This window comes from Streptomyces sp. NPDC020379 (assembly GCF_044387105.1).
In the GTDB taxonomy this organism is placed as follows: domain Bacteria; phylum Actinomycetota; class Actinomycetes; order Streptomycetales; family Streptomycetaceae; genus Streptomyces.
Genome location: NZ_JBIRVR010000030.1, coordinates 1 through 55395, shown reverse-complemented (window position 1 = coordinate 55395; position 55395 = coordinate 1). Strand labels below are relative to the sequence as shown.

Annotated in this window: 54 protein-coding genes (1 of these 54 only partly in view); 30 read left to right on the top strand and 24 right to left on the bottom strand. The window is 73.0% G+C overall.

Translation table 11 applies throughout. The annotated features are described in order from the left end of the window. A protein-coding gene (locus ACH427_RS29290; protein ID WP_398874269.1) for a DMT family transporter crosses the window boundary here: on the top strand, nt 1-96 show its end. 921 nt of this gene lie to the left of the window's left edge; 96 of the gene's 1017 nt are visible here — the last part of the coding sequence; its start codon lies beyond the left edge, outside the window; it ends in the stop codon at nt 94-96. Here ACH427_RS29290 and ACH427_RS29285 read toward each other — a convergent pair. Continuing rightward, the gene (locus tag ACH427_RS29285; RefSeq protein ID WP_398874309.1) at nt 83-793 is read right to left on the bottom strand and encodes a pyridoxamine 5'-phosphate oxidase family protein; all 711 of its coding nucleotides are present in this window, start codon (nt 791-793) and stop codon (nt 83-85) included. The two genes, ACH427_RS29290 and ACH427_RS29285, sit on opposite strands and share 14 nt — an antisense overlap. A 59-nt stretch (nt 794-852) precedes the next feature. On the opposite strand from ACH427_RS29285, the gene ACH427_RS29280 reads away from it, so the two are divergent. Further along, the gene (locus ACH427_RS29280; protein ID WP_398874267.1) at nt 853-2193 is read left to right on the top strand and encodes an aminotransferase class I/II-fold pyridoxal phosphate-dependent enzyme; all 1341 of its coding nucleotides are present in this window, start codon (nt 853-855) and stop codon (nt 2191-2193) included. A gap of 20 nt (nt 2194-2213) precedes the next feature. On the opposite strand, the gene ACH427_RS29275 is transcribed toward ACH427_RS29280, so the two are convergent. After that, nucleotides 2214-3218: a DMT family transporter gene (locus ACH427_RS29275; protein WP_398874265.1), complete on the bottom strand. Its 1005-nt coding sequence runs from the start codon at nt 3216-3218 to the stop codon at nt 2214-2216. Nucleotides 3219-3292: 74 nt separating this feature from the next. Between ACH427_RS29275 and ACH427_RS29270 the strand changes: the two genes are divergently transcribed. After that, on the top strand, nt 3293-4204 hold the full coding sequence (locus tag ACH427_RS29270) for a LysR substrate-binding domain-containing protein (RefSeq protein ID WP_398874263.1): 912 nt from the start codon (nt 3293-3295) through the stop codon (nt 4202-4204). A gap of 24 nt (nt 4205-4228) precedes the next feature. Here the strand turns inward: ACH427_RS29270 and ACH427_RS29265 are convergent, their stop codons facing one another. Next, a complete protein-coding gene (locus ACH427_RS29265) occupies nt 4229-4696 on the bottom strand; it encodes a pyridoxamine 5'-phosphate oxidase family protein (protein WP_398874261.1) in 468 nt (155 codons plus the stop codon). A 199-nt stretch (nt 4697-4895) separates the two neighbouring features. On the opposite strand from ACH427_RS29265, the gene ACH427_RS29260 reads away from it, so the two are divergent. Next, a complete protein-coding gene (locus ACH427_RS29260; protein ID WP_398874259.1) occupies nt 4896-5507 on the top strand; it encodes a cysteine hydrolase in 612 nt (203 codons plus the stop codon). On the opposite strand, the gene ACH427_RS29255 is transcribed toward ACH427_RS29260, so the two are convergent. Beyond that, nucleotides 5508-6014: a Rieske 2Fe-2S domain-containing protein gene (locus ACH427_RS29255; RefSeq protein ID WP_398874257.1), complete on the bottom strand. Its 507-nt coding sequence runs from the start codon at nt 6012-6014 to the stop codon at nt 5508-5510. Nucleotides 6015-6073: 59 nt separating this feature from the next. After that, a complete protein-coding gene (locus ACH427_RS29250; RefSeq protein WP_398874255.1) occupies nt 6074-8125 on the bottom strand; it encodes an alpha/beta fold hydrolase in 2052 nt (683 codons plus the stop codon). A 71-nt stretch (nt 8126-8196) separates the two neighbouring features. Between ACH427_RS29250 and ACH427_RS29245 the strand changes: the two genes are divergently transcribed. The 5 genes from ACH427_RS29245 to ACH427_RS29225 all read left to right on the top strand — a co-directional run bounded on the left by ACH427_RS29245 (nt 8197) and on the right by ACH427_RS29225 (nt 11878). Next, a complete protein-coding gene (locus ACH427_RS29245; RefSeq protein ID WP_398874253.1) occupies nt 8197-9021 on the top strand; it encodes a HipA family kinase in 825 nt (274 codons plus the stop codon). Continuing rightward, the gene (locus ACH427_RS29240; RefSeq protein ID WP_361524049.1) at nt 9018-9413 is read left to right on the top strand and encodes a DUF3037 domain-containing protein; all 396 of its coding nucleotides are present in this window, start codon (nt 9018-9020) and stop codon (nt 9411-9413) included. Before ACH427_RS29245 ends, ACH427_RS29240 begins: the two co-directional genes overlap by 4 nt. Before the next feature lie 146 nt (nt 9414-9559). Further along, entirely contained in the window at nt 9560-10321 is a 762-nt protein-coding gene (fabG, locus tag ACH427_RS29235; protein WP_398874251.1) for a 3-oxoacyl-ACP reductase FabG, read from the top strand. A gap of 17 nt (nt 10322-10338) precedes the next feature. After that, nucleotides 10339-11091, top strand: coding sequence for an SDR family oxidoreductase (locus ACH427_RS29230; RefSeq protein WP_398874249.1), 753 nt, complete (start codon nt 10339-10341; stop codon nt 11089-11091). Nucleotides 11092-11191: 100 nt separating this feature from the next. After that, nucleotides 11192-11878 carry a uracil-DNA glycosylase gene (locus ACH427_RS29225; protein ID WP_398874247.1) on the top strand — a complete coding sequence of 229 codons (687 nt, stop codon included), beginning with the start codon at nt 11192-11194 and terminating at the stop codon, nt 11876-11878. 52 nt (nt 11879-11930) lie between these two features. Here ACH427_RS29225 and ACH427_RS29220 read toward each other — a convergent pair whose 3' ends face one another. The 3 genes from ACH427_RS29220 to ACH427_RS29210 form a co-directional block, all read right to left on the bottom strand. Beyond that, nucleotides 11931-12596 carry a hypothetical protein gene (locus ACH427_RS29220; RefSeq protein WP_398874245.1) on the bottom strand — a complete coding sequence of 222 codons (666 nt, stop codon included), beginning with the start codon at nt 12594-12596 and terminating at the stop codon, nt 11931-11933. 89 nt (nt 12597-12685) lie between these two features. After that, entirely contained in the window at nt 12686-13195 is a 510-nt protein-coding gene (locus ACH427_RS29215; protein WP_398874307.1) for a DinB family protein, read from the bottom strand. A 46-nt stretch (nt 13196-13241) separates the two neighbouring features. Continuing rightward, nucleotides 13242-13838: a TetR/AcrR family transcriptional regulator gene (locus tag ACH427_RS29210; RefSeq protein WP_398874243.1), complete on the bottom strand. Its 597-nt coding sequence runs from the start codon at nt 13836-13838 to the stop codon at nt 13242-13244. 74 nt (nt 13839-13912) lie between these two features. Here ACH427_RS29210 and ACH427_RS29205 point away from each other — a divergent pair, with 74 nt between their 5' ends. The 4 genes from ACH427_RS29205 to ACH427_RS29190 all read left to right on the top strand — a co-directional run bounded on the left by ACH427_RS29205 (nt 13913) and on the right by ACH427_RS29190 (nt 16812). Next, nucleotides 13913-15103 carry an FAD-dependent monooxygenase gene (locus tag ACH427_RS29205; protein WP_398874241.1) on the top strand — a complete coding sequence of 397 codons (1191 nt, stop codon included), beginning with the start codon at nt 13913-13915 and terminating at the stop codon, nt 15101-15103. 17 nt (nt 15104-15120) lie between these two features. Continuing rightward, entirely contained in the window at nt 15121-16029 is a 909-nt protein-coding gene (locus ACH427_RS29200) for a Gfo/Idh/MocA family protein (protein ID WP_398874305.1), read from the top strand. Nucleotides 16030-16115: 86 nt separating this feature from the next. Beyond that, nucleotides 16116-16403, top strand: coding sequence for a maleylpyruvate isomerase N-terminal domain-containing protein (locus ACH427_RS29195; RefSeq protein ID WP_398874239.1), 288 nt, complete (start codon nt 16116-16118; stop codon nt 16401-16403). 157 nt (nt 16404-16560) lie between these two features. After that, entirely contained in the window at nt 16561-16812 is a 252-nt protein-coding gene (locus ACH427_RS29190) for a hypothetical protein (RefSeq protein ID WP_398874236.1), read from the top strand. Here ACH427_RS29190 and lnt read toward each other — a convergent pair. Continuing rightward, nucleotides 16781-18343, bottom strand: coding sequence for an apolipoprotein N-acyltransferase (gene lnt / locus ACH427_RS29185; RefSeq protein ID WP_398874233.1), 1563 nt, complete (start codon nt 18341-18343; stop codon nt 16781-16783). The two genes, ACH427_RS29190 and lnt, sit on opposite strands and share 32 nt — an antisense overlap. 334 nt (nt 18344-18677) lie before the next feature. Between lnt and ACH427_RS29180 the strand changes: the two genes are divergently transcribed. Further along, nucleotides 18678-19859, top strand: a complete 1182-nt coding sequence (locus ACH427_RS29180) for a hypothetical protein (protein ID WP_398874231.1) — start codon at nt 18678-18680, stop codon at nt 19857-19859. Here the strand turns inward: ACH427_RS29180 and ACH427_RS29175 are convergent. From ACH427_RS29175 to ACH427_RS29155, 5 genes are read right to left on the bottom strand one after another with little or no spacing between them, the layout of a single operon-like run. Next, nucleotides 19751-21142, bottom strand: coding sequence for a cytochrome P450 (locus ACH427_RS29175; protein WP_398874229.1), 1392 nt, complete (start codon nt 21140-21142; stop codon nt 19751-19753). The genes ACH427_RS29180 and ACH427_RS29175 overlap by 109 nt on opposite strands. A gap of 38 nt (nt 21143-21180) precedes the next feature. Then, nucleotides 21181-21819 carry an ATP/GTP-binding protein gene (locus ACH427_RS29170; RefSeq protein WP_361534173.1) on the bottom strand — a complete coding sequence of 213 codons (639 nt, stop codon included), beginning with the start codon at nt 21817-21819 and terminating at the stop codon, nt 21181-21183. After that, nucleotides 21800-22165: a DUF742 domain-containing protein gene (locus ACH427_RS29165; protein ID WP_398874227.1), complete on the bottom strand. Its 366-nt coding sequence runs from the start codon at nt 22163-22165 to the stop codon at nt 21800-21802. The genes ACH427_RS29170 and ACH427_RS29165 overlap by 20 nt, the downstream gene beginning before the upstream one ends. Further along, entirely contained in the window at nt 22162-22548 is a 387-nt protein-coding gene (locus tag ACH427_RS29160; protein ID WP_390750684.1) for a roadblock/LC7 domain-containing protein, read from the bottom strand. The genes ACH427_RS29165 and ACH427_RS29160 overlap by 4 nt, the downstream gene beginning before the upstream one ends. A 25-nt stretch (nt 22549-22573) precedes the next feature. Then, nucleotides 22574-24103, bottom strand: a complete 1530-nt coding sequence (locus tag ACH427_RS29155; protein ID WP_398874225.1) for an ATP-binding protein — start codon at nt 24101-24103, stop codon at nt 22574-22576. A 410-nt stretch (nt 24104-24513) separates the two neighbouring features. Here ACH427_RS29155 and ACH427_RS29150 point away from each other — a divergent pair, with 410 nt between their 5' ends. After that, nucleotides 24514-27231 carry an ATP-binding protein gene (locus tag ACH427_RS29150; RefSeq protein ID WP_398874223.1) on the top strand — a complete coding sequence of 906 codons (2718 nt, stop codon included), beginning with the start codon at nt 24514-24516 and terminating at the stop codon, nt 27229-27231. A gap of 15 nt (nt 27232-27246) precedes the next feature. Here the strand turns inward: ACH427_RS29150 and ACH427_RS29145 are convergent, their stop codons facing one another. Beyond that, a complete protein-coding gene (locus ACH427_RS29145; protein ID WP_398874221.1) occupies nt 27247-28236 on the bottom strand; it encodes a Ku protein in 990 nt (329 codons plus the stop codon). A 41-nt stretch (nt 28237-28277) separates the two neighbouring features. Here ACH427_RS29145 and ligD (ACH427_RS29140) point away from each other — a divergent pair, with 41 nt between their 5' ends. Continuing rightward, complete coding sequence (gene ligD, locus ACH427_RS29140) at nt 28278-29180, top strand: non-homologous end-joining DNA ligase (RefSeq protein WP_398874219.1); 903 nt, start codon at nt 28278-28280, stop codon at nt 29178-29180. 3 nt (nt 29181-29183) lie between these two features. Here ligD (ACH427_RS29140) and ligD (ACH427_RS29135) read toward each other — a convergent pair whose 3' ends face one another. Together ligD (ACH427_RS29135) and ACH427_RS29130 are read right to left on the bottom strand one after the other, a co-directional pair. After that, entirely contained in the window at nt 29184-30137 is a 954-nt protein-coding gene (gene ligD, locus ACH427_RS29135; protein ID WP_398874303.1) for a non-homologous end-joining DNA ligase, read from the bottom strand. A 56-nt stretch (nt 30138-30193) separates the two neighbouring features. Next, nucleotides 30194-31210, bottom strand: coding sequence for a PHP domain-containing protein (locus ACH427_RS29130; protein ID WP_398874217.1), 1017 nt, complete (start codon nt 31208-31210; stop codon nt 30194-30196). 130 nt (nt 31211-31340) lie between these two features. Here ACH427_RS29130 and ACH427_RS29125 point away from each other — a divergent pair, with 130 nt between their 5' ends. Then, nucleotides 31341-32762: an NAD(P)/FAD-dependent oxidoreductase gene (locus ACH427_RS29125; protein WP_398874215.1), complete on the top strand. Its 1422-nt coding sequence runs from the start codon at nt 31341-31343 to the stop codon at nt 32760-32762. A gap of 30 nt (nt 32763-32792) precedes the next feature. Here ACH427_RS29125 and ACH427_RS29120 read toward each other — a convergent pair whose 3' ends face one another. After that, on the bottom strand, nt 32793-34220 hold the full coding sequence (locus ACH427_RS29120) for a lipase maturation factor family protein (protein ID WP_398874213.1): 1428 nt from the start codon (nt 34218-34220) through the stop codon (nt 32793-32795). 68 nt (nt 34221-34288) lie between these two features. Between ACH427_RS29120 and ACH427_RS29115 the strand changes: the two genes are divergently transcribed. The 4 genes from ACH427_RS29115 (at nt 34289) to meaB (ending at nt 41593) form a co-directional block, all read left to right on the top strand. Then, the gene (locus ACH427_RS29115) at nt 34289-36391 is read left to right on the top strand and encodes a SpoIIE family protein phosphatase (RefSeq protein ID WP_398874211.1); all 2103 of its coding nucleotides are present in this window, start codon (nt 34289-34291) and stop codon (nt 36389-36391) included. Nucleotides 36392-36508: 117 nt separating this feature from the next. Continuing rightward, nucleotides 36509-38395 (top strand): methylmalonyl-CoA mutase small subunit, encoded by a 1887-nt coding sequence (gene mutA / locus ACH427_RS29110; RefSeq protein WP_398874210.1) that lies wholly within the window; start codon nt 36509-36511, stop codon nt 38393-38395. Continuing rightward, a complete protein-coding gene (gene scpA / locus ACH427_RS29105) occupies nt 38395-40596 on the top strand; it encodes a methylmalonyl-CoA mutase (protein ID WP_398874208.1) in 2202 nt (733 codons plus the stop codon). The genes mutA and scpA overlap by 1 nt, the downstream gene beginning before the upstream one ends. A gap of 4 nt (nt 40597-40600) precedes the next feature. Then, nucleotides 40601-41593, top strand: a complete 993-nt coding sequence (meaB, locus tag ACH427_RS29100) for a methylmalonyl Co-A mutase-associated GTPase MeaB (RefSeq protein ID WP_398874206.1) — start codon at nt 40601-40603, stop codon at nt 41591-41593. Nucleotides 41594-41742: 149 nt separating this feature from the next. Here the strand turns inward: meaB and ACH427_RS29095 are convergent, their stop codons facing one another. The 3 genes from ACH427_RS29095 to ACH427_RS29085 form a co-directional block, all read right to left on the bottom strand. Continuing rightward, a complete protein-coding gene (locus tag ACH427_RS29095) occupies nt 41743-42801 on the bottom strand; it encodes a 3-hydroxyisobutyryl-CoA hydrolase (protein ID WP_398874204.1) in 1059 nt (352 codons plus the stop codon). 61 nt (nt 42802-42862) lie between these two features. Then, nucleotides 42863-43420 (bottom strand): hypothetical protein, encoded by a 558-nt coding sequence (locus ACH427_RS29090; RefSeq protein ID WP_398874202.1) that lies wholly within the window; start codon nt 43418-43420, stop codon nt 42863-42865. After that, nucleotides 43417-43740, bottom strand: a complete 324-nt coding sequence (locus ACH427_RS29085) for a nuclear transport factor 2 family protein (RefSeq protein ID WP_398874200.1) — start codon at nt 43738-43740, stop codon at nt 43417-43419. The genes ACH427_RS29090 and ACH427_RS29085 overlap by 4 nt, the downstream gene beginning before the upstream one ends. A 128-nt stretch (nt 43741-43868) precedes the next feature. On the opposite strand from ACH427_RS29085, the gene ACH427_RS29080 reads away from it, so the two are divergent. Beyond that, entirely contained in the window at nt 43869-44672 is an 804-nt protein-coding gene (locus ACH427_RS29080; RefSeq protein WP_398874198.1) for a DUF4097 family beta strand repeat-containing protein, read from the top strand. A gap of 65 nt (nt 44673-44737) precedes the next feature. Here ACH427_RS29080 and ACH427_RS29075 read toward each other — a convergent pair whose 3' ends face one another. Beyond that, nucleotides 44738-45448, bottom strand: a complete 711-nt coding sequence (locus ACH427_RS29075; protein ID WP_398874196.1) for a TVP38/TMEM64 family protein — start codon at nt 45446-45448, stop codon at nt 44738-44740. Nucleotides 45449-45866: 418 nt separating this feature from the next. Between ACH427_RS29075 and ACH427_RS29070 the strand changes: the two genes are divergently transcribed. Then, on the top strand, nt 45867-46991 hold the full coding sequence (locus ACH427_RS29070) for a GTP-binding protein (RefSeq protein ID WP_398874194.1): 1125 nt from the start codon (nt 45867-45869) through the stop codon (nt 46989-46991). 50 nt (nt 46992-47041) lie between these two features. Next, complete coding sequence (locus tag ACH427_RS29065; protein ID WP_398874192.1) at nt 47042-47887, top strand: spermidine synthase; 846 nt, start codon at nt 47042-47044, stop codon at nt 47885-47887. 24 nt (nt 47888-47911) lie between these two features. Here the strand turns inward: ACH427_RS29065 and ACH427_RS29060 are convergent, their stop codons facing one another. After that, nucleotides 47912-48958, bottom strand: a complete 1047-nt coding sequence (locus ACH427_RS29060; RefSeq protein WP_398874190.1) for a hypothetical protein — start codon at nt 48956-48958, stop codon at nt 47912-47914. Nucleotides 48959-49041: 83 nt separating this feature from the next. On the opposite strand from ACH427_RS29060, the gene ACH427_RS29055 reads away from it, so the two are divergent. Continuing rightward, nucleotides 49042-49494, top strand: coding sequence for a DUF4442 domain-containing protein (locus ACH427_RS29055; RefSeq protein WP_398874189.1), 453 nt, complete (start codon nt 49042-49044; stop codon nt 49492-49494). 51 nt (nt 49495-49545) lie between these two features. Here ACH427_RS29055 and ACH427_RS29050 read toward each other — a convergent pair whose 3' ends face one another. After that, the gene (locus ACH427_RS29050; protein ID WP_398874187.1) at nt 49546-50652 is read right to left on the bottom strand and encodes a tyrosine-type recombinase/integrase; all 1107 of its coding nucleotides are present in this window, start codon (nt 50650-50652) and stop codon (nt 49546-49548) included. 895 nt (nt 50653-51547) lie between these two features. Between ACH427_RS29050 and ACH427_RS29045 the strand changes: the two genes are divergently transcribed. The 5 genes from ACH427_RS29045 (at nt 51548) to ACH427_RS29025 (ending at nt 55303) form a co-directional block, all read left to right on the top strand. After that, nucleotides 51548-51799: a hypothetical protein gene (locus ACH427_RS29045; protein ID WP_398874185.1), complete on the top strand. Its 252-nt coding sequence runs from the start codon at nt 51548-51550 to the stop codon at nt 51797-51799. After that, complete coding sequence (locus tag ACH427_RS29040) at nt 51796-52386, top strand: hypothetical protein (RefSeq protein ID WP_398874183.1); 591 nt, start codon at nt 51796-51798, stop codon at nt 52384-52386. The genes ACH427_RS29045 and ACH427_RS29040 overlap by 4 nt, the downstream gene beginning before the upstream one ends. 86 nt (nt 52387-52472) lie before the next feature. Next, nucleotides 52473-53576 carry a bifunctional DNA primase/polymerase gene (locus ACH427_RS29035; protein ID WP_398874181.1) on the top strand — a complete coding sequence of 368 codons (1104 nt, stop codon included), beginning with the start codon at nt 52473-52475 and terminating at the stop codon, nt 53574-53576. Beyond that, nucleotides 53573-53719 (top strand): hypothetical protein, encoded by a 147-nt coding sequence (locus ACH427_RS29030; RefSeq protein WP_398874179.1) that lies wholly within the window; start codon nt 53573-53575, stop codon nt 53717-53719. The genes ACH427_RS29035 and ACH427_RS29030 overlap by 4 nt, the downstream gene beginning before the upstream one ends. Further along, nucleotides 53720-55303, top strand: coding sequence for a DUF927 domain-containing protein (locus ACH427_RS29025; RefSeq protein WP_398874177.1), 1584 nt, complete (start codon nt 53720-53722; stop codon nt 55301-55303). The last annotated feature ends 92 nt before the right edge of the window (nt 55304-55395 follow it).

Sequence of the window (55395 nt, the reverse complement as noted above, 5' to 3'; positions counted from 1 at the left end):
GCGCTGGGCACGGCGGTGCTGCTGTGCGCGGTGGCGGGGCTGGCCGTCGCCGAGACGCGCGCCCCGGTGGTGGCCGAACCGGTCAGAGCGCGGTGACGTAGGCGGGCACCGGTATGCCCGGGGCCAGGTCGTCGGCCGGCACCGGCGTGCCGTAGGTGGTGGTCACGGGGACGACGCCGCTCCAGTGCGGGAGGGCCACGTCCTCCGCGTCGTCCGACGGGCCCGCGGAGCGGATCTTCGCGGACACCTCCGTGAGGTCGATGCGCAGGACGGCTGTCGCGGCGAGCTCCTTGGCCGTCGGCGGGCGGGAGTCCGCGGACCGGCCCGGCACGACCTGGTCCACGAGCGCGTCGAGAGCGGCGCGGAGCTCGCCCTCCTCGGTCACCTGCCGTGCCGTGCCGTGCACCACGACCGAGCGGTAGTTGAGCGAGTGGTGGAAGGCGGAGCGGGCCAGGACCAGGCCGTCGAGGTGGGTGACGGTCAGACAGACCGGCATGCCGGCGCCCTCCTGCCGGCTCGCGTCCCGCAGGGGGCGCGAGCCGGTGGAGCCGTGCACATAGAGGCGGTCGCCGATCCGGCCGTAGAGCGTCGGCAGGACCGCGGGGGCGCCGTCGCGCAGGAAGCCGAGGTGGCAGACGCTGCCCGCGTCGAGGATCGCGTGGACCTGCTCCCGGTCGTAGGAGGCGCGGTCGCGGTAGCGGGTCGGCGTGGTGCGCCCGGTGGGCTCGTACGAGCTCCGGCCGTGCGGGACGGACGATGCGTAAGCGTCAGGTGTGGCGGATGCGGCGGACATGGCGGGGTCGACGGGAATTGCCATGGCGAACTCCATTGCACTAGTGCATACTGGGCTTTGTGCTAGGAGAGTATCGGATCGAAGGACGCCGCGCAGCGGACATCTCCACCAGCGTGGAGCGGGCCGTGGGAGCCGGGCTGCTCGTGCCCGGCGAACTGCTCCCGCCCATCCGCGAGTTGGCCGTGCAGCTCGACGTCAACCCCAATACGGTCGGGGCCGCCTATCGCCTCCTGCGCGACCGGGGCGTGATCGAGACGGCCGGGCGCCGGGGCAGCCGCGTGCGCCACCGCCCGGCCAGCACCTCGCGCGAGCCGATCCGCGTGGAGGTGCCCGAAGGCGTGCGGGACGTCTCCACGGGCAATCCCGATCCCGCGCTCCTGCCCCCGCTCGGCGCGGCGCTCGCCGCCGCGGCCGCCCGCGGCGCCGAGCGCCCGGTGCTCTACGGCGAGCCCGCGGTGGACACCGAGCTGGAGCGCATGGCACGCGCCGCCTTCACCGCCGACGGGGTGCCCGAGGGGCCGGTCGCGGTCACCTCGGGCGCGCTCGACGGCATGGAGCGCGCGCTTGTCGCGCACCTGCGGCCCGGTGACGCGGTCGCCGTCGAGGACCCGGGCTGGGGCAGTCTGCTCGACCTCGTCCCGGCCCTCGGGCTGCGGCCCGTCCCCGTGCGCGTCGACGACGACGGCCCGCTGCCCGAGGACACCGACCGCGCGCTGCGCGAGGGCGCGCGGGCCCTGGTCGTCACCGACCGGGCGCAGAATCCCACGGGCGCGGCGATCGGCGCGGCACGCGCGCGTGAGCTGCGCGCCGTCCTCGCGGACCACCCGGGGATCCTGCTGATCGAGGACGACCACGGCCACGGCATCGTCGACCTGCCCCTGCGGCCGCTGGCCGGCGCCACCGACCACTGGGTCGTCGTCCGCTCGGCCGCCAAGGCGTACGGCCCGGACCTGCGGCTCGCAGTGCTCACCGGTGACGCCGTCACCGTGGACCGGGTGCGCGGGCGGCAGCGCCTCGGCCCCGGGTGGGTCAGCCATCTCCTGCAGGACGCCGTGGCGCATCTGTTGCGGAGCGGCGCGGTGGACCCGGCGGCGGTCGCCGCGTCGTACGGGCAGCGCAGGGAGGCGCTCGTCGCGGCGCTGCGCGAGCGTGGGGTCACGGCGTACGGGCGGAGCGGGATGAATGTCTGGCTGCCGGTGCCCGACGAGACCGCGGCGATGGCGCGCCTGCTGCACGCGGGCTGGGCGGTGGCGCCCGGTGCCCGCTTCCGGCTCGCGTCGCCCCCGGCCGTGCGGCTGACCGTCTCCCCGCTGGCCATGGACGACATAGGGCCGGTCGCGGACGCGCTGGCGTCCGCGACCGGCCCGGTCCGGGCCGGTCGCTACGGGCGTTACGACTGACGGCGCCCGCGCCCCGGGGCTCAGCCCCGGCCGGCCTTGCGCCTGGGCTTGCTCTGGGTGAGTGCCGCACCGGCCAGCACGATGAGGGCACCGACCGGGGTGTTCCAGGAGAGCCGCTCGCCGAGGAGGGCGACGCCCGCCACCGTGGCGACGACCGGGGTGAAGTACGTCGTCAGGGTCGCGGTCGTCGGCCCCACCTCGGCCACCAGCCCGTACTGCACGAGGAAGGCGACCCCGGTGCCCAGCGCGCCGAGCGCGAAGATCGCCAGCACCGACACGGCGGGGAAGGAGGCCGGCAGGGGGCTGACCAGCGGGGCCACGACGGCGAGTTGGACGGTGCCGAGGAGGAGCTGGCCGCCGGCCGTCGACAGGTGGGAGCCGCCGGTGGCGGAGAGAGTCCGGCGCACATAGATCCAGCCGACCGCGTAGCTGGCCGAGGCGATCAGCGCCATCACCGTGCCCGCGGGGTCCTGGCCGGAGAAGCCCTGCCAGGCGCCGAGCACGGTGAGCACGCCGAGGAAGCCGATGCCCAGCCCGGCGAAGCGGCGCCGGGTGGGCCGGTCCTCGGACAGCGCGACGAGGGAGAGCACCATGCCCCAGAGCGGGGTCGTGGCGTTGCAGATGCCCGCGAGCGTGGAGGGGATGCTCAGCTCGGCGTAGGCGAACAGCGTGAACGGCAGCGCGTTGAGCAGGAACGCGGCGACCGTGAGGTGGGCCCAGGTGCGGGCGCCGCGGGGCAGCCGCTCCCGCTTGACGGCCAGCGCCACACCCAGCACGGCCGTGCCGAACAGCATCCGGCCCAGCGAGACGTAGAGGGGCGCGAAGCCATCGGTGCCCACCTTGATGAACAGGAAGCTGCAACCCCAGATGAGGGCGAGCGCGCCGAACCGGATCCTCCAGTCCACGCCGGGGCGGCCCCGTCGGCCGGAAGCCGTGCTGCTCGAAGGAGCCGCGGGCGAAGAGGCGGCGGCCGGGGGTGCGGAGGGCGTGGAGGAGGCGGGAGCGGTGGTGGTCACGGTGCGCATGTGCACAACAATGAGCGACGCAACGGATTAGAACAAGCAAATAAAAACAAACACCATCGCGTAGCATCGCTTATATGTTGAACCTCGACCGCCTGCGTACCCTCAGCGCCGTCGCCCGCCATGGCTCCGTCAGTGGCGCGGCGGACGGTCTCCATGTGACGACGTCCGCCGTGTCGCAGCAGCTCGCCAAGCTGGAGCGGGAGACCGGCCAGCAACTGCTGGCCAAGCAGGGCCGCGGTGTGCGCCTGACCGACGCCGGCCGGCTGCTGGCCGACCACGCCTCGCGGATCCTCTCCCAGGTCGAGCTCGCCCAGGCCGACCTGGAGGCCCAGCGCGGCCAGGCCGTCGGCGAACTGCTGGTCGGCGCCTTCCCCACCGCGGCCCGCGGCCTCTTCCCCGCCGCGCTCGCCGAGCTGCGCGAGGCCCACCCCCAGCTGCGCGCGCGGCTGACCGAGATGGACCCCGACAGCGCGGTGCCGCGCGTGGTGCGCGGTGACATCGACCTCGCGGTCGTCCTCGACTGGTACAACAAGCCGCTGCCCATGCCGGAGGGCCTGGCCAAGGCGCCCCTCCTCGACGACCTCGCCGACGTCGCGGTGCCGGTCGGCCACCCGCTCGCCGGACGGCGGGAGGTGGAGCTGGAGGAGTTCGCCGACGACGAGTGGATCTCCTGGCCCGACGGCGAGTTCTGCCACGACTGGCTGATGCTCACGCTGCGCGGCAAGGGCGTCGAGCCGCGCATCTCCCACATGGCCGAGGAGCACCCCACCCAGCTCGCGCTGATCGCGGCCGGGCTCGGGGTGGGCATCGCGCCCCGCCTCGGCCGGGGGCCCGTCCCGGAAGGCGTGCGCGTGCTGCCCGTGCGGCACACCATGCGCCGCCACGTCTACGCGGTCTGGCGCGCCGACGCCGACCGCAGGCCCTCGATCCGCGCGGCCGTCGACGCGCTGCGCACCGTGGGGGAGAAGGTCTCCCGCCAGACGTGAGGCCCCGGCTCCCCAGGGGCCGGGTCAGTCGTGCGGAAGCTTGCGGAAGTCCCAGGACGCCAGCGACTTCGGGACCAGCCGCAGCCAGGCGTGGCGGCCGTCGTGCGGCATGGCCGGCAAGTCGAAGTGCTTCGCCGCGAACAGGGCTTCCGGTGCGTCGAGTTCAGGACAGGGAAGCCCCGTGCGCGGCGCCTCGCCGACGAATTCCGCCGTCCCGCTGAGCTCGGCCCCGCGCAGCTCTCCGTACGCCTCGCCGTCGTCGACCACCACCGCCATGCGGGCGTCGCGCCGGAGCTCGGCCCAGCGGCGGCTGCGCACGAGGGAGTACAGCCAGAGGGCGTGTCCGTCCCAGACGAACCACAGAGGGGTGACATGAGGGTGCCCCTGAGGGCCGAGGGTCGCCACCCGGCAGGTGCGCTGTTCCGCGAGGAAGGCGTCCAGCTCGGCGCGCGTCATCATGACGCGGCGGCCTCGGCGTTGGGCGGTGGCCATGGGTCTGCCCCTTCGCTCTACTGATGGGTCATCAGAAAGGGTGCGGCCCCTCACGATTCCGCGCAATGGGCGGCGGCCCTCTTTCCCGCGGATCCCCGGGCGGCCCCTGCGCCGGGGCCCCTCTTCCCGCGGACCCGCGCGGCAGCGGGGAGAATCGCGGCAGCACCGACCCGACCCCGCCTGCGTATGGGAGCCCACCGTGCCGTCCGAGACCGTGTTGCTCACCGTCGAGTGCCAGCGTGGCGTCATAGGGCCCGAGAGCGCCCTGCCCGAACTCGCCGCTGCCGCCCGCGCCTCCGGCGCACTCGCCAACATCGCCCGCCTGGTGGCCGCCGCGCACGCCGCGGATATCCAGGTCGTGCACGCCCTCGCCGAGCGGCGCCCCGACGGCCGCGGCACCGGGCGCAACGCACCGCTGCTGCGCGCCGCCGAGCGGCTGCCCGTACAGCAGTTGGCAGGCAGCACGGCGGTCCGCGTCGCCGACCCCATACCGGTCGGCGACGCGGACCTCGTCGTACGGCGGCTGCACGGGCTCTCGCCCCTCGCCGGTACGGGCCTCGACGCGCTGCTGCGCAACCTCGGCTGCCGCACCCTCGTGATCACCGGAGTCTCGGCGAACGTCGCGATCCCCAACGCCGCCTTCGACGCCGTCAACCTCGGCTACAGCGCCGTCGTTCCCACCGACGCCGTCGCCGGGGTGCCCGCCGACTACACGGCCGCGATGATCCGCCACACCCTCGCGCTCGTCGCCACCCTCACCACCACCGAGGAACTCCTGCGCGAGTGGCACCGCCCCCGGCGCACGGGCTGATCACGCCAGGTGGATCGTGTCCCCTCGCACGGTGACCCGCTCCGCGGGCAGGGGCTTGTGCGCCGGGCCGTGCCGCACGCTGCCGTCCTCGGCGCTGAACTTGCTGCCGTGGCACGGGCAGCTGATGGTGCCGCCCGAGATGTCGCGCACCAGGCAGCCCTCGTGCGTGCAGATCGCCGAGAACGCCTTGAACTCGCCCTTCGCGGGCTGGGTCACCACCACCTTGCTGTCCGCGAAGACCTTCCCGCCGCCCACCGGGATGTCGGCGGTCTTCGCCAGGGCCCCGGCCGCCCCCGAGGAAGGGGCGGCGGAGGTCCCGGGGGCGCTCGCCGACGAACCCGAGGCGCCCGGCGCCTCGGAGGACCCCGGTGCCGAGGCGCTCTGCTGGTCGTCGGATGTGCCGTCCGAGCCGCACGCGGCGAGCGCGGCCACGAGGCCGGAGACCCCGGCTGCCGCGACGACGGTACGACGGCTCGCGCCGGACCGGACCGGTGACGTATGCGTCATGTTCGCTCCTCTGGGCTTGTCGGTTCCCTGGAGTCATACGGCCCCGGCGGCGGCTGTGTTCAACTGTTCAGAGCGTTTCTCAGGAAGTTCAACTCGAACAGCAGCAACTGCCCGGCTGTGCCGCCGCCCGCCATATGAGTCGCCCCCGACAACGGCAGCACCGTGTGCGGCCTGCCCGCCGCCAGCAGCGCGGCGGACATCCGCAGCGTGTGGGCCGCGGTCACGTTGTCGTCCGCCAGGCCGTGGATCAGCAGCAGGGGCCTGCGCAGCAGCGGCGCGTCGTGGATCGTCGAGGAACGGGCGTAGTTCTCCGGCTCCTCGTCCGGGTGGCCCAGGAACCGTTCCTTCCAGTGCGTGTCGTACAGCCGCTGATCGCTCGGGGCCGCGCCGGAGACCGCCGCGTGGAAGACCTCCGGGTGCCTGAGGACCGCGGCCGCGGCCAGCGTGCCGCCGAACGACCAGCCCCGGATGCCCACCCGGCCCAGGTCCAGGTCCGGGCAGTGCGTGGCGGCCGCCCGCAGAGCGTCGATCTGGTCCTCCAGCACGGGCGTCAGCTGGTCGCCGTGGACGGCCTTCTCCCACACCGGCCCGCGCCCCGGCGTCCCCCGGCCGTCCGCCGTGAGCACGGCGAAGCCCTGGTCGGCGAACCACTGCGCGACGCACGCCGCCCATGTCCGGGCCCGCACGGCCAGCCGCGACCCCGGCCCGGCGTAAGGGAACAGCAGCACCGGCAGCTTTCGCGTGCCGGGCTCGTGCCAGGACGGCAGGAAGAGCGCGCCGGGCAGCTCCCGTCCGCCGAGCGTCAGGAACTCCGGGCGCGGTGCGACCAGCGGATCGGCGACCAGGGAGCGGAGTCCGCCGACGGGAGCGCCGTCGCGAAGGACCGTCACCGTGTGCCCGGCCGGGGTCTGGCTGTCGAGCACCACCGTGGGCCCGCCCATGGCCGCGGTGTGCGTCCCGGGCTCCCGGCTGAGCCGGGTGAGGCCGGCCTTTGGCTCGTACGCGTACACATGCCGCTCGAACGGCCCGTCCCAGGCGGTGAAGAGGACGCGCTCGCCGTCCGTCCCGAGCACCTCGGCGAGCTGGAGGCCCTCCGGCGTGCGGAATCCGCCGATCGCCAGCCCCCTGGTGCCGCCCTCCTCCCAGGGGACGACCGGTGTGCCGGAGGCCGTCCGGGCCGGGGTGCCGGGCACCAGCTCGACCCACGCCGGGTCGTGCCGCTGCCACAGTGGGCGCGTGGCGCCCGAACCCGGATCGACGGCCAGCACGTCCAGCCGCCGTTGGTCGCGGCTCTGCACGCTGATCACCGGGCCGTGGGCGTCCCAGTGGGCCGTGGCCAGATACTCGAACTCCGCGCGGTCCCACGTCACTTCCGCGCGCCCGCCGTCCAGCGTCACCACATGGAGGGTGACCTCGGCGTTGGCGGTGCCCGCCGCCGGATAGCGGAACGCCCGGGGCGGCTTCGCCGGGTCGGCCGGGTCGCCGAGGTGCCACAGGGGCATGGGCGTGGGGTCCACGCGGGCGACGAGCAGGGCGCTGCCGTCGGGCGCCCACCAGTAGCCGCGCCGCCGCCCCATCGACTCGGCGGCGGCGTGCTCGGCCAGGCCGTAGGTCACCTCGGGCGCCTCCGGGGCGAGGCACAGCCGCTCGGTGCCGTCCAGGGACATCACGCGCAGCGCGCCGTCACTGACGTAGGCGACGTGGCGGCCGTCCGGCGCGGGCCGGGGATCCACGGCGGGGCCCGCCGCCGGCAGGGGGAAGGACGGCCCGCCGGACGTGCGGACCGCGTGGAGCGCGCCGCCCACGGTGTGGACGACCAGGCGGACGTCCCGGTCCGTCGCGTACGACACGATGCCTTCCGACCGTTCGCGGGCCCGCTCCCGCCGGACGCGCTCCGCCTCCGGTACGGGGCCGTCCGTCACCTCCGGCGAGGCGAGCAGCCGTTCCCGCCCGCCCTCGTACAGCCACAGCTCGCCGAGCGGGTCCAGGCCGCCGCGCGTGCGGGTGAACACGACGCGGTTGCCGTCCGGGGAGACGCTGAAGCGCCCCGGGGCGCCGAGCGAGAAGCGCCGGCTGAGGGCGAAGCGGCGGGGGAAGGCGGAGATCTCCATGGCGGGCACCCTGGCAGGGGCGGCCCGCGGGCGCGACCGGATTTGCTCCGGCACCGCAGTAGCCTGGGGCAATGCTCCCCGAAGTCATCGCCACCCGCTATGTCACGCCCTTGCGTGAGGGTGGCTCGCTCCCCGGCATCGTCGAGGCCGACGATCTCGGTACGTACGTCATGAAGTTCACCGGCGCCGGACAGGGCCGCAAGACGCTGGTCGCCGAGGTGATCTGCGGCCGGCTCGGCCGCGCCCTCGGGCTGCGCGTGCCCGACCTGGCGCGGATCCAGCTCGACCCGGTCATCGGCCGGGGCGAGCCGGACCAGGAGGTGCAGGGGCTGCTCAAGGCCAGCGGCGGGCTCAATCTCGCCATGGACTTCCTGCCCGGCGCCCTCGGCTTCGACCCGCTGGCCTTCGAGGTCGACGCGGCCGAGGCCGGGCGCGTGGTGTGGTTCGACGCCCTCATCAACAACGTCGACCGCTCCTGGCGCAACCCCAACCTGCTGGTGTGGCACGGCCGGATGTGGCTCATCGACCACGGTGCCACCATGATCTGGCACCACAACTGGCCGAGCGCGCGGGCCGCGGCGGGCAAGGCGTACGACGCCTCCGACCACGTCCTCGCCTCCTTCGCCCCGGACCTCGCCGCCGCCACGGCCGCCCTCGCCCCGCGGATCACCGAGGAGTTGCTGACGGCGGTCGCCGCCGACGTGCCCGACGAGTGGCTCGTGGACGAGCCGGGCTTCGACGGCCCGGACGCCGTGCGCCGCGCCTATGTGGAGGTGCTGCTGGAGCGCGCCGCTTCGATCGGCGACCGCATCATCCTGGGCGAACGCAGCAAGGACAAGCCCTCGCAGGCGCCGGAGTGGGTGCGTGTCAGGCTCGACGGAAGGGCCGGGACATGACCGGGCGCCACAACGGACGTGACGTTTTCGAATACGCGCTGCTGCGCGTCGTCCCCCGCGTCGAGCGGGGTGAGCTGATCAACGCCGGGGTCGTCGTCTACTGCCAGGCGAAGTCCTTCGTCGCCGCCCGCGTCCACCTCGACGAGGCGCGGCTGCTGGCCCTTGACCCGACGGCCGACGTCGCGGGCGTACGGGCCGCGCTGGGCGCCGTCGAGGGCGTCTGCCTCGGCGGGGAGCGGGCCGGACAGGCCGCCGGGGACGATCCGGGGCGGCGCTTCCGCTGGCTGATCGCCCCGCGCAGCACCGTCGTGCAGCCCGGCCCGGTGCACACCGGCCTCACCGCGGACCCGGAATGCGAGCCGGAACGCCTCCTCGACCTGCTGGTCAGGTGAGCGACGAGGCGTTGACAGCGGGTGGCGGGGCTTCTAGCGTCTGATCCGCCGAAGGTACTAAGCGGTCGCTCACCCGCCGGTGCGGGCGGGCGGTCCGCCGGGGCCCCTCGGCGCCGTCGACGTTTCCGAGGTGAGGAGAGCCCCGCATGTCCACCACCGAGCAGCGCGTAGCCGTTGTCACGGGCGCGGCCCGTGGCATCGGCGCGGCGACCGCCGTCCGGCTGGCCGAGGAGGGCCGGGCGGTCGCCGTCCTCGACCTCGACGAGGCGGCCTGCGCGGACACCGTGGAGAAGATCACGGCGGCGGGCGGCAAGGCCCTCGCCGTCGGCTGCGACGTCTCCGACGCCGCCCAGGTCGAGGCCGCCGTCGCCCGTGTCGCAGCCGGGCTCGGCGCCCCGGTGATCCTCGTCAACAACGCCGGTGTCCTCCGCGACAACCTGCTGTTCAAGATGAGCGAGGACGACTGGGACACCGTCATGAACGTGCACCTGCGCGGTGCGTTCCTGATGTCGCGCGCCTGTCAGAAGCACATGGTCGACGCGGGCTTCGGCCGGATCGTCAACCTCTCCAGCAGCTCGGCGCTCGGCAACCGCGGGCAGGCCAACTACGCCGCCGCCAAGGCCGGTATGCAGGGCTTCACCAAGACGCTCGCCAAGGAGCTCGGCAAGTTCGGCGTCACCGCCAACTCCGTCGCCCCCGGCTTCATCGCCACCGACATGACCGCCGCCACCGCGGCCCGCGTCGGCATGGGCTTCGAGGACTTCAAGACCGCGGCGGCGAGCCAGATCCCCGTGCAGCGCGTCGGCGAGCCCGCGGACATCGCCAACGCCGTCGCCTTCTTCACCGGCGAGCAGGCCGGTTTCGTCTCCGGCCAGGTGCTGTACGTGGCCGGCGGACCGCTCAACTGACGGGGGAGGACGGACACATGACCGTGCAGGACAGTGGAAAGGTCGCGCTGGTCACCGGTGCCAGCCGCGGCATCGGCTACGGCATCGCCGAGGCGCTGGTCGCCCGCGGCGACCGTGTCGTCATCACCGGACGCAACGAGGACGCCCTCAAGGACGCCGTCGAGTCCCTCGGCGCCGACCGCGTGATCGGCGTGGCGGGCAAGGCCCACGACGAGGCCCACCAGCGCGCCGCCGTGGAGCGCGCGATGGAGACCTTCGGGCGCGTCGACCACCTCGTCAACAACGCCGGTACGAACCCGGTGTTCGGTCCGATCGCCGACCTCGACCTCGCGGTCGCCCGGAAGGTCTTCGAGACCAACGTCATCTCGGCGCTCGGCTTCGCCCAGCAGACCTGGAAGGCGTGGCAGAAGGAGAACGGCGGGGCGATCGTCAACATCGCCTCCGTCGCCGGCCTGGGCGCCTCGCCGTTCGTCGGCGCGTACGGCATCAGCAAGGCCGCCATGGTCAACCTCACGCTCCAGCTCGCGCACGAGATGGCGCCGGGCGTGCGGGTCAACGCCATCGCCCCGGCGGTGGTGAAGACCAAGTTCGCCGCGGCCCTCTACGAAGGCCGCGAGGCGGAGGCCGTCGCCTCCTACCCGCTCGGACGGCTGGGGGTTCCGGCGGACATCGGGGGCGCGGCCGCCTTCCTGCTCTCCGACGCCGCGGGGTGGATCACCGGGCAGACGCTCGTCATGGACGGCGGGATCCTTCTCAACGCGGGGTTCTGACCGGCTCCCGGCCCTCCCCGGAGGGCCGGGCGTCAGGCGTTGTCAGTGGTCGCCGGTAGGTTCTCCGTCGAGAGTGGAACGAACCCCGGAGGTTGTTGGCGTGACCGTCACCGACATGCTGCCCGAGTCCTGGCGCGGAGTCCTCGGCGAGGAGCTGGAAAAGCCCTATTTCAAGGAGCTCACCGACTTCGTCGAGGAGGAGCGGGCGAAGGCGCCGGTCTATCCGCCGCGCGGCGAGGTCTTCGCCGCGCTGGAGGCCACGCCGTACGACCGGGTGAAGGTCCTCATCCTCGGCCAGGATCCCTACCACGGCGCCGGGCAGGGGCACGGCCTGTGCTTCTCCGTCCGGCCCGGCGTGAAGACCCCGCCCTCTTTGCGGAACATCTACAAGGAGATGCGCGAGGAGCTCGGCCACGAGGTGCCGGACAACGGCTTCCTGATGCCGTGGGCCGAGCAGGGCGTGCTGCTGCTCAACGCGGTCCTCACCGTCCGCGGCGGCGAGCCCAACTCCCACAAGGGCAAGGGCTGGGAGAAGTTCACCGACGCGGTCATCCGCGCGGTGGCCTCCCGGCCCGACCCGGCCGTCTTCGTGCTGTGGGGCAACTACGCCCAGAAGAAGCTCCCCCTGATCGACGAGACGCGGCACACCGTCGTCAAGGGCGCCCACCCCTCGCCGCTGTCGGCGAAGAAATTCTTCGGCAGCCGCCCCTTCACCCAGATCAACGAGGCGGTCGCGGCCCAGGGCCACGAGCCGATCTCCTGGCGGATCCCCGACCTCGCCGTCTGACCCGGCGGCCGCGAGGAGGCCGTGCTCGAAGGCGCGGGCTCCTCGCCGGGCGTCAGTGCCCGTACACCTGGCCGCAGATGCGCGAGGCGTCGCTGCCCTGCTCCCAGTGGCCGTAGGTGTGCCCGAGTGAGCAGACGCCGCCGCCGGAGCTCCGGGGCGGTGCCGCCGGCCGGGGTTCGGCGGCGCGGCCGGAGGTGGGGGGTGCCTGCGGCGGATTGCGGGGGAGGGGGGAGTCCTCGCGGGTGGGGCCGGGCCGGCTCGGTGACTCCGGCGGGCGGCCGGAGGTCTCGGCCGGGCCCGAATCGCGCGAGGGGGAGGAGGAGTTCCGCGGCGGGCTCTTCGCCGGCTCCGAGGGGCGGGAGTCGTGCGAGGCGGGCGGGCGGTCCGCCGGGGCCCGGGGATCGGCCGGGTCCGCCGGTGCCGGGTCGGCGGGGTTCCTGGGGGGCCTGGGTTCTCCGGGGCTCCAGCCGTCCGGGGGTGTCCCCGGTGGTGCGTGGGAGGCCGGGTCCCGTGCGGGATCGCCCGGCGGCCCGCCCGAGGCATCCGATCCGATGTCGACCAGGGCCTCGCGGGGCCGGCCCGGGCCGGCCGGCCCGCCGGGGCGGGAGAGGGAGTGCTGTCGGCCGTGGCCGGCGGGCTGGGGGGAGACGGCCACGCACCCGGTGGCGGCCACGAGGGCCGCTGCCACCAGGGCGGTCGCCGCGGGCAGACGATGCATTCGGTCAACTCTGCTGCCCGCTCGGGCGCGTTGGGAATTCCCCGCATGGGTGACGCGCGGTGGTGTCGCCGGCGGTCCCGCCCCGGCGCTCAGTCCCCGGTCGCGCCGTCGATGCGCTCGCGGATGAGGTCCGCGTGGCCGTTGTGGCGGGCGTACTCCTCGATCATGTGCGTATAGATCCAGCGCAGGTCGAACTCCGCGCCGTCGCGGCTGTGGACGCCTCGGTCGTCGAGGGAGTGGCCGCGTGCCGCCTCGCGGGCCGCGGCGATCTCCGCCTGCCAGGTGGCGTACGCCTCCTCCCAGGTGTCCTGCTCGGTGACGTGGATGTCACCGTCGGGGTCCTCGTCGCTGTAATAGATCGGCCCGGCCTCGTGTTCGGCGGCGAGTACGCGCCGGAACCAGCCGCGTTCCACCTCGGCCATGTGCCGTACGAGGCCCATGAGGGTCAGTGGCGAGGGCGGCGCCGAGGGCTCGCGCAGCTGCCGGTCGTCCAGCCCCGCGCACTTGAGGGCCAGGGTCGCGCGGTGGTAGTCGAGCCAGCTCTCCAGACTGGTGCGTTCGTCGGAGACGGTGGGGGGTTCGGGGCGTTCGCTCGTGATCGTCATGGTGGGCATCTTCCGCCCGGGCGCGCGGCGGCGCCACGGATTATCGCTCCAGCATGCCGCGCAGCAGTTCACCGGCGCCGGCGCGGAGCTGCCCGAGGTCCGGGGCGTCGGTGTGGAAGGACCCGGCGACGCAGGAGAACATCATCCCCTCGCACCACGCCACGAGGGACAGCGCGTGCCGTTCCGGTTCGCGGGACCCGTTCGCGGCCATCAGGCGGGTGAGGGGATCGCGGAAGACGCGGCCCGCCGAGTCGTAGATCCGCCGCAGCTCGGGCCGCCGGGCCGCCTCCAGCGCCAGCTCGTAGCGGGCGATCAGCAGTGCCTGTTGCCCGGTCAGCGAGCGGTGCAGCGCGTGCGCGACGGCCTCGGCGAGCGCTTCGCGCCCGGCGTCCGGGCCCGGCAGCTCGGGCAGGCCCAGCACCTCGCTCTCGCGCAGGGCCAGCCGCCGCACCGCGGCCTCCAGCAGGGCGAGCCGGGTGCGCGCCTGGTTGGAGGTCGAGCCGAGCGGCAGCCCGGCGGCCTCGTCCACGGCGCGGTGGGTCAGCCCGCGCATGCCGCGCTCGGCGAGCAGGGCGAGTGCGGTGTCGGCGATCAGCTGGGCGCGCGCGGGACCGGTGGCGGTCTTCTCGACTGGCATGCGACCCAACCTATCGCCGTCACTACAACAGTAGTAACCTGGCGGCAACTACACCCGTAGTAACGGAGGGGATCATGCGCGAACTCCGCGCGGTCATCATCGGTGGCGGCATCGGCGGTCTCACCGCCGCGGCCGCCCTGCACCACCGCGGCTGGACCGTCACCGTGCTCGAACGCGCCGCGTCGCTCGAACCCGTCGGCGCGGGCATCGCCCTGGCCGCCAACGCCCTGCGGGCCCTCGACACCTTCGGCGCGGGCGACGCCGTACGGGCTCTGTCCGGCTGGCGGGCCGAGGGCGGCCTGCGCCTGCCCAGCGGCCGCTGGCTCTCCCGTACGAGCGGCGAGGCCGCGGCCGAGCGCTTCGGCGGCCCGGTCGTCGTCGCCCACCGCGCCGAAGTCGTCGCCCTCCTCGCCGCGCGGCTCCCCGAAGGGGCCGTGCGCACCGGCGCCCCCGCCACGCTCGTCGACCCCGGCGGCCCGGGGCGGCCCGCCAGGGTGGCCGCCCCCGAAGGCGGCCTGGAGGCCGACCTCGTCGTCGGCGCCGACGGCATACGCTCCGCCGTCCGCGGCACCCTCTTCCCGCACCACCCGGCCCCGCGCTTCACCGGCCTCACCGCCTGGCGCATGGTCGTCCCACCGCCCGCCCGGCCCTTCCCCGCCCACGAGACCTGGGGCCGCGGCCTGCTCTGGGGCACGGTCCCGCTGCACGACGGGCGCGTCTACGCCTACGCGCAGGCCAAGGAGCCCGCCGGGAGCCGCGCGCCCGACGGCGAACTCGCCGCACTGCGCCGCCTGTTCGGCGGCTGGCACCACCCCGTCCCCGACATCCTCGCCGCCGCCGACCCCGCGGCCGTGCTGCGCAACGACATCCACACCTCCGCGGCTCCGCTGCCCGCCTACCACCGCGGCAGGGTCGCGCTGCTCGGCGATGCCGCCCACCCCATGACCCCGCACCTCGGCCAGGGCGGCTGCCAGGCCGTCGAGGACGCCGTGGTCCTGGCCCACCTCCTCGGCGAGGCCGACGGCGACCCCGCCCGCGCGCTGCCCGCCTACACCGGGCAACGCCTGCCCCGCACCACGGACGTCGTCCGCCGCTCCGCCCGCGTCGGCCGGCTCACCGCCCTCTCCTCCGCGCCCGCCTGCGCCCTGCGCGACGCGGCCGTCGCCGTGGTGAACCGCGTCGGCCCCCGCCTCGCCCTGCGGAGCCTCGACGGAGTGGCCGACTGGCAGCCACCCGTACACCCGTATGCTGCTCAAACGGAATGACGATCCCAGGAGGCTCTGTGAAGGTCGGCTGCATCGGACTCGGAGACATCGCGGAGAAGGCATACCTTCCCGTTCTCGCCTTCCGGCCGGAGCTGGAGCTCCACCTCCACACCCGCACCGAGGCAACCCTCCACCGGATCGGCGACTCCTGCCGGGTCCCCCGCGAGCGGCGCCACACCACGCTCGACGGGCTCCTCGCGGCCGGTCTCGACGCGGCCTTCGTGCACGCCGCCACCGCCGCGCACCCCGAGATCGTCACCCGCCTCCTCGACGCCGGCGTCCCGGTCCACGTGGACAAGCCGCTCGCCTACGACCTCGCCACCAGCGAGAAGCTCGTGCGCCTCGCCCAGGAGCGCGGGGTGAGCCTGACGGTCGGCTTCAACCGGCGGCACGCGCCCGCCTACGCACAGTGCGCCGACCACCCGCGCGAGCTCGTCCTCATGCAGAAGAACCGCGTCGGCCTCGCCGAGGACCCCCGCACGCTCGTCTTCGACGACTTCATCCACGTCGTCGACACCCTGCGCTTCCTCGTGCCCGGCACCGTCGACCACGTCGACGTGCGGGCCAGGGTCCGCGACGGACTCATGGAGCACGTCGTGCTTCAGCTCTCGGGCGACGGCTTCACCGCCATCGGCACCATGAACCGGCTGAGCGGCTCCACCGAGGAGATCCTGGAAGTCTCCGGCCAGGGCACCAAGCGGCAGGTCGTCAACCTCGCCGAGGTGATCGACCACAAGGGCCAGCCGACGGTCCGCCGCCGCGGCGACTGGGTGCCGGTCGCGCGGCAGCGCGGCATCGAGCAGAGCGTGCTCGCGTTCCTGGACGCGGTGCGGTCGGGCGCGGTGCTCGACGCGACCGACGCCCTGCGCACCCACGAACTGTGCGAGCGGATCGTCCTGACCGCACTGGAGCAGGCCGCCTCCTGAACCCCGCCCGGCCAGAGCGATTGCTGCCGGCCGTGAGAAGCGACCGTTCTTGGAGGCCGGCCCGCGCTTCCGAGGCCCTTAGTGACATGGACATCAGAAGCGCGATCGCCGCCGAACGCCGGGAATTCGCCGACGTGTCGGACGGCCTGCCGCCCGAGCAGTGGGACGCGCCTTCCCTGTGCGCCGGGTGGCGGGTGCGGGAGGTCGCGGCCCATATGTCGCTCGGCTTCCGCTCTTCGGTCCCCCAGGTGATGTGGCAGCTCGCCAAGGCCCGCGGCGGCCTCCACCGGATGACCGACCGGTGCGCCCGCGAGGACGCGCAGCCGCAACGTCGCCTCGCTCGCGCCGTTCTCGACCGACCGGTGCGCCCGTGAAGACGCGGCCCGCTTCTCGCCGCGCGAACTCGCGCGGTTCCTCCGGGACAACGCGCACCACCCCTGGACGCCGCCGGTCGGCGGCTTCGAGGCGGCACTGGGACACGACGTCGTCCACGGCCTGGACATCACGGTCGCGCTCGGCCTCGACCGGCGGGTGCCCGAGAACCGCGTGCGGGTGCTGCTGGAGAACGCGACGCCCAAGAGCGCGAAGTTCTTCGGCGCGGACGTGACGGGGGCCGAGCTGCGGGCGGTGGACCTCGACTGGTCCTTCCGGACCGGCACCCCGGTGTCCGGCACGGCTGGGGACCTCCTCCTGCTCCTCTTCGGCCGCAAGCTCCCGCCCGGCCGCCTCCAGGAGGACGCCCCGGCCCGCTTCACGGCCGCGCGGGACGGCCCGGTCGCCTGAAGCGGCGGACCACGCGCAGGCCGACGTACGCCACCACACACGCCGCCGAGCCGATCACCGTCCAGTCGCCCGTGCGCGCGTACGGACTCGTGCCCCGTGCCAGCGGGAGCTCGTAGACCTCCGACGTACCGCGGTCCGTACCCAGGCGGCGGCCCAGGGTCCGGCCGCGGGCGTCGGTCGCCGTACTGACCCCCGTCAGGGTCGCGTGGACCATCGGGCGCCAGCTCTCGGCGGCGCGGAAGGACGCCAGGGAGGCGTGCTGCTCCGGAGCCCAGCTGTGCTGGAAGGTGGAGGTCGAGGACTGGGCGACGAGCACGTCCGCGCCGTCGTCCGCCAGCGTCCGGCTCATGTCCGGAAACGCCGTCTCGAAGCACACCAACGGCCCGATCCGCAGCACCCCCTGACGCGTGGTCACCTTCATCACCACCTGATGGGTGCCCCGCTTGCGGTCCTCGCCCGCCGCCTTGCCCACGGACGTGGCCCAGCCCAGGAGCGAGCGCGCGGGCACGTACTCCCCGAACGGCACCAGCCGCATCTTGTCGTAGCGATCGCCCGTGGGCCCGTCCGGCCCGACCAGCACGGAGCTCTTGAAGATGCCGGGCCGGTCCGAGCGCCGCGCGTCGACGTTCACCAGCAGCTCGGCGCCGACCGTACGGGACAGCGCGGCCAGCCGGTTCCGCAGGTCGGCGCTGCGGCCCAGGTCCTCGCCGACGCTGCTCTCGCCCCACACCACCAGGTCCACGTGCTTTCCGGCCAGTTGGCGGGTGAGCTCCTCCTCGCGGTCGAAGCGCCGCCGCGGGCCCAGATCGCCGGTGACGACGCCCGGCTGGACGACGGCGATCCGCACGCTGCCCGCGCTCCGTGGCTCAGGGGCCCACTGCCATACGGCAGTTACGCAGAGTACGCACGCGAGCACCCCCGTCGCGCCCACGGCCGACCCGCTCATACGTGCGCCAAGCGGCCGAATCATCAACGTGACAGCGGTGTTCAAAGCCACCAGGAGGAAACTAACCAGCCAGATCCCGCCCACCGAAGCGACCTTCAAAGCGGGTGCGACCTGCCATTGACTCGCCCCGAACAGCCCCCAGGGGCCGCCCAAATACTCCCAGGAACGGGCAAGTTCGACCATCAACCAGCCGGACGGCACGAGGACGAGAGCGGCCAGTGCCCGGCCCGCCCCAGGTGAGCCGCTCAGCAGCCGATGGGTGAGCAGGCCCCACGGGGCCCACAGCAGCCCCAGCAGCGCGGCCAGCACCAGAATGAAGATATGGAGGCTCGGTAGCAGCCAGTGATGGACGGCCAGCAGGAAGCCCGCGCCGCCGAGCCAGCCCTCGCATGCAGCCCGGCGGCCGTCGGCGGCCGAGCGGAGCAGCAGCAGCCACGGCACAAGGGCCACATAGGCAAGCCACCACCACGCCGGCACCGGGAATGTCAGCGCGGGCAGGGCGCCGACCAGGACCGTAGCGACGGCGCGCGGCCAGGGGCGGGTGAGAAGAGCGGCGCGCCGCTCGGCCGGCGGTGTGATCGCCATCCTGTGCCTCCCTTGTGCTCGACGGCCCTCCGGCTCCGGAGATCGTCGATCGTTCGTCCGTCCCACGCGTGCGCGAGTTCCGGCCATCCCGGGGATCTTCGAACAGTGCAGGCCGCTCAGGAAAAAACCCCGACAACGGCGCGCAATATTCAACCGTTCCTACCCACCCGGAAAATGCCTTTGGCTTGATTCGATCAAAAACGGTCCAATGTGGACCTTGTGTCTCACGCTGGAAAGGTGTGAGTGGGTATGTGCAGCGGGTTATCCGTGGTCCACCATGGGCAGGTAACCGCGCAAAAGTGGACAACGCTGTGGGTCGGCCCGGGGAGGCGGCGTGACAGGCGTGCGAGAACGCATCGCAGTACAGCCATTGGAGAGCATGCCCTTCTACTGCCCGATACCGCCTGCCGCGCATCCCCGCCTCCGGGAGATCGACGCCGCCTCGGTGGACTGGATGCTCGAACGGGAGCTCGACACCTCGCCTCATCAACGGCAGCGTCTCGTCCGGTGCGACTTCGGCGGCCTGACCGCCAGGACCATGCCCTACGGCCAGGCCGGCCCGCTGGGTGTGGTCGCGAAGCTGCACTCGGTGCTCTTCTCCCTGGACGACGCGGTCTGCGACGAGGCGGGTGCCACGGCTCACGGCCTGGCCCATGTGACCTCGCGCATCATGCGCGTCCTGGAGGCACCCACGCCGCAGTGGCCGGATGACACGCCCCACGCGGCCGCACTTCGCGCCATCCGCACGGAGCTGGTCGAGCACGCCAGCTCCCGCCAACTACGGCGCTGGACCGAGGGCATGCGCACCTATCTGTCCGGACTGGTGTGGGAGGCGGCCTGCCGCCGCGATCGGGCGCTGCCGTCCCTCAGCGACTACGCCGCGATGTGGATGCGCGCGATCGGGATGGCCCCGTCCACGGCCCTCATGGACGTCGCGGGCGGCTACGACCTCAACGACCACGACCTCGACCGGCCCGAGGTCCGGGCCCTCACCGAGATGACCTGGACCCTCGTGGCCTGGGACAACGACTTCTACTCACGGAACAAGGAGATCCAGCGGGCCGGTGACAACCTCAACCTGATCGACGTCCTCGCCCAGGAGCGGGACTGCGAGCCCGCCCGCGCCCAGGACGAGGCCATGGCGATGCGCGATCGCGTCATGACCCTCTTCCTGCGGTTACGCGATCAGCTCTGGCCGCGGGCCGGGGTCGAGCTGCGGTGCTATCTGGTGGCGTTGGCGCACTTCATCCGGGGCCATCTCGACTGGGCCTCGGAGTGCGCCCGCTACGCCGACCCGTACGGCGCGGCCGTCGCCCGGTGGTGGAAGTCCGCACCCTCGGACGACAGCCTGGCACCGCTGCCCATCCCCTCCATCGCCTGGTGGTGGGAGCAGCTGGAGACCGACCCCTATCCGCGCCGCAGCCAGCTCCGCAGCGACCGCCACCACGACCACGACCCCCGCGGCGCCGGGGCGTGGGCCGGGGGAGCGGGCGTGGCCACCGGTTGCACCGGCTGAGCGACCCGGTCCGGCTCCGCCGGACCGGCGTCCCGTGCGTCCTCCGGCGGGGCCGGAGCGCGGGGCGTGAACTTGACCGGCAGCTCCAGCAGATGACGGGACATCAGCGCGGAGGAATACCTCAGCTCGGACTCCTCCACCGCCAGCGTGAGGTCGGGCAGCCGCAGGAGCAGGGCGTCGATGCCCGTGTCGGCGATCGCCCGGCCCACGTCCTGGCCCGGGCACTCGTGCTGGCCCCCGCTGAAGGCCAGGTGCGAGCGGTTGCCGTGGATGGGGGCGTCCGGGTCGGGGCGGACCACCGTGTCCATGTTGGCGGCGGCCAGCCCCAGCACCAGGGCGTCCCCCTGCTTGATGTGCTGCCCGGCCAGCTCGGTGTCCTGGGTGGCCCAGCGGCCGAGGATGGTGATGAACGGCGGCTCGTCCCACAGCACCTGCTCGACCGCGTCCGGCAGCGTCATGTGACCGCCCGCGAGCGAGGCCCGGAAGCGGACGTCGGTGAGCACCATCTTCAGCGTGTTGGCGATGAGGTTCGCCGTGGTCTCGTACGCCGCGATCAGCACCAGCCGCAGATGCTGCATCACCTCGTCGTCGGTCAGCCCCGAGGGGTGTTCCAGCAGCCAGCTGGTGAAGTCGGCCCCCGGTTCCACGTGCTTGCGGGCCACGAGCTTGCGGAGCGTCTCCAGTACGAACTCGTTGCTGGAGACCGCCGTCTCGGTGCCCTTGATCATGTCCCGGGCGGCATTGACCAGTTCCGGGCTGTACGCCTCGGGCATGCCGAGCAGCTGCGTCATCGCCATCATCGGCAGCTGCTCGGCGAACTGATGCACCAGGTCCGTGCGGCCCGACCGGCAGAATCGGTCCACCAGCTCGTTGGAGAAGCGCGTGACATACCGCCGGATCCCGCGCTTGTCGAAGCGCGCGATGCTGTCGTTGACCGCGCCGCGCCAGCGCTCGTGCTGCTGGCCGTCGGCGAAGACGCAGATCGGCTGCCAGGTGGCGATCGGCGCCAGCGGGTGCTCGGGGGTGAGCCGGCCCTCCCGCGACTCCCGCCAGAGCCGGGCGTCGCGGGAGAACCGTGAGGGGGTGCGGGCCACGTCCAGGTTCTCGCGGTAGCCGAGGACCAGCCAGGCGGGGAGGTCGCCGTGCAGCAGGACGGGCGCCACCTGGCCGTGCTCCTTGCGGAGCCGCTCGTACAGCCCCATGGGGTTGCTCTCGGCCTCCGGCCCGTAGAGCCGCGTGACGCCGCCCGGGCCGTGGGCCGCCGGGCACTGGGGAGGAGGCACGACGGCAGCGTCGGCGCGGGAGTGTTCTGGGGGGAGGTTCACTGGGGCTCCGGGGAGACGGTCGTGAGGGTGTAGAGATAGCGCATGAGGGTGAGCAGGGTGTCGCGGCAGGATGCCCGGTCCCGGGCGTCGCACTCGACCATGGGCACGGACTCGTCGAGGTCCATCGCGGCCCGCAGCTGGGTCATGGGGTAGGTGGGGGCCTCGGGGAAGCGGTTGACGCCGACGACGAACGGCACGCCGCGCTCCTCCAGTCGGCCGATCACGTCATAACTGACCTCCAGCCGCCGGGTGTCGAGCAGCACCACCGCGCCGAGGGCCCCCTCGAAGAGGCCGTTCCACAGGAACCAGAAGCGCTCCTGGCCGGGGGTGCCGAACAGATACAGCACCAGCTGCTCGTTGATGCTGATCCGGCCGAAGTCCATGGCCACGGTGGTCTCGGTCTTGTGCTCGATGCCGGCGAGGTCGTCGACGCCGACCCCGGCCTGGGTCATCGTCTCCTCGGTGGTCAGCGGACGGATCTCGCTGACCGCCCCCACCAGGGTCGTCTTGCCGACCCCGAACCCGCCGACGATGACGACCTTGACGGCCGCGGTGGCCGAGGCCGGCAGGACGTCCTCGCTGCGTGGCCCCGCGTGGGTGTCGGAGCCGCGGGCGTCAGAGCCTTTGCAGTCCATTCATCACCGCCTCCAGAAGTTGGACGTCGGGCAGCGCGGCCGCCGGCACCGGCGGCCGGGCCTCCACCTGGCTGCCGGCCAGCAGCTCCGTGAGCAGCAGCGTCAGCGTGCTGACGGGCAGCTCCAGATAGGCCGATATCTCGGCGACCGACAGGGGGTAGTCGCACATCCTGACAATGGCGGCGTGCTCGGGCTGGAGCCCCGGGTCGGTCTCCGTCCGGGACACGATCAGCGTCACCAGATCGAGCTCCGCCTTCTTCTCCGCGCGCGTCTGACCGCCAGTGAGGATGTACAGCCGGTCCGGACTGCCTGGCGCCGTCGCGGGGTCGGGTCCGGCGCCGGTCATGTCATGGACCCACTGACCCGCGGCGGGCTGGTGAGGTGCGAGCCGATGCGGGCCACCAGGTCCCGCATCCGCATGCCCATCAGTTCGGCGTCGACGTCGTCGTCGGCCAGCACCGCCAGGAAGGCTCCGGCCCCGGCGGCCATCAGATAGAAGAATCCGCCGTCGACCTCGATGACGACCAGGCGCATCTGCCCGTCCCCGTGCGGGAATTCCGCGGCGATGGCCGTCGAGAGACTCTGCAGACCGGCACAGGCGGCGGCCAGGCGGTCCGCGGCATCCGGATCCGTGCCGTGCTGGGCCATGCGCAGGCCGTCCGAGGACAGCACGATCACGTGGCGGGTCTGCGGAACACTGGTTGCCAGGTCCTTGAGCATCCAGTCCATGTTGAACCGCGGCTGCGTCACTTGGCTACTCTTCCTTGTCTGACGGGGTGTCACTGTCCGGCCGGGTGGCGTCCGGCTCCGGGGTCTCCCCGTTGAGTCCTCTGGTGAACGCGCCCAGCCACATGCCGGGCTGCTTGGGGGGTTCCTCCGGGTCGGCCTGCCGGACCGGCCGCGCGGTCTCGGCCCGCTCCCGCTCCCTCTCCCGCTGGGCGGCCGCCGCCCGGCCGAAGGGGAGCGGCGCGGGGCCGCGGCGCCGACGGCGCTGGGGCAGCCCGCTGTCCCCGAGCGGCGGGGGCACGAGGTGCTCCATCATCGGCGGCGGTGCCTCGGGGCCGGGCGCGGGGATCTTCTGGCCGGGCCGCCGCTTGGACTTGAAGGGAGGAAGCTTGGGCGCGCGCGCGATGTCGCCGCCGGGGTGCTTGCTCGCGGTGATCAGGTCCATGGGGATGACCAGCACCGCGCGCACGCCGCCATAGGCGGAGGGCCGCAGCGACACCAGGAAGTTGTAGTCGCGGGCGAGCCTGCTGACCACCGCCAGACCCAGCCGCGGCGCCTCGCCGAGGTCGTCCAGGTCCAGGGCGCCCTCGCGGTTGAGCACCCGGTCGGTGCGGCGGCGGGCCTCGTCGGTGAGGCCGACGCCGGCGTCCTCGATCTCCACCGCGATGCCGGACTGGATGTCGACGGCGGTGAGGTGCACCCGGGTCTGCGGGGGTGAGTAGCGGGTGGCGTTGTCCAGCAGCTCGGCCAGCGCGTGGATCACGGGCTCGACGGCGGCCCCGACCACGGCGACGTCCGCCACCGAGTGCAGGTCGACCCGCCGGTACTCCAGGATCCGCGACATCGCGCCGCGCAGCACGTTGTAGAGGGGGATCTCGTTCTTCCACTGGCGGCCGGGGCGGGAGCCGCCCAGCACCGCGATGCTGTCCGCGAGCCTGCCGGTCAGGGCGTTGCCGTGGTCGAGGTGGAGCAGATCGCCGAAGACGTCGGGGTCGTTGCCGTGCTTGTGCTCCATCTCCCGGATGTCGTACGCCTGTTGGTGCACGATGGCCTGCACCCGGCGGGCGATGTTGACGAAGGCGCGCTGCGCGGAGTCACGCAGCCCCTCCTCCGCCTGCACCGCCTCGATCACGGACTTGAGCACCGAGCGGTGCGCGGCCGCGTACCCCGGCTCCAGGTCGTGGGCCGGCAGGGTGTGGCGCAGGACGACCTCGGTCGGCTCGCCCCGCTGGAGCAGGCGGATCGCCTTGGGCAGCAGCTCCTTGGCCAACCGCCGTGTCTCCGCCTCGTGTTCGTCGAGCTGGTGGCGGAGCGTGGCCTCCTGCTCGGAGCACCGGCGGCGCAGCGCGGCGATCACCCGTCCCCGCCGGGCGGCCTCCGAGGCGGCCAGCGCCACCGCCACCGTGGCGACGGATCCGCACCAGGCCACCGGTGCGCGGGCATCCGGCGTCACGGCGAAAACCGCCGCTCCCGTGCATACCGCCAGCACCAATGGGGAGATCAGCCATATCAGCGCGGAGACGGGCCGCCGTTGAACAGACGAACCGGTACCAACCATCGAGATCCTCGGAACTTATCGGAAGGCGTGGGTGCCGGAGCGCAGCGTTCTCCATGACCTGTGAGAACGGCGGCAGCACAGCACTTGTCCGCAGCGTGTCGTGGTCGTCACGACCCGTTGCGCGTCTGGAGCGTAGCCTGTCGCGCGGCGCTCCGGCGTGAAGTTGTCATATTCGCTGATTGGCCTGACGAGGGAATTCGAAAGCCTGCATAATGCCCCGCCAGGTGAATTCCGAAAGCGCTTCCGAATTACCTGAATAAGATTTCGATCGGTTTCGGACATCGCCTTCCGGCCGGTTCCGGCCCCGGCCTGAAGGTCACGCTCCCGAGTGGTGCCTCTGTCGAACGCTGCCCCTGGTCCCGCGGACGGGGTTAGGCTCGCTCCACCACATCCTCCGGGGAGACAACGCCATGTCAGGGCCTCAGCGTGAACAGAACGCATCCGCCGCCCTGTTCGAGCGTGAGCTCGAGCTCAAGACCGCGGTACAGGCCGTGCACCGCTTGTGCGGGCACGCCGAAGAAGGGAGGACCCGGCTCGGTGGCCTGCTGCTCTACAGCGGCGAAGCGGGCCTCGGTAAAACGGCCTTGCTGACCGAGGTCCGGCGGTACGCCACGGAGAGCTGTCAGTGCACCGTGCTCTTCGCCCGCGGCAGCGAGTCCGCGCGGTCCGTCCCGTTCAACGTCGTGCGGCAGCTGGTCCAGCCGCTCCTCGCCGGTATGTCGTCGGACGCGCGCAAGGAACTGCTCAGCGGCTGGTACGACATCGCCGGCCCGGCGCTCGGCATCGCCCCGCCGATCGGGCCGCAGGACCCCCAGGGCGTCCGCGACGGACTCGACTGGCTCATCACCCAACTCGCCGCCATCCACGAGCCGGTGCTCCTCGTCATCGACGACGCGCACTGGGCCGACGCCGAGTCGCTGGCCTGGCTGACCTCCTTCGCCGCGCGGCTGCGCGAGACGCCGATGCTCGCGGTCATCGCCTACCGCCCGGCCGAACTGCCCGAGCACACACCGGCGTTCCGCGACATGGTCGAGGGCCGCTCCTCCCGGCCCGTCGAGCTGCGGGCCCTGACGCCCGACGCCGTCGCCCGGCTGGTGCACGGGGCCTACGGCGACAAGGCCGACGCCCCGTTCTGCCGTGAGGTCTGGGCGGTCACCGGCGGCAATCCCTACGAGGCCGTCGAGCTGATCGCCAAGTCCCGTGACCGCGAGCTGAAACCGATCGAGGAGTCCGCCTCCCTCCTGCGCGACCTCGGCGCGGAGACCCGGGGCAGCGGCCTGGTGACCGCCGTCGAGCAGCTCGGCGCCCCGGTCCTGCGGTTCGCCTTCGCCGCGGCCGTCCTCGGCACCGAGATCTCGCCGACCATGGCGGCGAACCTCGCCGCCATGGGTCCCGCGCAGGCCGACGAGTGCGCGGACAAGCTGCGCAAGGCCCGTATCCTCAACGGCACCGACCGCCTGGAGTTCGTCCACCCGCTGATCGCCACCGCTTTCTACCGGGCGATCCCGGCGGCCACCCGCACGGCGATGCACGGCCAGGCGGCCTGGGCGGTCACCGACGCCGGACAGGGCGCGGCCGCCGCCTCCCGCCACCTGCTGGAGGTCCACCCCGACGACGACGCCGAGCTGGTCGCACAGCTGCGGGTGGCGGCCCGCGAGCACCTCGCCGTCGGCGCCCCCGACGCGGCCCGCCGCTGTCTGGAGCGCGCGCTGCACGAGCCCCCGCCCGAGGAGGAGCGGGCCTCGCTGCTGTACGAACTGGGCTGCGCCACCCTGCTGACGTCGCCGCCCACCACCGTCAACCACCTCAGGACGGCGCTCGCCCTGCCGCACCTCACCGATGAGCTGCGGGTCGACGCCACCTTCCGGCTCTCCCAGGCGTACGCCCACAACAACCAGCTCCAGGAGGCGGCGCAAGTCGTCGCCGCCCAGGCCGAGCACACCCCGCCGGGGCCGGGCAGGATGCGGCTCCAGGCCGCGCACTATCTGTGGCAGGGCATCCAGGTCGAGGAGCGGGACTCCCAGGACCGGTCGCGGCGGATCGCCGAGCTCGCCGACCACCTCACCGGCCGGGACAACTCCGAGCGCGCGCTGCTCGCGCTGCGCGCCTTCGACGGCATGATCCGCAGCGAGGACGCCGTCCAGATCGTCGAACTCCTCGACCGCATCATGGTGGACGGGCGGCTGCCCAAGGGCCTGGACTGGACGAACAGCCAGTGGGGCTTCGAGCTCCCCAGCATGATCGGCATCACCTACGCCTACGCCGACCGGCTCGACCAGGCGGAGGAGCTCTTCAGCGAGGCCGTGCACGACTTCGAGCTCTCCGGCTGGCGTGGTGCCCATCTCGCGTTCGCCCACCACTTCCTGGGCCTGGCACACCGGCGCCGCGGTGAGCTGGTGGAGGCCGAGAAGCTGATCCGCAACGGGCTCAGGCTGGCCAACCGCCTCGGTCCCGACCTGCCCATCCAGTGGGACGGCACCTGCCTGCTGATCGACACGCTGCTGGCCCGCGGCCAGGTCGAAGCCGCGCAGGTGGTCGCCGAGGAGAACGGCTTCCGCGCGCCCTACTCACCGGCGATCGTCATTCCGGACGCCGCCTGTCTGGCCGGTCGGCTCCTGCTCGCCCGCGGGCGCACCAAGGAGGCCATCGCCGAACTGGAGGCGGCGGGCCGCAGGCTGGAGGAGCGCGGCAGGCACCACACCCTCTGGGCGCCGTGGGCCTTCGACCTGGCCGACGCGGTCGCGCCCGAGGACCCCGAGCGCGCCCGGTCGCTCGCCGGGCAAGCGGTGCGGCACGCCGCCCGGTTCGGCACCGACACCGCCGTCGGCGAGGCGCTGCGCCGGTCGGCCTCGGTGTGCGAGCCGGCCGAGGCGCTGGCCAAGCTCGACCAGGCCGTGACCCACCTCCGCAGGTCGCCCTGCGCCTACGAGTTCGCGGCCGCGCTGGTCGACCACGGTGTGGCGCTGCGCAGGGCGGGCCATGCCGAGAAGGCCGCCGAGCGGTTCCGTGAGGGGCTGGCCCTGGCCGAGAAGTGCGGCGCGGACGGCCTCATCGAGACGGTCCGCGTCGAGACCGAACTGGCCGTCGCTCCCGAGGAGGTGGAGTCGCCGGTGACAGCCCAGGGGTGACCCGGCGGGGGCGCGTCAGGAGGCGCGGCGGCCGGTCTTCCGTGCCGCGGCCTTCTTTGTTCCCTTGCCGGTGGCGCCCGCGGAGGCGGTGCTCTTCGCCGTGGTCCTACCGGCCCGGGAAGAGGACGCCGAGGATGCCGCCTTCTTGGCGGTCGTCCGCTTCTCCGCGCCCGCCTTCTTCGCCGGGGCCCGGGCCGCCTTCCGGGCGGGCCGGGCTTTCCCCGATTCCTCCGCGGGCTTCTTCGCGGCCGTGTCGATGGACGCCTGCAGAGCCGCCATCAGGTCGATGACGTTGTCCGGTGCCGGAGTCGTGTCCTTCCTGGACGGCGCGGGCCTGTCGGAGAGATGGGCCGAGATGAGCTCGCCCAGGGCGACCTCGTACTCGTCCTCCAGCGCGTCGAGGTCGAAGTCCTCGGACAGCGTGTCCATCAGACTCGTGGCCATCTTCAGCTCCTGCGGCCGCACGGTCACCGAGCCGGGCGGGGCCAGGCCCGCGCTGTCGCGGATCTCATCGGGCCAGTACATCGTGTGGAGGGTCAGCAGCTCGCCGTGGACCCGCAGCAGCGCCAGCGACTCCCGGGTGCGCAGCGCGATCTTGGTCACGGCGACCCGGTCGGTCTGCTTGAGGGTCTCGCGCAGCAGGACATACGGCTTGTTCGCCGCGGCGCTCTCCGGGGCCAGGTAGTAGGAGCTCGTCAGCTGGAGCGGGTCGATGCGGCCCGCGTCGACGAACGCCAGGACGTCGATGAGCTTCTTGCTGGGCAGCGGCAGCCCCGCCAGCTCGTCCTGGGTGACGACGGCGGTGTGGCCCTCGTCGTCCTCGAAGCCCTTGGCGATGTGCTCGTAGTCGACCTGCTCGCCGCAGGCGTCGCAGACCCGCTTCAGGTGGATGCGCCCGCCGTCCGCGTCGTGGACCTGGTGCAGCTTGACGCCGTGCTCCTGGACCGCGGCGTAGAGCCGTACGGGCACCGAGACCAGCCCGAAGCCGATTGCACCCTTCCACATGGTTCGCATAGTTTCTTCCCTCCGGGGGGAATTCCTACCTTATGCCCGCATCTTCGGAGAGGCAGGCGGTGGAGATCGAGGGACACCGGCTCTCCCTCACCCACCTCGACCGCGTCCTCTTCCCCGCCACGGGGCACACCAAGGCCCAGGTGCTGCGCTACTACGCCGAGGCCGCCGCGGTGATGGTGCCCCACACCGCCGGCCGCCCGGCCTCCTTCGTCCGCGCGCCCGAGGGGCCGGAGGGCCAGTCCTGGATCGCCAAGAACCCGCCCGGCGGGGCGCCCGGCTGGGTGCCGCTCGTCCCGGTGGAACACCGCGAAGGCGTCACCGAGCAGGTCGTCGTCGACTCCGCCGCCGCTCTGATCGCCATGGCCAACCTCGGGGCGTACGAGTTCCATGTGCCCCAGTGGACGGCCGCCGCCGGGCCCGGCGCGCACGACCGCCTCGTCCTCGACCTCGACCCCGGGCCGGGCACCGACCTGGTCGTCTGCTGCCGTGTCGCCCAGCGGCTGCGCCAGCTCCTCGACGACGACGGCCTCACCGCCCACGCCGTCGTCTCCGGCTCCAAGGGCCTGCACCTCTACGCCCCACTGCGGCCCGCGTCAGGGCGCGCCGTCTCCGCCTACGCCAAGGAGCTGGCCGCCCGCATGATGGGCGAACACCCCGGGCTGGTCGTGGTCTCCATGGCCCGCGTGGAGCGCCGGGGCAAGGTGCTCATCGACTGGTCGCAGAACGCGAGCGCCAAGACCACCGCCGCGCCCTACACCGTCCGGCTGCGCGACCGGCCCGGCGTGGCCGCCCCGGTCACCTGGGACGAGGTCGCGGCCTGCCGGGATCCGGGCGAACTCGCCTTCACCCCCGAGCAGGTCCTGGACCGCGTCGCCGACTACGGGGACCTGCTGGCCCCGCTCACCGGCGACGCCACGCGCGCCGCGCTGCCCTGACGGTCACCCCAGCCGGGTCAGGTCCGGGCGCAGCCGGTGCCAGACGGGGTGCCGCAGGTGGCCCGCGGGGGTCCAGCCGGAGAAGGTGATCTCGGCGACGAGCTTGGGCTCGCCCCAGTGCGCGGCCGGTACGTCCACCGGGCCCGCGAAGGGCGGGCCGGGCCGCGCGAGCACCTCCAGATAGCGGGCGAGCTCCCGCCGCTCCCGCTCGGACAGGCCGGAGCCCACGGAGCCGACGCAGCGCAGACCGGTCGGCTCGGCCAGTCCGACGAGGACGGCGCCGGGCAGCCCGGTGAGCGCGCCGCGGCCCTCCGTCCAGCCGCCGATGATCACGTCGACGGTGTTCACGTGCTTGGTCTTGCGCCATTCGGGTGAGCGGACGCCCGGGGTGTAGGGAGAGGCCAGCCGCTTGGCGACGACGCCCTCGTAGCCCGCCTTCAAGGTGGCCTGCCACGCTTTTCGCCCGTGCCCCTCCATGTGGGCGGGCACCGAGCAGTGCGGGCCGCCCAGGCCCAGCGCGGCGAGGGTGGCCCGGCGGTCGAGGTAGGGGGTGGCCAGCAGCGGGCGGCCGTTCAGGAACATGACGTCGAACAGCATCAGATGGACGGGGTACTCCATGGCCAGCTGTGCCGCGCGGCGCGGGTTCAGCACGCCCATCCGGCGCTGCAACAGCCCGAAGTCCGGCTGCCCCTGGGCGCCCAGCACCACCACCTCGCCGTCGAGGACCGCGGCCCGGCGCCGGAACCGCTCGCCGAGCGCGCGCAGCTCGGGGTAGGTGACGGTCGCGTCGTTGCCGGCCCGCGTGACCAGCCGCAGGCTCCCGTCGCCGGGCGCCTCGACCACGCACCGTACGCCGTCCCACTTGACCTCGAAGGCCCAGTCGGCGTCGTCGCCCTCGGCCGGCAGCGGGGCGGAGGTGGCGAGCATCGGCTGGATCGCGGGGATGGGGGCGCCCATGTCTTCGATGATCGTGGTGAACGGGTGCGGGCGCAGCTCGGCCGGGAAGGGGAGGGTCACCGGGCCCGGGTCCAGGACAGCAGCTCCTCCAGCGGCCACGTCGTCACCACCCGCTCCGGCGGTACACCGCACTCCTCCGCCCGCGCGCACCCGTACAGCTGCCAGTCCAGCTGGCCCGGGGCGTGGGCGTCGGTGTCGACGGAGAACAGCACGCCCGCGTCGCGTGCCTGCCGGATGAGCCGGCGCGGTGGATCCAGCCGCTCCGGGCGGCTGTTGATCTCCACGGCCGTGTCGAAGCGGGCACAGGCGGCGAAGACCATCGCCGCGTCGAAGTCCGACTCCGGGCGGCGGCCGATCAGCCGTCCGGTGCAGTGGCCCAGCACGTCGACGAGCGGGTTGGCGACGGCCGCGACCATCCGGCGGGTCATGCTGTCGGCGTCCATGCGCAGCTTGGAGTGGACGGAGGCGACCACCACGTCCAGCTCCGCCAGCAGCCCCGGCTCCTGGTCGAGCGAGCCGTCGTCGAGGATGTCGCACTCGATGCCCGTGAGCAGCCGGAACCCGTCGCCCTCCGCGGCGAGTCGCTCGTTGACCTCGGCCACGACGCGGAGCTGGGCGCGCAGCCGCTCGGATGACAGCCCGCGGGCGATGGTCAGGCGGGGGGAGTGGTCGGTGAGGACGGCCCACTCGTGCCCGAGCGAGCGCGCGGCGCGGGCCATGGCCTCGATCGGGCTGCCCCCGTCCGACCAGTCCGAGTGCAGGTGGCAGTCGCCCCGCAGCAGCGCCCGCAGGCTCTCGCCGCCCGCGGCCAGCGGCTCGGCGGCCTCCTCCTCCAGCCGTGCCAGATAGCCGGGGACGGCACCGCTCAGCGCCTCGGCCACCACGGCGGCCGTCTTCGGCCCGATGCCCTTCTCCTCGGTCAGCGAGCCGGACTCCGCCCGCCGCCGCACCTCGTCCGCGGGCAGCGACTCGATCACCTCGGAGGCCGTACGGAAGGCCCTCACCCGATATGTGGGCGCCTGCGCGCGCTCCAGCAGGAACGCGATCCGGTCCAGGGCCTCCACCGGGTCCATGACTGCCACCGCCTCGACTCGTCGGCCGCCTCCGGTCCCCACGGTGCGGGATCGCGGAGCGGTGCGCACTCCCATGCGTCGGCGGGTGAGTGCGTGCGTAACGCCCGGCCCGCCAGGGGAGGGTTCCGGCATGAGTGCCTCCCACAACAGCAGTGTCCCCCGTCCCGGCGGCCGCGCGGTGGTCCTCGGCGCGGGCATGGCCGGGATGCTGGCCGCGTCCGTCCTCGCCCGCCATGTCGACGAGGTGGTGATCGTCGACCGCGACCGGATGCCCGACGGCGCCCACCCGCGCAAGGGCCTGCCGCAGGCCCGCCACGCCCACCTGCTGATGTCCGGCGGGGCGCGGGCCGTCGACGCGCTGCTGCCCGGGACGCTGGAGCGCTGGCTCGCGGCGGGCGCCCGGCGGATGGCGCTGACGGCGGGGCTGGTGGTGCTGGGCCCGCGGGGGTGGTTCCCCCGGCTGCCGGGCACGCAGTTCCTCCTGGCCTGCACCCGTGACCTGCTGGACCTGGTGGTCCGCGAGCAGGTGCTGGCCCTGCCCGGCGTCGTCCTGCGGGACGGCACGGAGGCGGTGGCGCTGCTGGGCGACAGCGGCCGGGTCACGGGCGTGCGGGTCCGTGACACCGGGGAGCACACCGCGCGGGAGCTCGGCGCGGACCTGGTCGTCGACGCCTCGGGCCGGGGCTCCCAGGCCGCCCGGCGGCTGACGGACCTCGGGCTGCCGGTCGTCCATGAGGAGACCGTCGACTCCGGTCTGGTCTACGCCACCCGGATCTTCCGGGCGCCGCCGGGCACCGAGCGCTTCCCCGTGGTGAGCGTCCAGTCCGACCCCCGCGCGCGGCGGCCCGGCCAGGGCGCGACGATGCTGCCCGTCGAGGACGGCCGCTGGCTGGTCACCGTCTCCGGCACGCGCGGCGGTGAACCCTCGCGCAGCGCCGAGGACTTCGAGCCCTTCACCCGCGCCCTGCGCGACCCGCTCATCGCCGATCTGATCGACCGGGCCGAGCCCCTCACGGACGTCCACGTCACCCGCAGCACCGTCAACCGGCGCCGCTTCTTCGAGAACCTCCCCTCGTGGCCCGAGGGCTTCGTCGCGCTGGGGGACGCCGTCGCCACGTACAACCCGGTCTACGGGCACGGCATGTCCGTGGCCGCCCAGAGCGCCGCCGTGCTGCGTGACGCCCTGCGGGAGGCCGACCTCGACTCCCCGGGCCTGGCCCGGGGGATCCAGCGGTCGGTGGCCCGGGTGACGGGCGGTGCCTGGGATCTGGCCACCGGGGAGGACATCAACTACCCCGGCGCGATCGGCAAGAGGCCGCCCGCGGCGGCCCGGCTGCTGCGCGGCTACACCCAGCGCATGATGTGGGCGGCGACCGGCGACCCCCTGGTGCTGCGCGCGCTGATGGACGTCATGACGCTCTCCGCTCCCGTGACGCACCTGGTCAGGCCGTCGGTGGCGCTCGGGGTGGCACGCGGGCCCGGCGGCCGGGCGCAGTCCGGGCCCTCGATCACCCCGGCGGAGCTGGAGCTGTGCGGGCTGGCGCCGCGCTGAGGCGCGGGCGGTGCGCGGCAGGGCGGGGCGTCAGCGGCGCAGGGCCACCGGCGGCAGGAATTCGTGTTCGAGAGTCCGGTGCCACCAGGCGCCGGTCTCCCGCCGCTCCCGCCGGGTGGTGAAACGGTAGAGGTAGACCCGGGCGCGCACATGCGTGGGCGGCGTGCCGGGGAAGGGGTTGTGCCGCAGCAGGCGCAGCGTGTCCGGGTCGTTGACCAGCAGGCGTTCCACGAAGGGGCCGAACCACGGCTCGGCGTACGCGGGGGAGATCCCGGCGAACCACATCATCCAGTCGAGCCGCAGGTGGTACGGCGCGAACTGGCGCGGCAGCCGCCGGGGATCGCCGGGCTTGCCCTTGAAGCCGTACTCCCGCCACTTTGTGTCCCGGGTGATCCGCTCCTCGTCGGTGCCCTCGACGACGACCTCGTGGCGGCGGCGGTTGACGCTGCCGAACGCGCCGTAGGTGTTGACCAGGTGCAGGGCGTTGAAGGACATGTTCATCCGCTGGTGGTGCGAGAGCATGTTGCGGGCCGGCCACCAGCTCAGCACCGCCACCAGGGCCGTCGCGGCGAGGACCAGGACCTCGAACCACAGCGGCGGCCCGGCGAGGGGCGCGTGCCGGGGGACGGCGAAGAGGTCCGCCAGGGCCGCGCCGTCGACCGCGGAGAAGGCCAGCACGATGGTCAGCCAGTTGAGCCAGGCGAAGTTGCCGGAGACGACCAGCCAGAGCTGGGTGCAGATGATCACGCCCGCCGCGACGCTCGCGGCGGGCTGCGGGGTGAAGAGGGCGAGCGGGACGACGAGCTGGGCCACGTGGTTGGCGCCGGTCTCGACCCGGTGCAGCGGCCGCGGCAGGCGGTGGAAGTACCAGCTCAGCGGGCCGGGCATCGGCTGGGTCTCGTGGTGGTAGCAGAGGCACGTCAGATCCCGCCAGCAGCTGTCCCCGCGCATCTTGATCAGTCCCGCGCCGAACTCGACGCGGAACAGCAGCCAGCGCATCAGCCACAGCACGAGCACGGGCGGGTCCGTGCGCGCGTTGCCGAGGAAGACCGCGAGGAACCCCGCCTCCAGCAGCAGTGACTCCCACCCGAAGCCGTACCAGGTCTGGCCCACGTTGACGACCGACAGATACATCGCCCACAGCGCCGCCCACATCAGCATCGCCGCCCACAGCGGCACCGCGTCCGCGCCGCCCGCCACGACCGCCGCCGACAGCAGCGCACCGAAGGTCGTCCACCCCGCGAAGAAACGGTCCGAGTAGTGGAGGTGGAAGACCCCGGGGGAGCGCCGGAAGGGCACTCTCCGGGTGAAGCGTGGCACCGGCAGCATGCCCCGCTCACCGATGAGCGCGCGGAACTGGAGGAGGGCCGCCAGGAAGGCGACCAGGTAGACCGCGGCGAGCGCGCGTTGGAGGACCAGCCTGCTCAGCCAGTACCCCGAGGCCGTGAACCACTCCATGGCGTATCCGTACCACCGAAGCGCACAGTCACATCGAAGAAAGAGGCAAAAGGTGTCAGAGTAGCCCTATGGTTGATCGGGGAGCGACGTCCGCCGCCGTCCCGGACGCTTCGCTGCCGGACGAATGGCCCGCTCGCCCGGAAGTGGGCCTTGCCCTCAACCGCGTCGGCAGCTTCGACTGGGACCTCGACAGCAGCCGGCTGCACCTGGACACCGTGGCGCTCGGCCTCCTCAACCTCCCCCCGGAGGAATTCGACGGCCGGATCTCCGGCCTCGCCGGTCACGTGCCCAGGGCCGACGCCGCCCGGCTCGACAGCCTCGTCGCCCGGGCCATGAAGGACGGCAGCGAGACGTACGGCACCTACTACCGCGTACGCGACGACGACGGCAGCCTGCGCTGGACCTACACCCAGGGCCGGATCCTGCGCGACGGCGCCGGCCGCCCTCGCCGCATCATCGGGATCGTCCGCGACGCCACCGAGGAGCTCCGGCACGCCGGTGAGCCGCACGAGCCGCGGCAGGAGCACCGCGACCAGACCAGCGTCGTCGAGACCACCACCGCCGCCCTCGCGCACGCGCGGACCGTCCAGGACGTCATCGACTTCTTCAAGGACTCCCACGCCGTGCGGCACCTCGGCGCCGACCTCCTCGTCCTCGGCCTGCTGGAGTCCGGGCGCATCCACATGGTCGCCGAGGGGCCGGAGGAGCACTACATCCCCGGGACCCGCTACACCCGGATCGACGACAACTTCCCCATGAGCGAGGTCATCCGCACCCTCTCGCCCCGCTTCATCGAATCCCCCGAGGAGTTCGCCGAGCACTACCCCTGGCTCTGGGAGAACATCGAGGACATCGGCATCTGCTCCGCCGCCTACCTCCCGCTGATCGCCCAGGCCCGCCCCATCGGCGCCCTCGGCCTCCTCTACCGCGAGGGACGCGGCTTCACCCGCCAGGAACGCAACCTCTTCATCGCCCTCGGCAGCAGCCTCGCCCAGAGCCTGGCCCGCGCCATGCTCTTCGACCAGGAGCACGACCTCGCCGAGGGACTGCAGCAGTCCATGCTGCCCCGGCGCATCCCCGAGATCCCCGGCGCGCAGATCGCCGTGCGCTACCGCTCCGCGCGGATGGGCCGGGACATCGGCGGCGACTGGTACGACGCCGTCCCGCTGCCCGGCGGCCGGGTCGGCGCCGTCATCGGCGACGTCCAGGGCCACGACACCCACGCCGCCGCCGTCATGGGCCAGCTGCGCATCGTCCTGCGCGCGTACGCCTCCGAGGGCCACGCCCCCGCCACGATCATGGCCCGCGCCTCCACCTTCCTTCATGAGCTCGACACCGACCGCTTCGCCACCTGCGCCTACGCCGAGGCTGACCTTTCCACCGGCCTCGTCCAGCTCGTCCGCGCCGGGCACATCGACCCGCTGCTGCGGCACAACGACGGCACCTGCCGCAGACTCCCCGTCGCCGGCGGGCTGCCGCTCGGCCTCTCCGCCGAGTTCGGCCGCCTCGACTACCCCGTGACAACCGTCGAACTCGAGCCCGGCGAGACCCTGTTGCTCTTCACCGACGGCCTCGTCGAACAGCCCGGCTCCGACCTCGACGAAGGCATGCGGCTGCTCTCCGACATCGTCCGTGAGGGCCCCTACGACCTCCACGAGCTCGCCGACCGCCTCTGCGACATCGTCGAGGAACGCGTCGGCGAGGACGACACGGCCGTACTCCTCCTGCGCCGCCACGGCGCCACCACCCGCAGCGGCAGCCGCCTCCAGCAGCACATCGCACCCGCCGACCCCGAAGCGCTCCAGGCCGCCCGGCACATGATCCGCGCGGCCGTGCGGTCCTGGGGCGCCCGGGAGCGCTCCGACGAGATCGAGCTGGTCGCCGACGAGCTGGTCACCAACGCCCTGCTGCACACCGACGGCCCCGCCGTGGTCACCATCCGCATGCTCTCGGGACCCGAACGCCGGGTACGGGTCGAGGTCGAGGACAAATCCAGCGCCCTGCCGAGGCGGCGCGAGCCGGGGGAGTCGGGCGTCTCCGGGCGCGGCCTGCTGCTGGTCGACCGGCTCACGGACGTCTGGGGCGTGGAGTCGCGCGGCACCGGCAAGTCGGTCTGGTGCGAATTCATCCTGCCGGAAGGGAAGGGGGAGCGGGAGGGGGACGACGGCTGAGCGCACGGGGCGGCCCAGCGGGCGGTCAATCCGCCGTACGTTCCGCGGAAGCGAAGAGGTCAAGGTCACAGCCGTATGGGCTGCTGCCGGACGCGGGTGCTCCCCTAGCCTTCCCCCATGACGGTCCTGCCAGACGAAGGCTTCCCCCTGGCCGCCGAGTTCCCGGACTCCACCCGCGAGCAATGGCAGCGCCTCGTGGAAGGCGTGCTGCGTAAAGCGGGCACATCGGATGCATCCGGCTCGGCCGCCGAAGGCGCGCTGACCACCCCGCTCCAGGACGGGCTCGCCACCCGTCCCCTCTACACCGCGGAGGACGCGGCCGGCGCACCCGGTTACCCCGGTTTTCCCCCGTTCGTCCGCGGCGGACGCGCGGAGGGAACGGCCGTCTCCGGCTGGGACGTCCGGCAGCGCCACGCCCACCCCGACCCCCGGCGCGCCAACGAGGCCGTGCTCGCCGACCTGGAGAACGGGGTCACCTCCCTCTGGCTGACCGCCGGCGCCCACGGCCTGCCCGTCAGCGGCATCGCCACCGCCCTCGAAGGCGTCTACCTCGACCTCGCCCCCGTCGTCCTCGACGCCGGACCCGACACCGAGGCGGCCGCCGGCGAACTGCTGCGCCTGCACGACGAGCACGGCGTCCAGCGCACGGCCACCGGCAACCTCGGCGCCGACCCGCTCGGCACCCTCGCCCGCACCGGCACGGACGCCGACCCGTCCGAGGGACTCGCGGTGGCCGCCGACCTCGCGGCCCGCTGCCTGCGCGACCGCCCCGGCCTGCGCGCCCTCACCGTCGACGCCCTGCCCCACCACGACGCCGGCGGCTCGGCCGCCCAGGAACTGGGCGCCTCCCTCGCCACCGGCGTCGCCTACCTCCGCGCGCTCACCGACCGCGGACTCGGCGTCGACCAGGCGTGCGCCCAGCTGGAGTTCCGCTACGCGGCCACCGCCGACCAGTTCCTCACCATCGCCAAGTTCCGCGCCGCCCGCCGTCTGTGGGCCCGCGTCGCCGAGGTCAGCGGAGCCACCACCGCGGGCGCCGCGCAGCGCCAGCACGCCGTCACCTCGTCGGTCATGATGACCCGCCGCGACCCGTGGGTGAACATGCTGCGCACCACCATCGCCTGCCTCGGCGCCGGAGTGGGTGGCGCGGACGCCGTCACCGTCCTGCCCTTCGACGCCGCCCTCGGCCTGCCCGACGCCTTCGCCCGCCGCATCGCCCGCAACACCTCCTCCATCCTCCTGGAGGAGTCGCACCTGGCCCGGGTCATCGACCCCGCGGGCGGCTCCTGGTACGTGGAACGGCTCACCGACGAACTCGCCCACGCCGCCTGGGCCTGGTTCCAGGAGATCGAGCGGGCCGGCGGCCAGGCCGCCGCGCTGCGCTCCGGGCTGATCGCCGAACGCCTCGCCGACACCTGGCGGCAGCGCGGCGAGGACCTCGCCACCCGCCGCGAACCCATCACCGGCGTCAGCGAGTTCCCCAGCCTCGGCGAGCAGCCGGTGCCCCGGGAGCCCGCGCCCGCCGCCCCCGGCGGCGGCCTGCCCACGGTCCGCCGCGACGAGGCGTACGAAGCGCTGCGCGCCCGCTCCGACGCCCACCTGGCCGCGACCGGCACCCGGCCCCGCGTCTTCCTCGCCGCCCTCGGACCCGCCGCCGCGCACACCGGCCGGGCCACGTTCGCCGCCAACCTCTTCCAGGCGGGCGGCATCGAGCCCGTCCACGACCCGGTGGCCGTCGACGCGGACACCGCCGCCGAAGCCTTCGCCCGCAGCGGCGCCCGCGTGGCCTGCCTCTGCTCCAGCGACAAGCTCTACGCCGACCAGGCCGAAGCCGTCGCCACCGCGCTCAAGGAGGCGGGCGCGGCACGGGTGTTCCTCGCCGGCCGCCCGGACGCCGCACAGCGGGATACCTACCGACGGGCCGGAGTCGACGAGTTCGTCTTCGCGGGCGGCGACGCCGTCACCGTCCTCACCTCCGTCCTCGACCGCATGGGAGTGGCGTGATGCCCATCCCCGACTTCACCGGCATCGACCTGGGGCCCGCCGACGGCGCCCCCGCCGACCCCGGGCCCTGGCGGGCCGCCCTCAAGGAGAGCACCGGCCACAGCCCCGAGGACCTCGTCTGGGAGACCCCCGAGGGCATCGGCGTCAAGCCGCTCTACACCGCGGACGACCTGCGCGGAGTGGACTTCCTGGGCACGTACCCCGGCATCGCGCCCTACCTCCGCGGGCCGTACCCCACGATGTACGTCAACCAGCCGTGGACCATCCGGCAGTACGCGGGCTTCTCCACGGCCGAGGAGTCCAACGCCTTCTACCGCCGCAATCTGGCGGCCGGTCAGAAGGGCCTCTCCGTCGCCTTCGACCTGCCCACCCACCGCGGCTACGACAGCGACCATCCGCGCGTGACCGGCGACGTCGGCATGGCGGGCGTCGCCATCGACTCCATCTACGACATGCGGCAGCTCTTCGACGGCATCCCGCTGGACCGGATGAGCGTGTCGATGACGATGAACGGCGCGGTGCTGCCGGTCCTCGCCCTCTACATCGTCGCCGCCGAGGAACAGGGCGTACCGCCCGAGAAGCTGGCCGGGACCATCCAGAACGACATCCTCAAGGAGTTCATGGTCCGCAACACCTACATCTATCCGCCCCGGCCCTCCATGCGGATCATCTCCGACATCTTCTCGTACACCTCGCGGAAGATGCCGCGCTACAACTCCATCTCCATCTCCGGCTACCACATCCAGGAAGCCGGGGCGACGGCCGACCTCGAACTCGCCTACACCCTCGCCGACGGCGGGGAGTATCTGAAGGCGGGCATCGACGCCGGGCTCGACGTCGACGCCTTCGCGCCGCGCCTGTCCTTCTTCTGGGCGATCGGCATGAACTTCTTCATGGAGATCGCCAAGCTCCGCGCGGCCCGGCTGCTGTGGGCCAGGCTCGTCAAGCGCTTCGAGCCGCAGAACGCCAAGTCGCTCTCACTGCGCACCCATTCGCAGACCTCGGGCTGGTCGCTGACCGCGCAGGACGTCTTCAACAACGTCGCGCGGACCTGCGTCGAGGCCATGGCGGCCACCCAGGGGCACACCCAGTCCCTGCACACCAACGCCCTCGACGAGGCCCTGGCCCTGCCCACCGACTTCTCCGCCCGCATCGCCCGCAACACCCAGCTCCTCCTCCAGCAGGAGTCCGGCACCTGCCGGGTCATCGACCCCTGGGGCGGCAGCGCGTACGTCGAGAAGCTCACCCACGACCTCGCGCGCCGCGCCTGGCAGCACATCGAGGAGGTCGAGGCCGCGGGCGGCATGGCCCAGGCCATCGACGCGGGCATCCCCAAGCTGCGCGTCGAGGAGGCCGCCGCCCGCACCCAGGCCCGCATCGACTCCGGCCGGCAGCCGGTGATCGGCGTCAACAAGTACCGCGTCGACAGCGACGAGCAGATCGACGTCCTCAAGGTCGACAACTCCTCCGTGCGCGCCCAGCAGATCGAGAAGCTGCGGCGGCTGCGCGCCGAACGCGACGAGGCCGCCTGTCAGGACGCCCTGCGCGCCCTGACCGCGGCGGCCGGCTCCGGCCCCGGCGCGGGCCTGGAGGGCAATCTGCTGGCCCTGGCCGTGAAGGCCGCCCGCGCCAAGGCGACCGTCGGCGAGATCTCCGACGCCCTGGAGAAGGTCTACGGACGGCACGCCGGGCAGATCCGTACGATCTCCGGTGTGTACCGCGAAGAGGCAGGGCAGTCGTCCGGGGTCGAGCGCACCCGCGCGCTGGTCGAGGCGTTCGAGCGGGAGGACGGCCGGCGCCCGCGCATCCTGGTGGCCAAGATGGGCCAGGACGGCCATGACCGCGGCCAGAAGGTCATCGCCACCGCCTTCGCCGACCTCGGCTTCGACGTCGACGTCGGCCCGCTCTTCCAGACGCCCGAGGAGGTCGCCCGGCAGGCGGTGGAGGCCGACGTGCACATCGTCGGCGTCTCCTCGCTCGCCGCGGGCCACCTCACGCTCGTGCCCGCCCTCCGCGAGCAACTGGCCGAGCAGGGCCGGGAGGACATCATGATCGTCGTCGGTGGCGTCATCCCGCCGCAGGACGTCCAGCCACTGCGGGAGATGGGCGCCGCCGCAGTCTTCCCGCCCGGCACCGTCATCCCCGACGCCGCCCACGACCTGCTGAAGACCCTCGCCGGGGTCCTCGGCCACGAGCTGTGAGCCCATGGCACGCGGCATTGATGTGGACGCGTACGTCAAGGGTGTGCTCGACGGCAAGCGGGCGACCGTCGCCCGCGCCATCACGCTCGTGGAGTCGACCCGCGCCGACCACCGGGAGGCCGCCCAGCGGATGCTGACCGAGCTGCTGCCGCGCGTGGGCACGGCCCGGCGCATCGGCATCACGGGCGTGCCCGGTGTCGGCAAGTCGACCTTCATCGACGCCCTCGGCACCATGCTGACCGGGCTCGGCCACAAGGTCGCCGTGCTCGCCGTCGACCCCTCCTCCAGCCGGACCGGCGGCAGCATCCTCGGCGACAAGACCCGGATGGAGCGGCTCGCCGTCGACCCCGCCGCCTTCGTCCGGCCCTCGCCCACCGCCGGGACCCTCGGCGGGGTGGCCCGCGCCACCCGCGAGACCATCGTGGTGATGGAGGCCGCGGGCTACGACGTGGTGCTCGTCGAGACCGTCGGCGTCGGCCAGTCGGAGACGGCCGTCTCCGACATGGTCGACACCTTCCTCATGCTCACCCTCGCCCGCACCGGCGACCAGCTCCAGGGCATCAAGAAGGGCGTCCTCGAACTCGCCGACGTCATCGCCGTCAACAAGGCGGACGGCCCGCACGAGCGCGACGCGAAGTCCGCCGCGCGTGAACTGGCCGGTGCGCTGAGGCTGTTGCGGGCACCCGACGCGGCCTGGAACCCCCCGGTCCTCACGTGCAGCGCGCGCGAGGGCTCGGGCCTCGACACGCTCTGGGAGCGGCTGGAACAGCACCGGCGGGTCCTCGACGCGACGGGCGAACTGGCGGCGCGCCGCCGTGACCAACAGGTGGACTGGGTCTGGACGATGGTCCGCGAACAGCTGCTGACGGAGCTGCGCTCCCACGCGGACGTGCGGCGGCTGGCTCCCTCCCTGGAGGCCGCGGTCCGCGACGGCACGCTTCCCGCCAGTACGGCGGCGGAGCGGTTGCTTTCGGCGTTCCGGGTGCCGCCGGGGTGACGTCCGGGGGCTTCGCCCCGGACCTCCGGTTCCGCCCACCGGAGTGCCTCTTGCCGCTGCGCGCGGCCGCGGGCTCGGTGGGGGCTTGTCGCGCCGTTCCCCCGCGCCCCTGACGGGGCGCGGCTCCGGTTCTGTCTCCGGTGGGTGATCTACCGCGCGGCCAGGCCCAGTTCGTCCGCGCCCAAACCCTCGAAGTGCCGTGCCACCGCCTCCGCGGAGACGTCCGCCGGCGACGCCGGTACCCACCGCGGGCGGCGGTCCTTGTCCACCACCTGGGCGCGGATGCCCTCCACCAGGTCCGGGTCGGAGAGCGACGCGCACGACACCCGGTACTCCTGGTCCAGCACCTCGTCGAGCGTCGCCAGGCGCCGGGCCCTGCGTAGCGCGGCGAGGGTGACCTTCAGGGCCGTGGGTGACTTCGTGGCGATCGCCTCGGCGGCCTCCTTCGCCTCGGGGACGCCGGAGTCGTGCAGGCGGGCGAGGATCTCCTCGACGGAGTCGGCGGCGTAGCAGTGGTCGATCCACCGCTGATGCGGGGCCAGCGCGCCGGGCGGGGCGGGCGCGGCGTGGGCGCGCACGGCCGCGGCCGGGTCCGTGTCGGCCAGGGCCGCGGCGAAGTCCGCCAGCCGGGCCCGCGGGACGAAGTGGTCGGCGAACCCGGCGCGCAGGGCGTCGCCCGCGTCGAGCCGGGCCGTGGTCAGGGCCAGGTGCGTGCCCAGCTCGCCGGGCGCCCGGGAGAGGAGATAGGTGCCGCCGATGTCGGGGGCGAAGCCGATGCCCGTCTCCGGCATGGCGATCGCCGACCGCTCGGTGACGATCCGTACGCCGCCGTGCGCCGAGACGCCGACGCCGCCGCCCATCACCAGACCGTCCATGAGGGCGACATAGGGCTTGGGGTAGGCGGCGATACGGGAGTTGAGCCGGTATTCGTCCCGCCAGAACGCCCGGGTCGCGGCCGCACCGCCGCCGGCGCGGGCGTCGTCGTGGATGAACCGGATGTCCCCGCCCGCGCACAGCCCCCGCTCACCGGCGCCGTCGATCACGACGGTGGCCACCGCGTCGTCGTGCTCCCAGGCGGTGAGCGCGGCGTCGACGCGGCGCACCATGTCATGGGTGAGGGCGTTGATGGCGCGGGGGCGGTTGAGGGTGATGCGGCCCGCCCGGCCGTCGCGGCGCAGGAGTACGGCGTCGTCGTCAGTGCTCGTCATCGTCCCACTCTCGCAGGAGAGGGGCGGCCGGCGGACGCGAGATCGGTCACCCTCCGCGCGCTCAGCGGACCGGGCCGACCCAGTGGACGCTGTTGTACTTCTCGCCGAAGTCCGGGCGGACCTCGATGTCGACCCTGCCGGTGTTCGCGGGCGGTACGTCGAAGGCGAAGGTGGCCGTGGCGGACTTCCCGGCAGCCAGGGGCCCGGTCAAGGGCGTGCCCACACCGCGCGCGGTGTCGAAGATCTGCTCGGCCCGGTCGGCGCCCTCCCCGGCCGTCACGTTGACCAGCAGTCCGGTCACCTGGAACGTCTGCTTGGTGCCGTTCGTGAGCGTCACCATGAACGTGATGGGGGAGTTCTCCGGCCGGTGGCCGAGCGAGGTGACGCTCGGCTTGAACGCCGTCGGCCTGGTCACCTTGACCTTCAGGCCGTCGTCGTACGCGTAGGTGTCCTCGAACGCCACCACCCGGGTGCCGCCCACCGACGAGGCCGCTCCCGACGGGGACACCGTGTGCCCGGCCGACTTGCCCCCGCCGCCCCCGCAGGCGGTCAGGAGGGCCAGCGCGGCAGCGGCGGCCAGCGCCCGCGTCCGCGCCGGCCAGGGCCGACGGCGCGTCACGCCTGGCCGGTCTCGAAGCGGCTGACCTTGCCGCCGCCGTCGACGGTGAAGTGCCACCGCGTACGCATCGCGCCCCAGGTGTCGTTGCGGTAGTTCGCGACGAGCGAGCGCCCGCCGTCCGACTCGGACTCCACGTCCAGGTGCCCGTGCGAAGAGAAGATCTCCTTGTCCGCCCACTGGGTGAGATCCCGGTCCGAGCCGTCGTCCGACATCGTCGCCCCGGGGGCCAGCGCGGCCCGGAAGGCGGCGGCGTCGTTGGCGTTGATGGCGTTCACCAGGGCACGTACGGCAGGATCGGAGAGGTCGTCGGTGGGGATCACGGGTCTGCTCCTCGCGTGTACACCTGATGTGTGGGCGTGTCCAGGACAGCACTGCCGGGCCCCGGCCGCCCGTTGTGTTCCCCCGTCCGCGTAGCTGTCCGCCGCCTCCGCACCCAAGGAATCACCCCATGCCTCAGACGTTCCCCCGCCTCCCGCGCCGAGCCCGTCCGGTGGCCGTGGACCGCGGGGCGCGGGGAAGGCGGCGGGGTCCGGGGCTCGCGGCCCTCGCCACGGCCACGGCTCTCCTGCTGGCCGGGTGCGGCTTCGAGGACAGCGCGAGGAAGACGGCGACCGAGGACGTCTTTGTCACGGGGCCCGTGACGGCCGTCGAGATCCTCGGCAACCGCAGAGGGGCCATCGAGATCACGCCCGGCACGGGCCCCGGCGTCACCGTCCACCGCACCCTCCACTACGGAGGCCCCACGAAACCCACGCCCGCCCACGAGCTCTCGGCGGGCGTGCTGGCCTTCCACAGCGGCTGCGGCGACAACTGCTTCGTCGACTACGAGCTGACCGTGCCCGCCACCGCCCACGCCAGACTCGGCACCAGCAGCGGCCCGGTCACGGTGCACGGCCTGGCCGGCGCGGACATCGGCACCAGCTCGGGCGAGGTGACCGTCGCCGCCCTGACCGGACCACTCGCCGCGCGGACCCGCTCCGGCCGGATCACCGGGAGCGAACTGTCCGGCCCCACGGCCACCGTGACCGCCTCCTCGGGCCCGGTACACCTGTCCTTCGCCAGGCGCCCCGCCTCGGTGGCCGCCCGCACCACCTCCGGGGACGTCGAACTGACCGTGCCCCACGGCACGTACCACGTCGAGACCGGCACCAGCTCCGGCAGCAGCGACGTGGGGGTGCGCAAGGAGGAGTCCGCCGACGCGAAGCTCTCCGTCCGCACCAGCTCGGGCAATGTGAAGATCGACGAGAGCTGACGGCCCGGCAGGCGCCGCGTACGGACCGGCGGCCGGGCCGGCAGGCGCTGCGCACAGCGGACGCCCTACGGACGCGACGCCCGCAGCGCCTGCCCCTTCCTGCGCCACGCCACGATCACCGCCGCGAGCCCCGTGATCGCGATGAACGCCGTGGCGGCGAGGAACGCCGGTGACGTCGGCGAGGAGGCGTGGCTGCCCGCGACCACGTACGCGGCCGTGTTCGGCAGGCTGCCGAGCCCGGTCGCCAGCAGGAACGGCGCCCAGCCCATCCGGGAGACCGACGCGCAGTAGTTGGCGGCGGCGAACGGGACGCCGGGGAACAGGCGGATCGCCATCATCGACCGGAAGCCGTGCCGGCTCAGCTGCCGGTCCGCCGCCGTCAGCCAGCGGCCGCGCAGCAGCGGCCGCAGCGCGTCCTGCCCCAGCAGCCGCCCCAGCCCGAAGGAGAGCCCCGACCCCAGCACCGTGCCCACCACGGCGACCGCCGTGCCGAGGGGACCGCCGAAGAGCGCGCCCGCCGCGAGGTTGAGGATCGGGCGCGGCACGAACGACGCCGTGCACAGCCCGTACGCGCCGGCGAACAGCACCACGGCCGCGCCGCCGGACATGTGCGGCGGCCAGCCGTCGGCGAGCAGCCGCTCCGGCCGGAACGCCAGCACGGCCGCCGCGGCAGCGGCGAGCAGCAGGGCGAGCAGCCCCAGCCGGAACCAAGGGGACAGCGGCGCACGGGCGCGGCGCCCTGCGGGACCGGGGGAGGGCGCGGCGGATTCGAGCATCGCTGGAGCCTAACCGACGCGCCCGTAAAGCCGCTGTGATCACGGTGAGACGGTACGGAACGCGCACATTCGGTCGTCCCCTGTTCGCCCGTCGGACACCGCGCCCGCCGCGAACCGGGCATTTCGAGCGGCCGCGCGGAGCGCCAACGCCCTTGCGAGGGAAAACCATTCGACGCCCCGCACCCCGTGCGCGAGCATCGACAGCGTGTGCCGGCTTGCCCACCCTCTGCCGACGCCCGCCGCCGCGGGCGCGCCGGGGGCTGCCGCCGACCCCCGCCGGGCCATGGGCCCGCACCACCACGGCCACAGGCGACGCTGACTCTTCCCGGATCGCTCCACGGACCCCGAAGGGAAGGGTCGGCCCGGCCCCCGGGGTCCGCGCGAAGGCACCGCACCACAGCACCCGGGGAAAGGAACCATGCCCAAGCAGGCATACGTGCGCACCAAGCCGCACCTGAACATCGCGACCATGGGACACACCGGCCATGGCAAGACCACGCTCACCGCCGCCATCACCCGGCTCCTCGGCACCCGCCCGGCCCCCGGCCGCCCCGGTGCCGCGCCCGTCCCCCACGTCGCCTTCGAGACCGGCACCCGCCACTACGCCCACGCCGACCTGCCCGGCGGCGCCGACCGCGTCAAGCACCTGATCGCCGCGACGGCCGGCCTCGACGGGGCGATCCTCGTCGTCTCCGCGCTCGACGGCATCGGGGCGCGGACCGCCGAGCACCTCCTGCTCGCCCGCCAGTCCGGCGTACGGCACCTGGTCGTCGCCCTCAGCAAGGCGGACGCCGGCGGGCCGGAGCTCACCGAACTCGTCGAGCTGGACACCCGCGCGCTCCTCACCGCGCACGGCTACGACGGAGCCCGCACACCCCTCGTCCGCGTCTCCGCGCTGCGCGCCCTGGACGGCGATCCCCGCTGGACGGGCACGATCGAGGCGCTGCTCGACGCCGTCGACACCTATCTGCCCACACCGGAGCGCCGCACGGACGGGCCCCTCCTGCTCCCCGTGGAGCGGGTGTTCACCCTCACCGGGCGGGGCACCGCCGTCGCCGGGGCGATCGAGCGCGGCACCGTCCGCCCCGGCGCGGCCGTCGAGGTCGTCGGGCGGCCCGGCGGTCCCCGCCGCACCCAGGTGACCGGCCTGGAGACCTTCGGCGAACCCATGGCGGGCGCGCGGACCGGGGACAGCGTCGCGCTGCTCCTGCGGGGGGTGGAGCGCCACGAGGTGCACCGCGGCGATGTCGTCGGCGCGCCCGGAAGCGTCCTGACCGGGCGCCGCTTCCGCGCCCGCGTGCGACTGCTGCCGGCGGCGGAGGGCGGCCGCGCCCGGCCGCTCGCCACCGGCTGCCGGGCGCAACTCCACTTCCGTACGGCCGACGTACCCGGGACGGTCGACCTCGGGCCGCACGGGCCGGCGCTCCCCGGCCACCCGCTCACGCTCACGGTCACCCTGGACCGCGCCGCCCCCCTCGAACGGGGCGTTCCGCTGACCCTGCGCGAAGCCGGCCGCACGATCGGCGTGGGGGAGGTGGTGTGACCGGGGCCGTTCCGTCCGGAACCGGCCCTCCCGCGCCGCACAATGGGGGAGTGGACGAACCCATACCCGTGACCCAGGACGTCGACTGCGGCACCGCCAAGCTGCTGCCCGACATCGACAGCCCAAGAGCCTGGCTGCTCACCGTCGACGGCGCCCCGCAGTCGTACGTGGACCTGGACGACCCGACGCACCTCGAATTCGAGTACGCCCAGCGCGTCGCCCACGTCCTGGACTCCGCCGCGGAGCCCGGCCGCGCGCTGGACGTGCTGCACCTCGGCGGCGGAGCCCTCACCCTGCCCCGCTATGTCGCGGCCACCCGGCCCGGCTCCCGGCAGCGCGTCGTCGAGGCCGACCGCGGCCTCCTCGCCCTGGTCGCCGAACACCTCCCGCTGCGCGCGGACTCCGGCATCGACGTGCGCGCCGGCGACGCCCGTACGGAACTGGAGGCGGCGGCCGACGCCTCCGCCGACGTGATCGTCGCCGACGTCTTCGGCGGCTCGCGGGTGCCGGCCCACCTCACCTCGGTGGAGTTCGCGCGCTCGGCCGCCCGGGTGCTGCGCCGCGACGGCCGCTACGCCGCCAACCTCGCCGACGGTGCCCCCTTCGCCTTCCTCCGCTCCCAAGTGGCGACCTTCGGCGCGGCCTTCGCGCACCTGTGCCTGATGGTGGAGCCCTCGGTGCTGCGGGGGAGGCGCTTCGGCAACGCCGTGCTCGTGGCCTCGCACGGCGAGCTCCCGGTGGCGGCCCTCGTACGCCGGGCCGCCGCCGACGCCTTCCCGGCACGGGTGGCGCACGGGGAGGAGCTGGCGCGGTTCGCGGCCGGGGCGGCCGTCGTGACCGACGCGGACGCGGTGCGGTCGCCGGAGCCGCCGGGCGGCACGTTCAGCGTGGGCTGAGCGCGCCGCTCCGGGGGGCGTGGCTCAGGAGCTCTTGAGCGGGCGCAGCGAGGTCATGATCTTCTTGACGGTGTCGTCGGGCAGCTCGCCGTCGACACCCTTGTCCGCGTAGAGCACCCACGTCGCCAGGTCGCCATTGGTGTCCTTGTAGGTCACCGTGAAGGACTTGCCGTCGGAGGAGCACTTGTCGGTCTTCTTCACCCCGGTCACCGTGGCGGAGGCCGCGTAGCCGGTGATGCCGTGGTCGCTCTTGAAGGGCTTGGCGTCGGTGCTGTCGAGCTTGCCCGTCTGCTTCTGGTCGTAGCCCGCGATCAGCCAGTTCTCGGCCTCGATCTTGGCGGCGCTCTCCTCGCTCTTGGCACCCTGCGCGCCCTTGGAGCCGGCGGCGGCCTTCTGCGAGTTCTTCCCGCACGACCCCTGCTTGTAGTAGGCGGGGGAGCTCATGGTGATCAGAGGCTTGCCCTTGTCGTCCGCGAAGCCGACGGACATGCCGGGGCTGTCGACGGACCACTCGGCGGGGACGTCGAAGGCGAGGTGCCGCTTGCTGCTGGAGACCACCTTCCAGCCGTCGATCACCGGCTTGACCTCGGCGTCACCGCCGCGCGGATTGTCCAGGGGCGCGTCCGAGGACGGCGCGGGCGAGGACGGCGCGGCGGAGGAGGACGCCGGCGAGGGGCCGTTCTCCGCCTCGGTCTTCTTGTCGTCGCCCTTCATGACGACGACGCCCGTGATCACGGCGGCGGCGACCACGGCCACCGCCGCCGTGATCGCGATGATCGTGGTGCGCTTGCTCGTGTCCCGCGGCGGCTTCGGCCCGCCGGGCCCGGCCGGACCGGTCCACTGCGGCACGGTCTGCGCGGGCTGCCCCATGGCCGGACCGGGCGGGCCGGGCGGCGGGGGCGGACCGGCGGGACCGGGCTGCTGGTAGGGATTCGGCTGCCCGGGGCCGGGCTGCTGCGCGTACCCCGGCTGCTGGTAGGGGTTGGGCTGCGTCGGGTACCCCGGCTGCTGGTACGGATTCTGGTCCTGCGGGTTCTGCTCGCCCCCGGGCGGCTGCTGTCCTGGCCACATGGCCGATAACCATAGAGGCATACCGCGGCCCGGCTGACGGGAGCCCCTTCCCGCCATTCCTACTGACTGGTAACTTCTGCGGTATGTCTGAGACCCAGCCCTCGATCGGCGACATGCTCCTGGCCACGGTGCCCATGGCTCGTACGCTCAACCTCGTCTTCGAGGAGGCCACCCCGAAGCGCGCCGTCGTCCGCCTGCCCGACCAGCCCGACTACCACAACCACGTAGGCGGCCCGCACGCCGGTGCGATGTTCACCCTCGCCGAGTCCGCGAGCGGCGCCATCGTCATCGCCGCCTTCGGCGATCAGCTCTCCCGCGCCGTGCCGCTGGCCGTGCGCGCCGAGATCGGCTACAAGAAGCTCGCCAAGGGCCCCGTCACCGCCACCGCCGAGCTGGGCCGCCCGGCGGCCGAGGTCGTCGCGCAGCTGGACGCGGGCGAGCGCCCGGAGTTCCCCGTCCACATCGCGATCACGCGCGAGGACGGCGCGGTGACGGGCGAGATGTCAATTTGGTGGACCCTTCGGCCCAATTCATAGCCTCTGACCTGGGATGGCGCCGATCTGCGGCTTCCGCAGGGCACATCGAGGTCACACCGCTTTCCGATTCCACACCGCTTTGGCGGCGGTGATGACACCCGCCAGCAAGATGTCCGTGGCGGCCCGGCCGCGATCCCCCGCTCCGACGCGGCCACGGACATACCGGCGGAAGGTGACCAACGGGTTCGCGTGCCCCATCCACGCGGCGACATCCACGACGGATTCGCCGGCGTCGATCTGGGCGGTCGCGAAGAAATGCCGCAGGGCGACCGGGCCGTCGTCACGGGCCGCCTGATACTCGCCGCGCTTCTCCCGCGCTGGAGCCGGGATTACACCCGCGTCCACCAGAGCGCGTTTCCATTCCCATTCGTTGAACCGCTTCGGGTTGATGAACTTGATCTCCCCCTTGGCCTCGCGGGAGAAAATCAACTCCACCGTCATCGGCCGGAACCGCTCGGCAGGCTTATCCCGGCGGTCGTAGTACGGCAGGGTCACCTTCACCGTCGGGTACTCGCGCATCTGCGCGTCGAGCTCGTTCTCCACCGACATCGGCATCGGCGTCCGTCGGACCTTCCGGCCCTTCGGCAGCGCGAAACACCAACCGTGCCCCCGCACCCACTTGAGCTGACGCTGAACGATCAACTCCTGCCGCTCCCGGTCCATGTCCACCGGACTTACGGCAATAACCTCGTTGGGCCGGTGGCCGCACCCGGCCGTCATCTTGCCGAGGCGCTGAAAACGGTTCGGCAGCGCACGGATCACCGCCTGCACCCGCTCAGGCGTCCACGCCTTGATGGCGCGGGGCGGCAGTTGCTTCGGCCGCGTCACCGACCGCGCGTGGCAGGGGTTGTCGTTGCGGAGATTGTCGTCCATGGCGGCCTGCATCAGCGTCGCCATGGTGGCCATGATCGCCTCCTTCGACTGGCCGCTCCCGTCGAGCCCGGCCCGCAGCCGCTTCACGTCCGAGGCCGTGATCTGGCTGATCGCCTTGCGCCCGAGCTTCGGCAGGATGTGCAGCCGCAGGTACCGCTCGTACGCGGTGAACGTGCCCGCGTCGACGTCCAGCGACGGCATCCACGTCTCCACGGCGTACGCCTCCAGCGTGACCTCGCCGGCCCGCTGGTCCACGTAGACGCGGCGCCGCAGCAGCTCCTCCACCTCCTGCCGGCGCTCGTCCGCGCCACCCTTGCCGGTCCGCGTCGCGAAGTTCTCCTTGCGCTGCTCCCCGTCAAGGTTCCGATACCGCACCTGATAGCGCTTCCCTTGGCCGTGGAGGCGCGAGGGCACCAGTTGTTGACTGCTCTTGGAGTGCTCGCACGTCTTCTCGCCCGGCGCCGGACGAGACTTGTGCCACAGGTCGTAGACCTGTGCCGATCTTCCCGCCATTCCGTTCTTGACCTCCTGTGTCGTCGCGCGGATCGGCCCTGGTCGGAATCCGATCTCCGTCTGATCACTTCATCGATCTTGCGCGACGCGGAACCATCCGATGTGCGGCGGGGTCGACCAAGCGTGACTCCTCCCATGCATCTAGATCTTGGCGTCGGTAACGCACCGGGCCGCGCGGACTATTGGTGAGGCGCAGATACTTCGGCCCCTGGCCAGTCAGCCGCAGGCGCTCTGGCAGTCATGTCGTCGCCGAGATAGGTGGCGGCTTCGACGGGCTTTAGCCAGCTCTCCCGGGTGGTGTCCTACATGGAAGATCCCTTCAAGTAATCCGCGAGGGATGGTCGGGGGCGTCCAGGGGCGGACGAGGAAACCATGCGGCGTCACCTGAGACGGGCCTCGACGCCAACACCCGTGTGTGACGTGCGTCATATGTACATGTCTGGGCTTGGCCGATTCCAGCATTCCGTCCGTTGTGTGCCTGAATTCTGCCTACGTAGTGATCAATTTCTTTTCAATTCGCGCCTTTTGCTGTGATGCGACGCAACACGCGCGACTTCGCGACTGGTTGGTTTGAATTACCGATGAGTGTCGCAGTATGGGGGTAACAGCGGGGATTCAGGGCAATTTCTCGGGAATCTGGGTTCTGTAAAAGATCAGGGTGAGAATGATGATCGAGGTAGACACTGTCGTTGGGCGGCCGCTCATGCTTCCCGCGCATCCCGACATCTCGCGGGTCCTGGGGGTAACCGAGTACCGCGTCCGGGAAGCCATCAAGTCCGGTGACCTGCCATCCGTCCAGCTCGGCAACAGCAGCTTCGTGCTAGTCGTACCGCTGGCCTCCCTGCTCGGCGCCTCCCCCCAGCAAGTCATCGCCGCAGCCACTCTCCCCGTCAGCGCCGAGCGCGGGGAGACAGCATGAACCCGGTGCACTCCTCCGAGCCGATGCCCGCCTACACACCCGACCTTGAGGACCAGGCTGCGTTCCTCAGCGGCGTCGGTGAGCCGACGACCGTCGAGTGGGAGCCCGGCCGTACCGTGTGCGGCGAGGTTCGCGACATCAAGGTCTTCCACAACTGCGACTTCAGGACCGGCGCTCCGCTGTACCTGGACACCGGCAAACCGAAGCGCAAGTGGCGGCTGCTGCTGAGTGAGGGCCAGGGCGAGGACGCCGCCCGCTGGATCGTGTGGGTCAAGACGCCCTCGAAGCCCCAGGACGTAGCGACGCTGCGCGGCGCCATCTACAAGGCCGTGAGCACGGCCGACGTCAAGGGCCTGGAGACCGGCGGCGTGCTGGAGCTGACCTGCGTCACCAAGACCGGCCAGAAGTCCTTGTTCGCCGCGCGGTACTCCCCGCCGAAGACCCCGGGCCCCGTCCCGGGCGCCGGGGCCTTCGAGCGGACGGCCAAACATGAAGGACGCGCCTTCGATCTTCCCGGCGATCCAGCGTTCGGCCCAGAGACGGGCTTGCCCATGGTTGCCGACGGCGGCGAGTCGCCCGCCTTCTGACCGCCGTCGACAGCGCTGCGCCCTGGGAGCTTTGGTGAGGTCACCCGGGGCGTCGTGACCGGGCGTCACGCCAGAAAGGTTGATCTATGAGTACCGCACGATCCGCGCCCGGAGCCCGCGGCTCGCCGCAGCTGACTTCGGCGCTGTGGTGCGCCCGGCGCGGCTGGGCCGTCTTCCCGATGCAGCCCCAGGGGAAGCTACCGCTGCGGGGGTGCGAGAGGTGTTCGCCGTTCCTGCCGGGCGGCACGGTCCCGAACCCGGCCTACGAGCGGCACGCCGGCCACTCCTGCCCCTGCCACGCTGAGGGGCGCTGGTGCCACGGAGTACTGGCCGCCACCACCAACGCGGAGATCATCACCGGGTGGTGGCGGACGGAGCCGCGGGCGAACGTGGGCCTTCACACCGGCCGGTCCCACCTGGTGGTGATCGACGTGGACGCTCACGGTGGCAACCGCCCCGAGGCCCCGGCGGCCTTCCTCCCCGGCCGGCGCCTCCCCGAGGGCTGTGCCCCGCGAACGCTGGTGTCCGGATGGGACACCCTGGCCGTCCTCGCCGAGGTCAACCATCAACCTTTGCCGATGGTGGAGCCGCCCACGCTGGCGGTGCTGACACCGCGCGCGGGCCTGCACCTCTACTACGCGGTGGATCCGGGCTCCTTGTGGCGGCAATCGAACGGGGCCTTGGCATGGGCCGTTGACGTTCGGGCCGGTGACTCCCACGTCCCCGTGCCCGGCACCGTCGTCCGCGCGGGGTGCTACCTCGCCCAGGGCGACGTCAAGGAGCCCGCTGCGCTGCCCACGTGGCTGGCCGCCGAGCTGAGGCGCACCGGGCATTGGCCCCCGCCTCCACGTGCCCCTTCTCTTCTTCCCGCTCCCCGGTCCGTCTCCGGTGGCCGGGGGCTGGTGGAGACGGTGGTGACGAACGCGCTCACGGCCGTGGCGAACGCGGCCGACGGAGAGCGGAACCGGTCGCTGTGGGTCGCGGGCCGGTCCCTGGGGCGGCTGGTCGGGGTCGGGTTGATGAGCGAGAGCGACGCGGTCGCTCTCATCACGGAGGCCGGTGAGCAGCGGGGCATCTCCCGGCACGAGGCGAAGGCGCAGAAGACCATCGCCGGGGGGATCGAGGCGGGGAAGCGGGAGCCGTTCGTGCCCCGCGATCCGCGCACGGCACGGACGAGGGACAGATCATGAGTGATGACGAGCGTGCTGAGGCGGACGTTGCCACCATGGACTTCGGGGCCGACGGCTTCGATTGGGGCGACGGCCCGAGGCTGACCACGGACCCGGACGCGCAGTCGCCTCTGGTGCCGCACATCGTGGAGATGGTGCAGTAGGTGACCGACGGTCTCGACGACGGGCCGCTGCGCGAGAACGACATGCTGTCCACGCTGTTCGGCTTGCCCGAGGCCGCGGTGGTGCCGGAGAACTACCGCATCCTCCGCGACGGCGTCGACGCGGTCCGGTTCGTACGGGACCAGCCGGCCTGGGTCCGCGTCGCGCACGCCGCGCTCGTGATCACACGGATCTTCGAGGACCCCTACGGCGAGCAGTCGGTGGAGCTGGCCTGGACGGACCATCACCGCGGTGTGGTGCGGCGCACGGTCTCCAAGAGCGTCGCCCGGCGCGGCAAGGAGCTGGTGAAGCAGCTCGGCGACGCTGGCCTTCCCTGCGTGGAGAGCGATGCCCGGCTGGTGGAGAAGTGGCTGGCCGAGTTCGAGGCCGTCAACCGCGAGGTCATCCCGCGTGAGTGGATCGCCCGTCAGCTCGGCTGGCAGCCCGACGGCACGTTCGCTGCCGCCCCGGGCGGCGAGCGCACCGTCGAGCCGGTCTACAAGGAGCAACTGCCTCCGCTGCGCGCCCACCGCCGGTCCGGGACCGTGGCCGGGTGGCGGCAGGCGATCACCGTCATCGCAGAGTTGCCGACGCCGCACGCGTGCCTGGCCGCCTCGTTCGCCGCGCCGTTGCTCAAGCCGCTGGGCCTGGATTCCTTCACGGTGGACGTCTCGTGCCGCTCCACCCGGGGCAAGACCATCGCGTTGATGGCGGCGCTGTCGGTGTGGGCGGACCCATCCGAGCAGGCCGACGCCATCGCCTCGTGGCGCACCTCCCTGATCGCCATCGAGAAGAGGCTGAACCTCGTCTCCGGGCTGCCCGTGGTGCTCGACGAGACGATGACGGTCGACGCCGTGAAGATGGTCGACGACGTGCTCTACCAGGTCCCCAAGAACTGCGGGAAGGCGCGCGGGGGCGGCTGGCCGTCCATGCTGCCCTGGCATACCGTCGTGCTCTCCTCTGGGGAGCAGCCTGCGCTCGCGTTCACCACCCACCAGGGGGCCTCCGCCCGCGTCCTGTGCCTGACTGGGCCACCGTTCCCCGACCGGGACAGAGCCCAGGCCGTACGGGAGAGCGTCTGCGCTCACCACGGCCACGCGGGGGCGGCGTTCGCCGAAGAGCTCGTCGGGCTCCTTCATTCGCCGGGGGGCCGGGAGGCGCTGCTGAAGCGTCACCAGGAGCTGACGGACCGGTTCCTGGGCGGCTCGGACATGACGGGGCGGCGGGCGCCGATGGCGGCCGTCCTTGCCCTGGCCGACGAGCTTGCCGCCAAGTGGGGCATCGTGCCCTTCGGGCCGATGAAGACCGAGGTGTGGGCGGGGCTGTTCACCTCCGGCGGGGCGGTGGGGATGGACGACCGGCCCGAGATGGCTATGGAGATCGTCCGCGCCTACGTGGCCGCTCACCACGCCGAGCTGTGGCGCCCGTTCACTGTCGATCAACGGGCCCCGTACCAGGGGTGGCTCGGACGGATCACTTCCGAGGGGCGGGTAGCGATTCCCCCGGAGCGGCTGCGGAGGGTCCTGGAGGACGCCGGGTACAGCCTGGCGGCGGTGCCGACGACTGGGCGGCGGTCGGCTACCTAGTGCTCGATTCCTCTTTCGGTGTACACATATCGGCGTCGTAGTTGGCGGGTTGGAGGCGGGGGCCTGCCCCATACCCATGGACGTGCACGCTT

Coding starts and splice junctions, on each gene's coding strand:
- ACH427_RS29285 (WP_398874309.1), bottom strand. CDS start 793: ATGTCCGCCGCATCCGCCACACCTGACGCTTACGCATCGTCCGTCCCG.
- ACH427_RS29275 (WP_398874265.1), bottom strand. CDS start 3,218: ATGCGCACCGTGACCACCACCGCTCCCGCCTCCTCCACGCCCTCCGCA.
- ACH427_RS29270 (WP_398874263.1), top strand. CDS start 3,293: ATGTTGAACCTCGACCGCCTGCGTACCCTCAGCGCCGTCGCCCGCCAT.
- ACH427_RS29265 (WP_398874261.1), bottom strand. CDS start 4,696: ATGGCCACCGCCCAACGCCGAGGCCGCCGCGTCATGATGACGCGCGCC.
- ACH427_RS29255 (WP_398874257.1), bottom strand. CDS start 6,014: ATGACGCATACGTCACCGGTCCGGTCCGGCGCGAGCCGTCGTACCGTC.
- ACH427_RS29250 (WP_398874255.1), bottom strand. CDS start 8,125: ATGGAGATCTCCGCCTTCCCCCGCCGCTTCGCCCTCAGCCGGCGCTTC.
- ACH427_RS29245 (WP_398874253.1), top strand. CDS start 8,197: ATGCTCCCCGAAGTCATCGCCACCCGCTATGTCACGCCCTTGCGTGAG.
- ACH427_RS29240 (WP_361524049.1), top strand. CDS start 9,018: ATGACCGGGCGCCACAACGGACGTGACGTTTTCGAATACGCGCTGCTG.
- fabG (WP_398874251.1), top strand. CDS start 9,560: ATGTCCACCACCGAGCAGCGCGTAGCCGTTGTCACGGGCGCGGCCCGT.
- ACH427_RS29230 (WP_398874249.1), top strand. CDS start 10,339: ATGACCGTGCAGGACAGTGGAAAGGTCGCGCTGGTCACCGGTGCCAGC.
- ACH427_RS29220 (WP_398874245.1), bottom strand. CDS start 12,596: ATGCATCGTCTGCCCGCGGCGACCGCCCTGGTGGCAGCGGCCCTCGTG.
- ACH427_RS29210 (WP_398874243.1), bottom strand. CDS start 13,838: ATGCCAGTCGAGAAGACCGCCACCGGTCCCGCGCGCGCCCAGCTGATC.
- ACH427_RS29205 (WP_398874241.1), top strand. CDS start 13,913: ATGCGCGAACTCCGCGCGGTCATCATCGGTGGCGGCATCGGCGGTCTC.
- ACH427_RS29195 (WP_398874239.1), top strand. CDS start 16,116: ATGGACATCAGAAGCGCGATCGCCGCCGAACGCCGGGAATTCGCCGAC.
- lnt (WP_398874233.1), bottom strand. CDS start 18,343: ATGGCGATCACACCGCCGGCCGAGCGGCGCGCCGCTCTTCTCACCCGC.
- ACH427_RS29170 (WP_361534173.1), bottom strand. CDS start 21,819: ATGGACTGCAAAGGCTCTGACGCCCGCGGCTCCGACACCCACGCGGGG.
- ACH427_RS29165 (WP_398874227.1), bottom strand. CDS start 22,165: ATGACCGGCGCCGGACCCGACCCCGCGACGGCGCCAGGCAGTCCGGAC.
- ACH427_RS29160 (WP_390750684.1), bottom strand. CDS start 22,548: ATGGACTGGATGCTCAAGGACCTGGCAACCAGTGTTCCGCAGACCCGC.
- ACH427_RS29155 (WP_398874225.1), bottom strand. CDS start 24,103: ATGGTTGGTACCGGTTCGTCTGTTCAACGGCGGCCCGTCTCCGCGCTG.
- ACH427_RS29150 (WP_398874223.1), top strand. CDS start 24,514: ATGTCAGGGCCTCAGCGTGAACAGAACGCATCCGCCGCCCTGTTCGAG.
- ACH427_RS29145 (WP_398874221.1), bottom strand. CDS start 28,236: ATGTGGAAGGGTGCAATCGGCTTCGGGCTGGTCTCGGTGCCCGTACGG.
- ligD (WP_398874219.1), top strand. CDS start 28,278: ATGCCCGCATCTTCGGAGAGGCAGGCGGTGGAGATCGAGGGACACCGG.
- ligD (WP_398874303.1), bottom strand. CDS start 30,137: ATGGGCGCCCCCATCCCCGCGATCCAGCCGATGCTCGCCACCTCCGCC.
- ACH427_RS29130 (WP_398874217.1), bottom strand. CDS start 31,210: ATGGACCCGGTGGAGGCCCTGGACCGGATCGCGTTCCTGCTGGAGCGC.
- ACH427_RS29125 (WP_398874215.1), top strand. CDS start 31,341: ATGAGTGCCTCCCACAACAGCAGTGTCCCCCGTCCCGGCGGCCGCGCG.
- ACH427_RS29120 (WP_398874213.1), bottom strand. CDS start 34,220: ATGGAGTGGTTCACGGCCTCGGGGTACTGGCTGAGCAGGCTGGTCCTC.
- ACH427_RS29115 (WP_398874211.1), top strand. CDS start 34,289: ATGGTTGATCGGGGAGCGACGTCCGCCGCCGTCCCGGACGCTTCGCTG.
- mutA (WP_398874210.1), top strand. CDS start 36,509: ATGACGGTCCTGCCAGACGAAGGCTTCCCCCTGGCCGCCGAGTTCCCG.
- scpA (WP_398874208.1), top strand. CDS start 38,395: ATGCCCATCCCCGACTTCACCGGCATCGACCTGGGGCCCGCCGACGGC.
- meaB (WP_398874206.1), top strand. CDS start 40,601: ATGGCACGCGGCATTGATGTGGACGCGTACGTCAAGGGTGTGCTCGAC.
- ACH427_RS29095 (WP_398874204.1), bottom strand. CDS start 42,801: ATGACGAGCACTGACGACGACGCCGTACTCCTGCGCCGCGACGGCCGG.
- ACH427_RS29080 (WP_398874198.1), top strand. CDS start 43,869: ATGCCTCAGACGTTCCCCCGCCTCCCGCGCCGAGCCCGTCCGGTGGCC.
- ACH427_RS29075 (WP_398874196.1), bottom strand. CDS start 45,448: ATGCTCGAATCCGCCGCGCCCTCCCCCGGTCCCGCAGGGCGCCGCGCC.
- ACH427_RS29070 (WP_398874194.1), top strand. CDS start 45,867: ATGCCCAAGCAGGCATACGTGCGCACCAAGCCGCACCTGAACATCGCG.
- ACH427_RS29060 (WP_398874190.1), bottom strand. CDS start 48,958: ATGTGGCCAGGACAGCAGCCGCCCGGGGGCGAGCAGAACCCGCAGGAC.
- ACH427_RS29055 (WP_398874189.1), top strand. CDS start 49,042: ATGTCTGAGACCCAGCCCTCGATCGGCGACATGCTCCTGGCCACGGTG.
- ACH427_RS29045 (WP_398874185.1), top strand. CDS start 51,548: ATGATCGAGGTAGACACTGTCGTTGGGCGGCCGCTCATGCTTCCCGCG.
- ACH427_RS29040 (WP_398874183.1), top strand. CDS start 51,796: ATGAACCCGGTGCACTCCTCCGAGCCGATGCCCGCCTACACACCCGAC.
- ACH427_RS29035 (WP_398874181.1), top strand. CDS start 52,473: ATGAGTACCGCACGATCCGCGCCCGGAGCCCGCGGCTCGCCGCAGCTG.
- ACH427_RS29030 (WP_398874179.1), top strand. CDS start 53,573: ATGAGTGATGACGAGCGTGCTGAGGCGGACGTTGCCACCATGGACTTC.